The organism is Acidicapsa ligni (assembly GCF_025685655.1).
Lineage (GTDB): Bacteria > Acidobacteriota > Terriglobia > Terriglobales > Acidobacteriaceae > Acidicapsa > Acidicapsa ligni.
Genome location: NZ_JAGSYG010000006.1, coordinates 1 through 57,671 on the forward strand (window position 1 = coordinate 1; position 57,671 = coordinate 57,671).

53 protein-coding genes and 1 riboswitch (1 of these 54 running past the window's edge) are annotated in these 57,671 nt (G+C 55.8%); of the genes, 30 read left to right on the plus strand and 23 right to left on the minus strand.

Annotated elements, in window-relative coordinates:
- The 3 genes from OHL19_RS18290 to OHL19_RS18300 form a co-directional block, all read right to left on the minus strand.
- The coding region (locus OHL19_RS18290) for a hypothetical protein (protein ID WP_263359269.1) at positions 1-188 on the minus strand (188 nt) is incomplete at its 3' end.
- 3 nt (positions 189-191) lie between these two features.
- The gene (locus tag OHL19_RS18295; protein ID WP_263359270.1) at positions 192-404 is read right to left on the minus strand and encodes a PRTRC system protein C; all 213 of its coding nucleotides are present in this window, start codon (positions 402-404) and stop codon (positions 192-194) included.
- 94 nt (positions 405-498) lie between these two features.
- Entirely contained in the window at positions 499-750 is a 252-nt protein-coding gene (locus tag OHL19_RS18300) for a hypothetical protein (RefSeq protein WP_263359271.1), read from the minus strand.
- A gap of 1,328 nt (positions 751-2,078) precedes the next feature.
- Between OHL19_RS18300 and OHL19_RS18305 the strand changes: the two genes are divergently transcribed.
- From OHL19_RS18305 to OHL19_RS18335, 7 genes are all read left to right on the plus strand, one after another.
- Positions 2,079-2,450, plus strand: a complete 372-nt coding sequence (locus tag OHL19_RS18305) for a hypothetical protein (protein WP_263359272.1) — start codon at positions 2,079-2,081, stop codon at positions 2,448-2,450.
- Between the two features lie 219 nt (positions 2,451-2,669).
- The gene (locus OHL19_RS18310; protein ID WP_263359273.1) at positions 2,670-5,834 is read left to right on the plus strand and encodes an efflux RND transporter permease subunit; all 3,165 of its coding nucleotides are present in this window, start codon (positions 2,670-2,672) and stop codon (positions 5,832-5,834) included.
- Between the two features lie 11 nt (positions 5,835-5,845).
- Positions 5,846-6,259, plus strand: a complete 414-nt coding sequence (locus OHL19_RS18315; protein WP_263359274.1) for a FixH family protein — start codon at positions 5,846-5,848, stop codon at positions 6,257-6,259.
- A gap of 16 nt (positions 6,260-6,275) precedes the next feature.
- Positions 6,276-7,592, plus strand: a complete 1,317-nt coding sequence (locus OHL19_RS18320) for a TolC family protein (RefSeq protein ID WP_263359275.1) — start codon at positions 6,276-6,278, stop codon at positions 7,590-7,592.
- An 11-nt stretch (positions 7,593-7,603) separates the two neighbouring features.
- Positions 7,604-8,881 carry an efflux RND transporter periplasmic adaptor subunit gene (locus OHL19_RS18325; protein ID WP_263359276.1) on the plus strand — a complete coding sequence of 426 codons (1,278 nt, stop codon included), beginning with the start codon at positions 7,604-7,606 and terminating at the stop codon, positions 8,879-8,881.
- Between the two features lie 82 nt (positions 8,882-8,963).
- Entirely contained in the window at positions 8,964-9,695 is a 732-nt protein-coding gene (locus OHL19_RS18330; RefSeq protein WP_263359277.1) for a cytochrome b/b6 domain-containing protein, read from the plus strand.
- Positions 9,688-10,665: a molybdopterin-dependent oxidoreductase gene (locus OHL19_RS18335; protein WP_263359278.1), complete on the plus strand. Its 978-nt coding sequence runs from the start codon at positions 9,688-9,690 to the stop codon at positions 10,663-10,665. Before OHL19_RS18330 ends, OHL19_RS18335 begins: the two co-directional genes overlap by 8 nt.
- A 53-nt stretch (positions 10,666-10,718) precedes the next feature.
- On the opposite strand, the gene OHL19_RS23160 is transcribed toward OHL19_RS18335, so the two are convergent.
- The 5 genes from OHL19_RS23160 to OHL19_RS18350 all read right to left on the minus strand — a co-directional run bounded on the left by OHL19_RS23160 (position 10,719) and on the right by OHL19_RS18350 (position 14,430).
- Complete coding sequence (locus tag OHL19_RS23160; RefSeq protein WP_396126803.1) at positions 10,719-11,333, minus strand: tyrosine-type recombinase/integrase; 615 nt, start codon at positions 11,331-11,333, stop codon at positions 10,719-10,721.
- Complete coding sequence (locus tag OHL19_RS23165) at positions 11,290-11,526, minus strand: tyrosine-type recombinase/integrase (protein WP_396126804.1); 237 nt, start codon at positions 11,524-11,526, stop codon at positions 11,290-11,292. The genes OHL19_RS23160 and OHL19_RS23165 overlap by 44 nt, the downstream gene beginning before the upstream one ends.
- Before the next feature lie 295 nt (positions 11,527-11,821).
- Positions 11,822-12,250: a cytochrome c3 family protein gene (locus tag OHL19_RS18340; protein ID WP_263359279.1), complete on the minus strand. Its 429-nt coding sequence runs from the start codon at positions 12,248-12,250 to the stop codon at positions 11,822-11,824.
- Between the two features lie 72 nt (positions 12,251-12,322).
- Positions 12,323-13,480 (minus strand): c-type cytochrome, encoded by a 1,158-nt coding sequence (locus OHL19_RS18345; RefSeq protein ID WP_263359280.1) that lies wholly within the window; start codon positions 13,478-13,480, stop codon positions 12,323-12,325.
- A gap of 20 nt (positions 13,481-13,500) precedes the next feature.
- Positions 13,501-14,430 (minus strand): chromate resistance protein, encoded by a 930-nt coding sequence (locus OHL19_RS18350; RefSeq protein WP_263359281.1) that lies wholly within the window; start codon positions 14,428-14,430, stop codon positions 13,501-13,503.
- Positions 14,431-14,629: 199 nt separating this feature from the next.
- Between OHL19_RS18350 and OHL19_RS18355 the strand changes: the two genes are divergently transcribed.
- Entirely contained in the window at positions 14,630-15,115 is a 486-nt protein-coding gene (locus tag OHL19_RS18355) for a YncE family protein (RefSeq protein WP_263359282.1), read from the plus strand.
- 39 nt (positions 15,116-15,154) lie between these two features.
- Here the strand turns inward: OHL19_RS18355 and OHL19_RS18360 are convergent, their stop codons facing one another.
- Positions 15,155-16,090 carry an RNA polymerase sigma-70 factor gene (locus OHL19_RS18360; RefSeq protein ID WP_263359283.1) on the minus strand — a complete coding sequence of 312 codons (936 nt, stop codon included), beginning with the start codon at positions 16,088-16,090 and terminating at the stop codon, positions 15,155-15,157.
- Positions 16,091-16,225: 135 nt separating this feature from the next.
- Positions 16,226-16,483, minus strand: coding sequence for a hypothetical protein (locus OHL19_RS18365; protein ID WP_263359284.1), 258 nt, complete (start codon positions 16,481-16,483; stop codon positions 16,226-16,228).
- Positions 16,484-16,810: 327 nt separating this feature from the next.
- Here OHL19_RS18365 and OHL19_RS18370 point away from each other — a divergent pair, with 327 nt between their 5' ends.
- The 7 genes from OHL19_RS18370 to OHL19_RS18400 all read left to right on the plus strand — a co-directional run bounded on the left by OHL19_RS18370 (position 16,811) and on the right by OHL19_RS18400 (position 20,928).
- On the plus strand, positions 16,811-17,122 hold the full coding sequence (locus tag OHL19_RS18370; protein ID WP_263359285.1) for an MBL fold metallo-hydrolase: 312 nt from the start codon (positions 16,811-16,813) through the stop codon (positions 17,120-17,122).
- A gap of 15 nt (positions 17,123-17,137) precedes the next feature.
- Positions 17,138-17,716: an MBL fold metallo-hydrolase gene (locus OHL19_RS18375; RefSeq protein WP_263359528.1), complete on the plus strand. Its 579-nt coding sequence runs from the start codon at positions 17,138-17,140 to the stop codon at positions 17,714-17,716.
- Between the two features lie 74 nt (positions 17,717-17,790).
- On the plus strand, positions 17,791-18,741 hold the full coding sequence (locus OHL19_RS18380) for a hypothetical protein (RefSeq protein WP_263359286.1): 951 nt from the start codon (positions 17,791-17,793) through the stop codon (positions 18,739-18,741).
- Between the two features lie 183 nt (positions 18,742-18,924).
- The gene (locus OHL19_RS18385) at positions 18,925-19,734 is read left to right on the plus strand and encodes an SDR family oxidoreductase (protein WP_263359287.1); all 810 of its coding nucleotides are present in this window, start codon (positions 18,925-18,927) and stop codon (positions 19,732-19,734) included.
- Positions 19,735-19,820: 86 nt separating this feature from the next.
- Complete coding sequence (locus OHL19_RS18390) at positions 19,821-20,210, plus strand: cupin domain-containing protein (protein ID WP_263359288.1); 390 nt, start codon at positions 19,821-19,823, stop codon at positions 20,208-20,210.
- Between the two features lie 59 nt (positions 20,211-20,269).
- On the plus strand, positions 20,270-20,476 hold the full coding sequence (locus OHL19_RS18395; protein ID WP_263359289.1) for an alpha/beta fold hydrolase: 207 nt from the start codon (positions 20,270-20,272) through the stop codon (positions 20,474-20,476).
- Between the two features lie 275 nt (positions 20,477-20,751).
- Complete coding sequence (locus OHL19_RS18400; RefSeq protein WP_263359290.1) at positions 20,752-20,928, plus strand: hypothetical protein; 177 nt, start codon at positions 20,752-20,754, stop codon at positions 20,926-20,928.
- 34 nt (positions 20,929-20,962) lie between these two features.
- Here OHL19_RS18400 and OHL19_RS18405 read toward each other — a convergent pair whose 3' ends face one another.
- Positions 20,963-21,106 carry a hypothetical protein gene (locus OHL19_RS18405; protein WP_263359291.1) on the minus strand — a complete coding sequence of 48 codons (144 nt, stop codon included), beginning with the start codon at positions 21,104-21,106 and terminating at the stop codon, positions 20,963-20,965.
- Positions 21,107-21,761: 655 nt separating this feature from the next.
- Here OHL19_RS18405 and OHL19_RS18410 point away from each other — a divergent pair.
- Positions 21,762-22,400 carry a nuclear transport factor 2 family protein gene (locus tag OHL19_RS18410; protein ID WP_263359292.1) on the plus strand — a complete coding sequence of 213 codons (639 nt, stop codon included), beginning with the start codon at positions 21,762-21,764 and terminating at the stop codon, positions 22,398-22,400.
- A gap of 421 nt (positions 22,401-22,821) precedes the next feature.
- Here the strand turns inward: OHL19_RS18410 and metE are convergent, their stop codons facing one another.
- Positions 22,822-25,122: a 5-methyltetrahydropteroyltriglutamate--homocysteine S-methyltransferase gene (gene metE, locus OHL19_RS18415; RefSeq protein ID WP_263359293.1), complete on the minus strand. Its 2,301-nt coding sequence runs from the start codon at positions 25,120-25,122 to the stop codon at positions 22,822-22,824.
- Positions 25,123-25,261: 139 nt separating this feature from the next.
- A riboswitch (cobalamin riboswitch) is annotated at positions 25,262-25,461 on the minus strand.
- 35 nt (positions 25,462-25,496) lie between these two features.
- Positions 25,497-26,303, minus strand: coding sequence for a CAP domain-containing protein (locus OHL19_RS18420; RefSeq protein ID WP_263359294.1), 807 nt, complete (start codon positions 26,301-26,303; stop codon positions 25,497-25,499).
- A gap of 60 nt (positions 26,304-26,363) precedes the next feature.
- Between OHL19_RS18420 and OHL19_RS18425 the strand changes: the two genes are divergently transcribed.
- Both OHL19_RS18425 and OHL19_RS18430 read left to right on the plus strand, forming a co-directional pair.
- Positions 26,364-27,227 (plus strand): ABC transporter permease, encoded by an 864-nt coding sequence (locus OHL19_RS18425; RefSeq protein ID WP_263359295.1) that lies wholly within the window; start codon positions 26,364-26,366, stop codon positions 27,225-27,227.
- Positions 27,224-27,691 (plus strand): metallophosphoesterase family protein, encoded by a 468-nt coding sequence (locus OHL19_RS18430; RefSeq protein WP_263359296.1) that lies wholly within the window; start codon positions 27,224-27,226, stop codon positions 27,689-27,691. The genes OHL19_RS18425 and OHL19_RS18430 overlap by 4 nt, the downstream gene beginning before the upstream one ends.
- 61 nt (positions 27,692-27,752) lie before the next feature.
- Here the strand turns inward: OHL19_RS18430 and OHL19_RS18435 are convergent, their stop codons facing one another.
- Entirely contained in the window at positions 27,753-28,664 is a 912-nt protein-coding gene (locus tag OHL19_RS18435; RefSeq protein WP_263359297.1) for a hypothetical protein, read from the minus strand.
- Positions 28,665-28,841: 177 nt separating this feature from the next.
- Here OHL19_RS18435 and OHL19_RS18440 point away from each other — a divergent pair, with 177 nt between their 5' ends.
- The 3 genes from OHL19_RS18440 to OHL19_RS18450 all read left to right on the plus strand — a co-directional run bounded on the left by OHL19_RS18440 (position 28,842) and on the right by OHL19_RS18450 (position 32,035).
- Entirely contained in the window at positions 28,842-29,255 is a 414-nt protein-coding gene (locus OHL19_RS18440; protein WP_263359298.1) for a TOBE domain-containing protein, read from the plus strand.
- Between the two features lie 135 nt (positions 29,256-29,390).
- Positions 29,391-31,115 (plus strand): amidohydrolase, encoded by a 1,725-nt coding sequence (locus tag OHL19_RS18445; RefSeq protein ID WP_263359299.1) that lies wholly within the window; start codon positions 29,391-29,393, stop codon positions 31,113-31,115.
- Positions 31,112-32,035, plus strand: a complete 924-nt coding sequence (locus tag OHL19_RS18450; protein ID WP_263359300.1) for a DMT family transporter — start codon at positions 31,112-31,114, stop codon at positions 32,033-32,035. Before OHL19_RS18445 ends, OHL19_RS18450 begins: the two co-directional genes overlap by 4 nt.
- Positions 32,036-32,483: 448 nt before the next feature.
- Here OHL19_RS18450 and OHL19_RS18455 read toward each other — a convergent pair whose 3' ends face one another.
- The gene (locus OHL19_RS18455; protein ID WP_263359301.1) at positions 32,484-33,968 is read right to left on the minus strand and encodes a M20/M25/M40 family metallo-hydrolase; all 1,485 of its coding nucleotides are present in this window, start codon (positions 33,966-33,968) and stop codon (positions 32,484-32,486) included.
- A gap of 375 nt (positions 33,969-34,343) precedes the next feature.
- On the opposite strand from OHL19_RS18455, the gene OHL19_RS18460 reads away from it, so the two are divergent.
- The 3 genes from OHL19_RS18460 (at position 34,344) to OHL19_RS18470 (ending at position 39,551) form a co-directional block, all read left to right on the plus strand.
- Complete coding sequence (locus OHL19_RS18460) at positions 34,344-35,984, plus strand: trypsin-like peptidase domain-containing protein (RefSeq protein WP_263359302.1); 1,641 nt, start codon at positions 34,344-34,346, stop codon at positions 35,982-35,984.
- Between the two features lie 204 nt (positions 35,985-36,188).
- On the plus strand, positions 36,189-36,656 hold the full coding sequence (locus OHL19_RS18465; RefSeq protein WP_263359303.1) for a peptidoglycan-binding domain-containing protein: 468 nt from the start codon (positions 36,189-36,191) through the stop codon (positions 36,654-36,656).
- 360 nt (positions 36,657-37,016) lie between these two features.
- Positions 37,017-39,551, plus strand: a complete 2,535-nt coding sequence (locus OHL19_RS18470; protein ID WP_263359304.1) for an ABC transporter permease — start codon at positions 37,017-37,019, stop codon at positions 39,549-39,551.
- 72 nt (positions 39,552-39,623) lie between these two features.
- Here the strand turns inward: OHL19_RS18470 and OHL19_RS18475 are convergent, their stop codons facing one another.
- Positions 39,624-42,320, minus strand: a complete 2,697-nt coding sequence (locus OHL19_RS18475; protein ID WP_263359305.1) for an ADOP family duplicated permease — start codon at positions 42,318-42,320, stop codon at positions 39,624-39,626.
- Between the two features lie 18 nt (positions 42,321-42,338).
- A complete protein-coding gene (locus tag OHL19_RS18480; RefSeq protein WP_263359306.1) occupies positions 42,339-42,695 on the minus strand; it encodes a PadR family transcriptional regulator in 357 nt (118 codons plus the stop codon).
- A 138-nt stretch (positions 42,696-42,833) separates the two neighbouring features.
- Here OHL19_RS18480 and OHL19_RS18485 point away from each other — a divergent pair, with 138 nt between their 5' ends.
- Positions 42,834-43,940, plus strand: a complete 1,107-nt coding sequence (locus tag OHL19_RS18485; protein ID WP_263359307.1) for an alpha/beta fold hydrolase — start codon at positions 42,834-42,836, stop codon at positions 43,938-43,940.
- Positions 43,941-44,064: 124 nt separating this feature from the next.
- On the opposite strand, the gene OHL19_RS18490 is transcribed toward OHL19_RS18485, so the two are convergent.
- From OHL19_RS18490 to OHL19_RS18505, 4 genes are all read right to left on the minus strand, one after another.
- Positions 44,065-45,633 (minus strand): carboxylesterase/lipase family protein, encoded by a 1,569-nt coding sequence (locus tag OHL19_RS18490; RefSeq protein ID WP_263359308.1) that lies wholly within the window; start codon positions 45,631-45,633, stop codon positions 44,065-44,067.
- 46 nt (positions 45,634-45,679) lie between these two features.
- The gene (gene lysA / locus OHL19_RS18495) at positions 45,680-46,999 is read right to left on the minus strand and encodes a diaminopimelate decarboxylase (protein WP_263359309.1); all 1,320 of its coding nucleotides are present in this window, start codon (positions 46,997-46,999) and stop codon (positions 45,680-45,682) included.
- A gap of 137 nt (positions 47,000-47,136) precedes the next feature.
- Positions 47,137-47,457 (minus strand): PspC domain-containing protein, encoded by a 321-nt coding sequence (locus tag OHL19_RS18500; RefSeq protein WP_263359310.1) that lies wholly within the window; start codon positions 47,455-47,457, stop codon positions 47,137-47,139.
- Positions 47,458-47,567: 110 nt separating this feature from the next.
- Positions 47,568-48,776 carry a tetratricopeptide repeat protein gene (locus OHL19_RS18505; RefSeq protein WP_263359311.1) on the minus strand — a complete coding sequence of 403 codons (1,209 nt, stop codon included), beginning with the start codon at positions 48,774-48,776 and terminating at the stop codon, positions 47,568-47,570.
- Between the two features lie 277 nt (positions 48,777-49,053).
- On the opposite strand from OHL19_RS18505, the gene OHL19_RS18510 reads away from it, so the two are divergent.
- From OHL19_RS18510 to pyrF, 3 genes are all read left to right on the plus strand, one after another.
- Positions 49,054-49,509, plus strand: a complete 456-nt coding sequence (locus OHL19_RS18510; protein ID WP_263359312.1) for a hypothetical protein — start codon at positions 49,054-49,056, stop codon at positions 49,507-49,509.
- A 304-nt stretch (positions 49,510-49,813) separates the two neighbouring features.
- Complete coding sequence (locus OHL19_RS18515) at positions 49,814-50,323, plus strand: septal ring lytic transglycosylase RlpA family protein (protein WP_263359313.1); 510 nt, start codon at positions 49,814-49,816, stop codon at positions 50,321-50,323.
- Positions 50,324-50,332: 9 nt separating this feature from the next.
- Positions 50,333-51,130 carry an orotidine-5'-phosphate decarboxylase gene (gene pyrF, locus OHL19_RS18520; protein WP_263359314.1) on the plus strand — a complete coding sequence of 266 codons (798 nt, stop codon included), beginning with the start codon at positions 50,333-50,335 and terminating at the stop codon, positions 51,128-51,130.
- Positions 51,131-51,150: 20 nt separating this feature from the next.
- On the opposite strand, the gene OHL19_RS18525 is transcribed toward pyrF, so the two are convergent.
- The gene (locus OHL19_RS18525; protein WP_263359315.1) at positions 51,151-52,656 is read right to left on the minus strand and encodes an exopolysaccharide biosynthesis polyprenyl glycosylphosphotransferase; all 1,506 of its coding nucleotides are present in this window, start codon (positions 52,654-52,656) and stop codon (positions 51,151-51,153) included.
- A 286-nt stretch (positions 52,657-52,942) separates the two neighbouring features.
- Here OHL19_RS18525 and OHL19_RS18530 point away from each other — a divergent pair, with 286 nt between their 5' ends.
- Positions 52,943-53,455 carry a hypothetical protein gene (locus OHL19_RS18530; protein ID WP_263359316.1) on the plus strand — a complete coding sequence of 171 codons (513 nt, stop codon included), beginning with the start codon at positions 52,943-52,945 and terminating at the stop codon, positions 53,453-53,455.
- A gap of 25 nt (positions 53,456-53,480) precedes the next feature.
- Here the strand turns inward: OHL19_RS18530 and priA are convergent, their stop codons facing one another.
- Entirely contained in the window at positions 53,481-55,949 is a 2,469-nt protein-coding gene (gene priA / locus OHL19_RS18535; RefSeq protein WP_263359317.1) for a replication restart helicase PriA, read from the minus strand.
- A 148-nt stretch (positions 55,950-56,097) separates the two neighbouring features.
- On the opposite strand from priA, the gene OHL19_RS18540 reads away from it, so the two are divergent.
- Positions 56,098-57,671: the 5' portion of a serine hydrolase domain-containing protein gene (locus OHL19_RS18540; RefSeq protein ID WP_263359318.1), read on the plus strand. It continues 253 nt past the right edge of the window; the window shows 1,574 of its 1,827 coding nt (coding positions 1-1,574); it begins with the start codon at positions 56,098-56,100; the stop codon falls past the right edge of the window.

The window sequence follows — 57,671 nt, forward strand, 5'->3', positions numbered from 1 at the left end:
GCCGGAAGGGATTGGCTCCGGCTCATGCTGTACTGGTCCACGGCTTCGGACACGGCGCGGGCGAGTGCGACGGATTGTTTGCATTGGAGGTGCCTCGCAAGTGCCTGGCTTGTCTCCGGCGGCGGCGCTGCAGCCTTGGCGGTAAACAGCGCGATCAAATCCTCCGGGGTCATCTTGGGCGCGGCCATCGGTCAGCCCTTCGTACCGATGGCCCGGCTGAAGGTGTAACGCAGCGCCGAGCCGGTGTCTTCCGGGCCGATCACTGATGCGGTTGCAATCTCGGGGTAGGCAGGGGTAAGCAGGTCGCGGACCTGGTCCACCGTCAACTCGGGGCCGGGGTCAGGAATCCGCACTCCGTTGTACTGGAACTCTCGCAAAAGCACTTCGGTTTTGAGGCTGCTCATGACTAATCTCCTTCTTGGACAACTGGCTGAACATCTTTGGGGTGAGGCTCGGAATGAAGCATTCGCTGCCAGTAGTGATCGGCAATGGAGCGGTTCATACTAGGTCGCAATAACTCCAGCGTCTGCGTCTCGTCGAGAACGAAGGCAAAGAAGCCATCCTGTCTTCCGAGATTTCGAGCAGGCCGGCGTGGCACGGCAAGTCCGGTTCCGGGCTGGCGGCGACTGCCGCGAAGAATTCCTTGGTTGCATCTGTGCGCACAAGATGTGTCGCAGCGCGCAATACGGCAGTATCGCTCTCGGTCAAAGCTGGGGCGACCGCAATCTCCCCGTTGTAGTAAACGTCCATAAGAACCTCCGGATGGCTTGTTGAAAGAATGGGACAGAGCGGGTCTGCCGCTCTAAAAGAGGCTGCCCTGTACAGGACTCGTTGGCTCGGGATTGATCGGCAATGGACTCGGTGCCGGATTCTCTGGACCCGATGACTCCGCAGCGCCAGAATCTGCTGCCGGACGGTACTTCGCTTCCAGCCGTTTCAGGATCGCCATCTCAGCAACGCGCAACGATTCGGCTGCTCTCTGTTCGTAACGACCGAGATAATTTCGCTTGCGGATTTCGCGTTGAAGCGCACGCTCCACGTCACAGAACGTGAACTCGGCCTCGCCCCAACACGGCCACTCCAGCGCCTGTTCCAGGAAACGCAGGCGGTCCGTATCGCAGGTGAACCAGGTGGAGTAGAACGTCGCTCGATTGTAATGCGCGTTATGAGGTGCTCCGCATAACGCGCATTATGCGGAGTTCGCTATTATGCGGAGCATTAGCGTCAAAACAGCGTGAATACAGCATTTGAACGCCAGTCCGCTATGCATATTTACGCGATTCAAACTCAACCCCTCGACAGACTTCCGGATCGTCTGTGGCTCACGAGTAACTCGGAAGTGTTGAGCTTGAGCAAAGCTCAATGAGTGACTCGGCGGTTCCGCAGTCGTCTTTGGAGGCTTCATGAAGAACCACAGAAGCAGAGACAATATAATGACAAACGCCAACCGGTAAGAAGAGGCGTCGGCCACATATACTAAAGACATGCACTGCCTGTACTTCCTGAGGGGTTTCTCCGATGTTGACGACTGATGTAGGGCGGGTCGAATCTGAAGACGCTCTGCCCCGGCTAATACCCGACGAGATGGGGAGTGCCCAAGGTGTGATCGCCTGGTCCAGCTTCGTTTTTGCGCTCCTACAAAGCGTCTGTACTTTTTTTACGGCCCTCGACGGTTTCCGCCTACTGATCGGAGTGAGTTCTCTCGCTGCCATTATTCAAGCTGGAGCAGCTTGGGATCATTTTCATGCGGACTGGATTCGGATACCGATGATGGGGTTTGCGCTGGTCGGCGCTTCATTGAATCTCGTCGTCCTCATCCACGTTCGGCACCTTCGTAATCGCCCTGCCTCACAGTGGCGCCAAAAACCGTTAACACCTCGTAAGATAAGCATGGAGCGAGTGCAGTTCATCTTGTCCTTCGTTACGCTGGCTCTGATCGGGATCGAAGAGCTAACGCATCTACGAACGTTTCATAGGCTCTAGCTCGCACTATACATTTGCATAGTTTTCATTTCCGCTGAAGGCATGTAACCTTTCATCAGATTGCGAATCTAAGGGCATGGACGGACTACAGCGCTATGAAGTCGCTCTACCAAATCGTCGCAACGACCATGCTCCTGCTATTCCTTGGGGTGTCGTCGGCGGACTGCTTGGTACCGAAAGCGCGGATGAGCGCCGCAGAAAAAGCATGCTGCCAGCAGATGGCAGGCCAGTGCGATATGAATATGGCGGCGAAGCATCCATGCTGCCAGAAGATCGTTCAGCATCATGATGACGCGGTTCTGAGCGACCTATCGCACTTCGTTCCCGTGCCACTGTCCTTGCATGTAGCAATGCTGGATCTGGATTTTTCTCTTCATGTGTCCGATCAGTCGTTTGTTCTTTTTGAACGGCTAGGACACCCGCCTCACGACCCTCCCAGCTCTTCCATCGAAATTCTAAGGGGCTGATTTAGCTCTAGTTTCCAGTGAAGGCACACATCCGTGTGCTTTCGCGTTTCCGATATGTACGACGTTCGGAGGCGACACGAGAGCTACGCCTTTTGCGGTAAGCATTGATTGCTTGCTGTGGGCACTCCTGACTTCAGAAGTTGTCGGCGACTCATCGCAACCTACCTTACGATCGACAGGCTGTAATTTTTGTTAACAGCTCTGAGGGAGAGGCTTGCCATGATTGACCGTCTTATCGAATTCTCGCTAAAAAACAAGTTCATCATTGTCATGCTTTGGATTGGCATTTCGTTATGGGGTCTGTGGGCGATGTTGCGCGCTCCTATCGATGCGATTCCAGATCTGAGCGACAACCAGGTGATCGTCTTCACGGATTGGCAAGGCCGCAGCCCGCAAGAGGTGGAGGACCAGATCACTTATCCGCTCACGGTAAGTTTGCAAGGCCTGCCTGGTGTGAAGGTAGTGCGGTCTTCGTCGGCCTTCGGCTTCTCGATGATCTTTGCCATCTTCAACGATGACGTTGACCTGTATTTCGCACGCACGCGAGTCCTCGAACGGCTGAATCTTGTGACCAAGCAACTTCCAGCTGGCGTCGTTCCAACGCTTGGGCCAGACGCGACAGGGGTGGGCCATGTCTTCTGGTACACGGTGGAAGGTGGCGGCAAGAGTCTACGCGATCTACGTTCATTGCAGGACTGGTACATTCGCTATCAGCTCAACTCGGTGCCTGGCGTTGCCGAAGTAGCGAGTGTTGGCGGCACCGTGCAGCAATACCAGATCGATGTCGATCCCAACCGGCTGCGCTCTTACGGCATTCCTCTCAGCACGGTCATGCGCGCTGTGATGGCGAGCAACTCCAATGTGGGTGGCAATGTCATCTCCGAGAACGGCTCCTGGTCGATTGTGCGCGGACTCGGACTTATTGAAAACCTTGATGACATCCGGAACATTGTGGTCGGTTTACACAACGGGACGCCAATCTTTGTGAAGGACCTGGGCACGATCAAGATCGGGGACGCCTTTCGCACGGCGGCGCTGGTGAAGAACAGCTCCGAAGCGGTCGGCGGCGTAATCGTTGCCCGCCAGGGTGAGAACACTAAGGAGGTCATCGACCGGGTCAAGCAAAAGATTAAAGAGCTGGAGCCTGGCCTTCCTCCCGGCGTCCATATCGTTCCGTTCTACGATCGTTCGCAGTTGATTGAAGCTACTGTGGACACACTTCGTCACGCGTTGATTGAAGAGATCATTCTGGTCACGCTTGCCCACATCATCTTCCTCGCGCACTTCCGAAGCATCCTCGTAGTCACGCTGCCGTTGCCGCTGGCGGTGCTGTGTTCCTTCCTCCTGCTGCATTATGCACATGTAACTTCCAACGTGATGTCGCTTGCTGGTATTGCGATCGCCATTGGAGTACTGGTTGACGCAGGTATCGTCGTCACTGAAAATGCGTTCCGTCATCTCGAAGGTGTTGATACGAACGATCGAGAACGGGTAGTCGAAATCGTCTTACGTGCGACAAAGCTGGTTGGCCGTCCGACCTTCTTCTCGATGGCAATTATCATTCTTGCCTTTGTTCCGGTGTTTGCGCTTACGGGGCAGGAAGGAAAGCTCTTTCATCCCCTTGCGTTTGCGAAGACCTTTGCAATGGTAAGCGCCACAGCAATCGCACTGACACTTGTACCTATTCTCTGTGTGCTCCTGCTGCGCGGCAAGTTCCATTCGGAGGACCAGAACCCCGTCATGCGCTTTCTGCAACGACTCTATCGTCCAGCTCTGTCCTGGGCTCTGGATCACCGCGCCATCACGCTGGGTGTTGCCGTTGTTTTCCTCGGAGGGGCGATTGTATTGGCTTCCGGGATAGGCAGCGAATTCATGCCACCGCTCAACGAAGGCGACATAATGTTCATGCCTATTGCGGATGCAAGCATCTCTTTGCAACAAAACATCGGATATGCGAAGCGGCAAGACAAAGTACTGGAGAGCTTCCCCGAAGTCGCCTATGTCGCGGCCAAGATAGCTCGGGCGGATACCTCAACCGATCCGGCTGGGCTGAACATGACGGAGACCATCGTGCATCTCAAGCCACGCGACCAGTGGCGGCCAGGCATGACCCTTCCGAAACTTAAGAGCGAAATGGATCGCGCCGTCTCTTTGCCGGGCGTGGCAAATATCTGGACTCAGCCAATCATCAACCGGATCGACATGCTTACAACCGGCATTCGCTCTGAGATCGGCATCAAGCTCTTTGGTTCGGACTTGACGGTTCTCGAGAGCAAAGCTCGTGAGATTGCCGACGCTGTGAGAACAGTGAAAGGCGCGAGCGACATCTATCCAGAGCAGGTTACGGGCGGACTGTATCTCGACATCAAGCCTAACCGCGAGGCAGCGGCACGCTACGGTATCGATGTTGGCGAAGTCCAGAATGTCATAGAGACCGCCATTGGTGAAAACAACCTGACCACCACCATCGAAGGGCGACAACGTTTCCCGGTACGCGTGCGTTATGCCCCGGAGTTCAGACGCAATCCGGAAGATATCGCGAATGTCCTCGTGACCGGAGCAAATAGGGTGCAGATCCCACTGGGGCAGGTAGCAGATATCAAACAAGTATCAGGCCCGGCCCAGATCAACAGCGAGAACGGCTTGCTGGAGGTTTCGGTTCTGCTCAATGCGCGTGGGCGAGACGCTGGCAGTGTGATCGCCGATGCGGAAAAAGCCATCAAGGCAAAGGTCCAATTGCCTCCCGGTTACTACTACAACTGGAGCGGGCAATTTGAAAATGAGGTCCGGGCGAAGAAGCGGTTGCAGATCGTCATGCCCATCGCCATCGGCATCATCTACATTCTCCTCTACCTGACTTACCGCTCTTTCCTTGAAGCAGCTCACGTCCTGCTTGCTGTGCCGTTTGCTCTCACTGGCGGGCTCTACCTGCTCTGGCTGCTTCACTACAACTTCTCGGTAGCTGTCTGGGTCGGATTCATCGCGCTCTTCGGAACGGCGGTGCAGACGACGGTTGTCATGGTCATCTACCTCGAAGAAGCTGTCGAACGAAAACGACTCAAATACGGAATACTGACTATCGCCAATCTGCGTGAAGCCGTAATGGAGGGCGCTCTTCTCCGTCTTCGCCCGAAGTTCATGACGGTCTCGACGATCGTTGCTGGACTTCTGCCCATCTTCTGGAGCACGCGTGTCGGCTCCGAAGTGATCCGTCCTCTGGCAACACCCGTTCTTGGCGGGATGCTTAGTTCGCTCGCCCATGTGCTGATCGTTACACCAGTCATCTTCCTGTGGTTGCGTGAGCGAGAACTTCGCCGTAGCCAATCGCAGGGGGAAGCATTGCAGCCGGTGGAAGCAATACAACTCTCTCAAACCTCTCTCTAAGGAGAATTCTGATGAAGACTGTTTATGCAATGCTGTTGATGTTCATCGTCGTTCTGGCTGGTTGCAATGGCGGCAAGGTGGATGTCAATTCACTTAAACCTGCAGCGACCCGCACGGTTGGAAAACTAACCGTCGTGCTTTTGAACAAGAGCGGCGAACTCATGCAAGGGCAAAACGAGTTTGTCGTGCAGTTCAAGGACGACCAGGGGCAGCCCGCGGATGTAGGTGATGTGCAACTTGGCTCCAGCATGTCCATGCCCAGCATGGCACCTATGTCAGGCGATGCGGAGATCACGCCGACCGGTCAGACAGGGATCTACAAAGTGACCTCGAACTTCGCGATGAGTGGGGCATGGCACTTCACTCTCTCCTGGAACGGACCATACGGCCATGGACACACAAACTTCAACAACAACGTGAGGTAGAGAGATGAAGAGACACATGCTATCCCATCGATCATGGCTGTTTCTGATAGTGGTGGTGCTAGGCGGGATATCGCTTCCTGCTCAGGAAGTCCCGTCTCGACCGGCGAGTGATTTTCTTGACGCTCAACAAGGCATCACCGAAACGGAACTCGTTACGCGGGCTTTGGCCTCAAACCCTACTCTGTTGGCACAACGTCAACAGATCGAGATGGCGAAGGGAGACGTAACCCAGGCTCACCTCCATAAGAACCCATCGTTGATGTTAGGTGGACTCAAAGAAGTGAACGGCGACGATCACGGGATCAACGCTACGGGTTCGCTTCCCTTGGAACTCTACGGACGCCGCGCTCGACGTACTGAGGTAGCGGAGAGCAAGGAAGATGTTTCGAAGCAGAGCGTCGCAGATCAGGAGCGCCTGCTGACAGGAGAGGTGCGCTCGCGTTTTGGAGAAGCGCTCGCGTCAGTTCGCAATCTGATGTTTGTGGAACAACTGCTAAAGGTGAACGAGGACTTCCTGAAACTCATGGAAGATCGGGTCCACCAGGGAGCAACGCCGCCGCTCGATGCCGACGAGACTCGCGTTGAGGTCAACCGCATTGAGACAATGCGTATCGACTATCAAGCCAAGGCCGAGATTGCGCTGCTTGGCCTCAAGGAAGCGGTCGGGATCGACCCAGAGGAACCTATCCGGTTAAAAGGCGAGCTTGCACTCGGCTCGCTTACCTATGACCAGAAACAGCTTCTTCAACTGGCGATGGAACATCGGCCTGATTTGGCCATGCAACACGCGAGCGAAGCGCTGGCTAACGCAGAACTCCGTTCAGATAAGGCGATAGGAAAACCCGATGCCAGTGTCTTCGGCGGTTATGAGCGTCCGAATAGTGGCTTCTCGCAAGAGGCATTTGATACAGCGGGGAACCTCAGTCCAATCCGTCAGAGCTTCAATCATGTCGTCTTCGGTCTCAACATCAACCTGCCGGTCTTTGATCGCAACCAAGGGACGGCAGTTGCCGATACCGCGGCGATCCGGGCCGCGCAGAGCCAGATTGCGGCGGTCAATTTGACCCTGCGACATGAGGTTATACAGAACCTGATTCGATTCAACGGAGCCCAGGCGCGAGTCGCTGTCTACCGGAGCGGTGTCCGTGATCAAGCTTCACACAATCTGGATGTAGTTCGGCAGACCTATGCCTATGGTCGCAGCACTCTGTTGGATGTCATAGCGGAGCAGCGCCGTTACATCGATATTGAAACCGGATATACAGACATCCTGCTCAACGCTTATACAGCACGCGTATCTCTCGAACAAGCAGTCGGAACCGACCTGCAATGAAAGGTGAAGCTATGCAGAATGCAGAGAAGAAAGAAGTCCCCACAAACCCGCGTCGCCGGATCATTTGGATCGGTCTCGGTACAGTCACGGTTCTCGCAATTGTGGCAGGAATCTGGTTCGGAACGCAGAGCATTGCCAAGCCCAAGACGAAGCAGCACGGCCCCATGCCGAGTATGGCTGATATGCCTGCCCCCATGAACGATGATTCAGCGGACTCAACAGTGAATGGCACAACTCTACAGGTCGACCTCGGTCCGGATGATCTCAAGAAAGCGCAGTTGACAACCGTTCATGTTGACATGGGGAAGACTACCAGCACGCTTCGAGTTCCCGGAATCGTCAATCCGGATGAGTACCACGAGGTCCATGTCACACCGCTTGTTGGCGGCATCATCAAACAAGTTCCCGTCGTGCTCGGCGATCATGTGCGACGCGGCCAGACCCTGGCAGTGATCTTCAGCAGTGAGCTCGCGACGGCCGAATCCGAATATCTTGCGATGCTGGCTGAATTTGAAGCCGATCACAAAAAGCTTGAACGCACGCAGAACCTCGTCAAATTAGGGGCAGCCAGCCGGCAGGAAGAGGAAGAGGTGACGGCGGACCACGCTGCACATGACGCACATGTGCGGGCAGCTTTGGAGAAACTAAGGCTACTGGGAGCGAGCGACCACCAGATCGCCGCACTGAAACAAGCCGAACAGATCGATGCCAACCTCTCTGTGCCAGCGCCAATCAACGGCATCGTGTTGACGCGTACAGCGAACCTCGGCCTGGTTACGAATATGTCGCAGGAGTTATTTACCGTAGCAGACCTATCAACAGTGTGGGTGATGGCAAGCATCAATGAGAAAGACTTCTCGAAGGTGCATGTTGGTACAACCGCCACGGTAACAACCCAGGCTTACCCAAGGCGTGTCTGGAATGGCCCCGTTGTCTATATCCAACCCCAGATCGATCCCAGTTCACGGACAGCACAAGCTCGTATCGAAGTGGCGAATCCAGGTGAAAGTCTGCGGCTCGATATGTATTTGGATGTTGCCTTCACCGCCGAGAGTGGCAAAGGCTTAACCGTTCCCGAGGCGGCGGTACAAGCAATCGGAGAAAAGCAATATGTCTTTCTCCCGGTCAAGGATAGCGATGGGAGCTTCGCGGTACGTCAGGTGCGGCTCGGCCCTGCGTCCAATGGCTACTACCCCATTCTCGATGGGTTGAAGCTCAACGACGAGGTTGTCAAGGAAGGCAGCTTCATCCTTAAGGCCGAGGCTATACGCCAACATCCCGAGTTGTAGAGGCAATGGAGCCATGAACGAAAACAGCGAGACACCACAAAATGGCACATCAGGTCCATTGGTGCCTGAGAGCAAATCTCGAATGGAAACGCACCAAGAAACGACGGTTGCAGTGGAGTACAAGCACTCGCTTGCGACTCGCTGGATGCACTGGCTCAATTTTCCGCTGCTGTTCCTGATGATCTATTCAGGAATGCTCATCTATTGGGCCGATTCGCAGCACGAAGGACTCCACTCCCATCAGGTCTACCGCATCGGGATTGGGAATTGGACGCTGTTTCGGCCCTTCCCTCGATGGTTCTACAGCTCTCTGCATCTCAAATTCCAGCTTGCACAAGGGCTGGCATACCACTTCTTCTTCATGTGGTTTTTCGCCTTGAATGGCGTGGCTTACGTCCTCTATACCTTCCTGTCAGGAGAGTGGCGCAACTTAGTGCCGACCCGTCATTCATTCGCAGGGGCATTACACGTCGTGTTGCACGATCTGGGCCTGAGCAAACGCCCGTTACCACGACAAAAATTCAACGACGCTCAACGGATAGCCTACACAGGCGTCGTACTGATGGGCATGGGTTCCTTGCTTACCGGACTCGCCATCTATAAACCGACCCAACTCCATATCATCACAACCCTGCTCGGCGGCTATGAGATGGCGCGATGGTTCCACTTCTGGCTGACGCTCTCTTATGTCGGCTTCTTCCTGGTGCACGTTGCACAGGTTATTCGCGCCGGTTGGAATAACTTTCGCGCCATGATCATTGGCTATCAAGTCGTGTCTACAGGGTCCGACCGTAAGGAGGCTTCAGATGGATAATGCCCCTCTGGAAGTTAAACCCGAAGATATCCGTCGACGAACCCGGCGTAGCCTGTTGATCGGCGGCGCCACAGCGGCCGTAGGCGGAGGTTTATGGAAATGGCTCAATAGCTGGACGAGGATCGAGAGTCTTAGCGCACCTTTTCGCAGAGTTCTGGATTTTAACGCGGCAATTGCGCGCGGGTTGTTTCGAGAAAAGGCGCGCGCCCCGGAATATGCTCGATCGAAAGCTGTGCCATTCTTCCGCCGTAATGGAGATATTGGACTCGCCGACCTGAAGATCCAGGACTGGAGGCTTCAACTCATCGGTGTTGGCGATCCTGCTTCTTACATGCAATTCAGCAAGGACGTCACCACCTGGATGTACGGGGTGAACCCTTCAGTTGAGGAACAAGCGGAAGCTGGCTCTGGCCCGCTTCCCGATACGCCGATTGCCCATGAAGCTGACGCAAAGGGCGAGGCTGTGAGCATGAAACCGATGAAGATGCCGGGGGACGCACATATGGGAGTCTCAGGATTGCTCCTCACGATGGCCGACATCAAGAGACTTCCGCATGCCGAAATGGTGACTGAGTTCAAGTGCATCGAAGGGTGGAGCGAGATTGTGTATTGGGGTGGAGTGCGACTGCGGGACTTCCTCGCTGCCTTCCCCCCGCAAAAAGCTAATTACGAAGATCTGCGCCCCGCCGAATTTCTGATGAACTTTCCCGAGTACATTGCTTTCCAAACACCCGACGGTCAATATTATGTTGGAATCGAACGTGAAGTGGCTTTGCACCCCCAAACATTCCTCGCCTACGAGATGAATGGCCAGCCGCTAAGTTTGGAACACGGAGCACCTCTGCGTTTAGTGACGCCACTGAAGTATGGTGTGAAGCAGATCAAACAGATTGGCCGAATCACATATACGCACAGCAGGCCGCGAGACTATTGGTATGAGCAAGGATACGATTACTATGCTGGCTTATAGTGACTTTAGCTGCGAAAAGAGCATTTATCGCCCGCAACATTATCAGGGCGCAACTATGCCTCAGCTGGTGTGGCGATACAGAGCCCCCTAAGTTCGGGGAGTTTCAATGCTGCAGCCCGAACGTGTTTTTCCAAAACATATTCGAAGCCAGCTCGTCTCATGGGATTTCCCGCAGCGTTGACGAACAATTCAGGAGTACGAGGGGAACCACGAACAGATAACCACGCACGGAGGTCAGCGGCAGTTTCCTTCCACAGTGGAAGGCATCTCTCCCGTCTTCCTTTTCCGCAAACGCGAATACGCGGAGGATGGCGTAAGGACACACTTTCAATCGACAAATCAACCAGCTCAGACACCCGAAGACCGGCAGCGAAACAAAGATGCAACATTGCTCTGTCTCGAATACCCAAGCGCGTTGACAGATTTGGAGCGCCCAAAATCGCTCTGATCTGTTTCATCGTGAGGTGTTGAACCAGGGCCTGATCATGACGTTTCGTTGGGATAGCACAAATCTGGTGTACTTGTTCGAGTGAAGAAGGCAGGCGCAGTTCGACGTATCGCATGAAGGCCTTTACCGCGGCCAGTCGCGAATTCCTCGTGACGTCGGAGTTCGATCGAGTCTTCTCAATATGTTTCAAGAAGTATCCTTGTGTTCGTCCAGTCCACATCGATCAGCCGTAGCCCGACGATATCGCCTGCGCGCAGTCCCAAACGAGCCAAGAATAAAAGAACAGCCTTGTCGCGTAGCCCCGCGTTATCTGTTGGGCACGCAGCGATGACCTGATTCACAACTTCTGGCGCGAGAAACTTGGGCAACGATGAAGACTGCCTCGAAGCGTAAGCGGGCAGAGCAAACTCCAATCAGGGTTTCGGTTAGCCAGTCGGTCCAGGCAGCGAAAGATTGAAGCATTCGGAACAGCGACCGTTTTTTTATAGCCTCGACGGTGAAGCCAGTCCGAAAAATCATCGACATGGTTAACAGCGGGACCCGAATAGAGTCTTCGCCGCGTAATTGCTGCGCCTACGTGTTGTTCGAGCATGTTGCCTCCTTTAAGACGAGGAGACAACGTTCTACCCATCGATGCTAGCGAAACTTTTCTAGCATCGATGGAAGTTCATGAGACAGATAAACGCGAAGGGCGGTCTAGGACCAGTCTCACTGTCCAACTCTCCACGGAGAGGCTGTCGTCCAACCCATCATCTCTTTCGTTGCCCAGTCAGTCGTCTTGTCTGTATGGCAGGTCGTGCATGGATTCGGCATCTTGTATTTATCTGTCATCGCCGGCGTGATGAATTTGAAGGTATGGGAGCTGACGAAGGAACCGGGAACGCCCTCGGTCTCGATCTTCGGCATGTGGCAGGCAACGCACTGGCTCCCTGGGCTACCGTCCTTGTGGTGGGTGTGCTCTTCGAGGGATGTCGTGTGCGGTCCGTTGGGAGATGTGGGACCGTGGCAGTCGAGGCAGAGCTTGTCCGCAGGCTTGCGGAGCTGCGCGTAGTTCTCCGTGCCATGTACGTCATGACAGGTGGCGCACATCACGCCATGCTGGTACATCACGCTCTGCACGAAATCGTTCCCCTGCATCCGGTTCTTGTGAGCAGTCCCGTCCGCGAAGTGGGTAAAAGTCGTCTGGCCGAGTGTGTGATCTTCCAGCTTTCAATAGTCCGCCAGGTGGAGACCGATTCGATAGCCTACCGGCCAGTCATATGCCTTGCCTTCGATCTGCTTACTGAGAGGTTGTCCTTGAGAGTGGCAGGCGATGCAGGTGTCGTTCGCATCCACGTTATCCATCTCAGACGGATTGAGGATGTTGGTGCGTCTGGGATGGGCTACGTGTTCGCTGCCAGGGCCGTGGCAGCGTTCGCAGCCGACGTTCCATTCGGCGACCTGCTTGGTGTGGATGTCATAACTGACGGAATGGCAGCCATCGCAGGTCGGCCCGGTCGGACGCTGCATGTTGTCCGATGGATAAAACGCCGTCCACCAATCTGCGCCGGTATCAGGGACGTGATAGTTCAGCCATTTCTTGTTTTTGATGTCCCATTGGACCGGCAGAGGGTAGTAGTCCTCTCCCACTTTGGTGAAGTAGCGCTGCTTCCACTTGCTTCCGTAGATGAAGGCGACTTGATCCAACGTGAACTTGGCAACGTCGTTGGTATTAAGATCGGGAATGATGGCGTCTGGATGCGTCTTCGGATCACGCACCACGTTGGCCATAGGCGTCTTCTTCCAGCGCTCGTAGATGTCTGCGTGGCACTTCTGACAGGACTTCGAACCTACATAATGGGCCGAGTTCGCCACTCTCTCTTGAGTTGCCACCTCTTGCGGCGTTGCCGAACGAAAACTCCGAATGTACGAGACGAGTTTCCAGCTATCCGACGAAGACGCCGAGTGCATCGCGGGCATGCCCGTAAGTTCCACTCCGTTTTCTATGATGTAGTGGATCTCACCATCGGACAGCTTTTGCGTAGCGTCCAGCCGCAGATCGGGGACACGGGGATAGACATTTGCTCCGATGGGGGTCAACCCATGAGCATCTGCTCCATGACAGGACGCGCAGCGCGCGAGGTAGTCTTCACGGCCTTGCTGGAGCGCAACCGGATCGCCAGCGACAGGATTGACCTTGCTCCGCTCTGAACCCGGAATCGCAAAGTCGCGCACGGAACGCGCCACTACAGTTTCAAAAGCCGATGGTTTGGACGAAGCACGAAAGCCACGCCACTTGAGCAGGCCGACTCCGGCGCCCAAGACCAGGAGCAACACGAGGAATGCAATAACGACAATCTTCCGAAGATCAATTTTTGGCGCGTTCATCTGTGACCCCTTACTGCGAACTACTGAATGGAGTGGTAGAACCCCTCGATGAGGTCCATGCCTCTGCGGAGCAGTTCTTCGTCGGAAACAGCTTGCTTCGCCCATCCCTGGAGAATCTGGTTGATTAGGTTTCCCTCGGAGCGCCCGAACTTGTCATCCTCAAGATCGGCGTCATGAATCGCCTGGGCGATAAGTTGGACCTTTTTGTCGGTCACCCGAAAGGCGTGGCAAAGCGTCTCAAAGGTGCAGTTGTCCCCTTCGTGACCAAAACCACCGGCTTGAAACATATCGAACGGTATGACGCCTTGGTGCACAGACTGGTCCTTGCCAAATACGAATGTCGCCTTCGGATCGACGAACCGTGCGATTAGCCATGCAGACGACACTCGGTCGATGCCCGGTCGCGGGCGTGTCATCCAGACCCGGTTCTGGTAGTCGGCCTTGGAAGCAATTGCTATCTTCGCCTTCTCGGTCTTCACTCGCGGTTGCTCTGCTCTCTTCAAGGCTTCCTCTGCTTTTCTCCGCATTGGACTTTCAAAGAAGTCGATGGCTACGATCTCTTCGTACCTCCGCCGTATCCGGGGAATTTGGGTCGACGTTCCCTTAGTTGCCGGTTTCAGTTTTTTGGCTTCCTCAATCAATGCTTCGTAGTCCGCTGCTCGCGCCTGCCGAAACTGCTCCTGCAGCGCTCTCGGCGGTAGATCGTCGATGGCCTGGATTTGAAGGATGGACGCCTCTCCTTTGAAGCTGCGAATGGCAGTTGCCAGCCACTCAAATCGTTCCTGGTTCACCGGACTATTCGGAAGCACATAACCTGCATTCCGCAAAGGGATCGAACCGAACTTCTGCAACTTCCTCCATATCCCGACGCGCTCGCTTGCCTTGCTCGATGGGAGGGTGAAGATCAGGAGCAGCCATGGCGAACCCTCCCACTGAGATGTTATGTTCATAACAGTCGTATGTTACGACAGCAACCTTGCGGTTTGCAAAGAAGACGATTCTGGATAATTCGAAGGAAGGCATCTTTATGAGCAGGCATACCAATGGGCGATCAACGCCGCCTTAGCTATCTCGCTCGTCCCGAATGTGGCGTGTTCGCAGACCACACGTACCGGAGTCCAGGTATTGAAGGAAGTTGCAGACATACCAATGCCAGGACCCGCCGTTCGCTTCGATTACCAGAGTCTGGACGAGGAACACGGTCGGCTCTACATCGCCCACATGAATGCTGATCAACTCGTCGTCTTCGATACGCAGAAACATCAGGTCGCCGGGAATCTGGACGGCTTCAAGCGCGTGCATGGCGTCCTCGCGGTGCCGGAGATTGGCAGAGCGTACGCGTCTATTACAGGCGAGCATCAAGCCGCCGCTGTGGACATGGCCACTCTCAAAATGATCGCAACATCAGGGTCTGTCACGTATCCGGACGGAATTGCATATTCGCCGGCAACCAAGAGAGTTTTCGTCTTTGATGAGCACGGCGGCGTGGACGCCGTGATTGACGCCGGAAGCAACAAACTTTTGACCAATATCTCGCTAGGCGGCGGGCCCGGCAACACCGTCTATGATTCTGGCTCGGGGAACATCTTCGTGGCAGTACATGGGGGTGGGCTGACCCTATCTTTGCCTGTTTAGCCTGATCTAGAAAACGCGCTCCGCCATCCAGTTCCAACCCTAGTTGAAAATTGCGGCGAGCTTGCTCGGTCTCATGATCCACATAATCTGATGGATGCCTTGCTCGGATGTATCAATCGCCGCGAGGGCAACGGGGACACCATCGCGCGACAGAAGAGCGGATGCCTGTCCATTTGTTTCGATCCACTTAAGCGTCATGCCCGTCCAGAAATGTGAAGCAAAAGCCGCAATGAACTTCGCAACACGCTCGCGGCCAGATACCGGGGCTCGGGCTGCTGTGCGTACAACGCCTCCGCCATCCGAGTAAGAGATAACATCTTCTGAGAAGAGACCTTCCAGCGCAGCCATATCTCCCTTTTGCGCAGCATCGATAAAAGCCTCCAGAAGGCGCCGCTGCTCCTCCAAACTGGAAGGTGCGCGCCGCTCATCTGCGATATGTTTGCGGGCGCGGGAGACGAGTTGTCGAGTATTTGCTTCCTCCATTTGAAGGATGTCCGCGATCTGGCGATAAGAGTAATCGAACGCTTCGCGCAGAACATATGCGGCACGTTCCGTCGGAGACAGTTTCTCAAGGAGCAGCAGGATTGCGAGCCTCAATGCTTCGCCGCGTTCCGCACCTAATGCGGGATCGTTACTGGTGTCCACCGGTTCGGGAAGCCAAGTGCCAACATAGGTTTCTCGCCGCGATCTCGCGCTCTGAGCGAAATTGATACACATTCGTGTTGTAGTTGTGGCTAGAAATGCCGGAGGGGTCTCAACCACACTTCTATCAATCGCCTGCCACCGCAACCAAACGTCTTGTACGATATCTTCGGCTTCCGCGGCACTTCCGAGCATGCGGTAGGCAATACCGAACAAGCGCGGACGCACTTTGGTAAAGGTCTCAAGACCATCGTCGTGTTCGCTGGTTCTTGCGCTAAGACCAGTAGACGAAACAAGTTGCGATTTTGGTCGTTCTGCCATTGCAATAGCCATAGTAAATCTCGTGACGGAACAATGTCGTTGGAACAAGCCTTGTTGCTAATGAGCTACAAATGGGTGCCGAAATCTATCCCTTATCCCCCGTCCATAACTCAAAGGTCATATCCGTCCAAACCTTGAGGTTTCAAGTCATTCCAAACATTTCCCACCCTCCTCTTCGTTGAGTGGAGGATCATCAGAATCATCAGTGATAAGTTCTTCTGCCGCATACTCTCTTTGTTCATTGAATCTCTCACTCCGCGATTGAGGCGGATCGTCAGACTCTAAAATCATGCGTAGCTCTTCCTCGGTCTTATCGAGGTAAATCTCTTCCTGACGAGCCTGCTCCTCGTAATACGCGTCCGTTCGGAATGGAATGTTCTCGCCGTTGCTGTCCTGCGTACACATCGCTATAGTTCCTTTCCCACTGCTCTTGTCTATCCCAACGAATAACGCGCCCTTTAACGATGGCTACGAATAGGCGCCATTCTCCACGACTTGTCTGCCAGCCGCCCCAATCTTCCTGCACGAATCTCGACTACGGCACGGGAAAACATAGACCAAACACCGCGCTGGTTTGTGACAGGTCTTGCCCAGATTTATTTAAAGGTGGCTTCTTGTCACGGTTACGAGGACTGTCCTGTCATAGATGGCAACGGTGCGAGTAGGCATGTCGCCATCACTCACATCGATCAAGAATTGAAAGGGAGATTTATGCAGGAGACAACAATTAGCTTGAACGATATTTCAGGGATGGCGGGGCGCGACGAATTGGTTCCGTCGCGTTACGCGCTGCAGATCGGCGAGATTGACGTGCTGGTGGTCAGCGATGGCGTCCTTCCGCTGCCAACCACAATGTTGGGATACAACGCCGACGCGGCCATCCGCGCGGCCTGGATGCAAGGTATGTTCCTACCGCCGGACGCTTTCGATTGGGCCCTGAATGTGGTTCTGGTGCGTAGTGGCGGGCAAACAATACTCATCGACGCCGGACTAGGTGCGGACCCGGAATTGAATTTGCCGCGGGCTGGCCAGACGGTCAAGTGACTGGAGGCCGCCGGCATCGATCTTGGGTCCGTGACCGACGTGGTGCTGACTCACATGCACATGGACCACGTCGGCGGATTGCTGGTTGAAGGTGTGAAGGAGAGGCTGCGTCCGGATCTGCGGATTCACGTGGCAGCCGCTGAGGTCAAATTCTGGGAGTCGCCCGATTTCTCCCACACATCCATGCCGACGGGGTTCCCGGACGCGCTCCGGTCGGCCGCTAAGCAGTTCACGAAAGAGTACCAGAGCCAGCTGCGTCTGTTCGATGACGAGCATCAGGTGGCGCCCGGGGTAGTCGTCCGTCGCACCGGCGGTCACACTCCTGGGCATAGCGTGGTTCGCATTGCGTCCAGCGGCAACGCCCTGACGTTCGCAGGCGACGCCGTGTTCGCGGTCGGATTCGATCAGCCCGGTTGGTATAACGGTTTTGAACACGACCCCGAAGAGGCAGCGCGCGTCCGGAACCGTCTTTTGCGCGAGTTGGCTGAGACCGGCGAGCTGTTGGTGGCCACTCATATGCCGTTCCCGTCCATCGGCCATGTAGCAGTCTCCGGCGACGCCTTTCGATGGGTCCCGACCTTCTGGGATTTCTAACCACTTGTTGATTTAAAGCCGAACTGTAGATATCGCACCAGGCCGGGGTCCCTAAGCTGACCTCGGCGGGTGAGGTGTCGTCATTTCGTCATGGCGGCACTGATCTGGCTGCTTCCGGATCGTGGAACCCAAAGCCTCTTGCCACGAATAGAAAGGCCCAGGATGAAGAAATTCTCTTGCAAACGACGATTCCATATATACAAGACGACTGGTCGATCGAACGATTCTCAACGCTTACCGAAATACTTTCAGCCTCTTCGGACGAACACAGCAGTCGAAAGTTCGAAGTTGTTAGTCGGAATCGCGACAATCCGGGCAATGTCGACGACTGTGTTCTGAAAAAGCTGGACGAAACCGACTTTGATCAGTTGTGGCTATTCGGAGTGGATGTTGGTGCGGGCATCACCGCAATGGAATGCGAAGCTATCGCCCGATTTCGCGCACGAGGCGGAGGGCTATTGACTTCCCGCGATCATCAAGACTTAGGACTGTCTCTCTCCTCACTCGTAGGCATTGGTGACGCTCATCATTTCCATAGCCGCAATCCCGAGCCGGATCCCGCACGCCTGATCGTGGATGACATTGAGACATCTTCCATCTCTTACCCCAATTACCATTCTGGCAAGAATGGCGACTACCAGTATGTCACCGTGATGGAACCACTCCATCCGGTGATGCGGAGTGACGTAAATCGCTCCGGCAGAATCGAGCTACTTCCTTCACATCCGCATGAAGGTACGAACTCGATTCCCATGAGTGTCATGTCCGGTCGCGTCATTGCAACCGGAACAAGTATTCTCACGGGGCGCGTATTCAACCTGGCGCTAGCATTCGAGGCAGACGGAGAACAAGGGCGCGCAATAGTCGATTCCAGTTTCCATCACTTTCTTGACTACAATCTGGATTCCGATAAGGGATGCCCATCCTACGTAACTGAACCTGCAGGAAATGGACTCAAGAACACGCCCCAAGCCCGGGCCGATACAAAGACATACTTCCTAAATCTGGCGGAATGGCTCAGTTGAGTGGAAAAGACTCCATTCAGCAGTTTGAATTACGTGCGGCTCCTCCATACTTGCTTGTTAAATTCCGGTCGAGTGATTGAGCAGGATTCTTGTCCCACACGACGTCACAAAACATGAGGGTATCTGGTCTTAGTGGGTACAACGGCACATGTGAAAACACCGTTCGAAAAGAAGGAGAAGGTTATGAAAATCGTAGTGATCGGCGGTACTGGTCTCATCGGATCAAAGCTTGTCAACAAGCTTCGTGAGCACGGGCACGAAGCAACATCAGCATCACCCAATTCTGGTGTCAACACTCTTACAGGTGAGGGACTCGCCGAAGTGCTGAAAGGCGCCTCGGTAGTCGTTGATGTATCGAACTCACCTTCCTTCGAGGAAGCGGCTGCCATGAACTTCTTCAATACCGCCACGCGCAACCTCCTTCAGTACGAGCAAACCGCGGGCGTGCGGCACCACGTCGCGTTGTCAGTAGTGGGAACCGACCGCCTGGCCACACCAAGGCCATCGGATGCGGAAAAGACGATTCGCGGATACTTCCGCGCGAAGCTTGCGCAGGAAAAGCTGATCAAAGAATCTTCAATTCCATTTTCGATCGTGCACGCGACCCAATTCTTCGAGTTTGCCAAACAGATCGCTGACGCTTCGAGCGATGGCACAACCATTCGCGTAGCGCCCGTGCTCATCCAGCCCATGGCGGCCGAAGATGTCGCGAGTGCTGTTGGACGAGTTGCAGTTGGCTCTCCGGTGAATGGAATCGTCGAAGTGGCAGGTCCGCAACAGTTCCGTCTCAACGAATTTGTCCTTCAGGGCCTCCGTGCTCACAACGACCCGCGTACGGTAGTCGCTGACCCCGGTGCCGGCTACTTCGGAATCGAAGTCGATGAGCGCACGCTAGTCCCGGGTAAAGACGCGCGACTCGGCGACATACGCTTCGAAGCCTGGCTCGCTCAGTCCGCAAAGCCGGCCACGAGTGCGAATCCCAGTCCACGGTAGGCGCGTTCCTCTAAGACTGCAGCCGAGTTTCTAAACTCGGCTGCAACCCTGAACAAAATCTGAGCCAACATCTAGGAGACTCATTTATGAAGATCGTAAAACTACTCTTGTGTCTGGCGTGGTTTGCTCCTGGCTTGCTGGTAGCGCAGGAAGCTAAGGTCACGGAGGTCATGTCGAAAGACCTGTCAAACATTCCGGGTAAGGAAGGTTTGATGCTCGTCGTGGATTACCCGCCGGGCAGTTCAGACCCCGTACATCGCCACAATGCACATGGGTTTATTTATGTGCTGGAAGGCTCGATCGTCATGCAGGTGAGGGGCGGAAAAGAAGTGACTCTGACGCGTGGTCAGACCTTCTATGAAGGGCCCGATAATGTTCACGTCGTTGGGCGGAACGCGAGTAAGACCGAGCCGGCGAAATTCGTCGTGTTCCTGGTAAAGGACAAAGGCGCTCCCGTGCTGATACCGGTGAACTAAACCACAATCTGCAGCAAATAATAAGGAGAATATTCAAATGTGCACGATTACGGTGAAAGATGGAACGACAATCTATTACAAAGACTGGGGCAATGGGCCGGTGGTCACGTTTTACAGCGAGGAAGTCGGCCAAGCTCATCAAGGGCGCTAAGGAGATTTACTATCCGGGCTTGCCGCATGGTCTCACCGCGACACATGCTGATCAAGTCAACGATGATCTCCTGGCGTTTCTGAAGTCGATCCAGGCAGCTTGCAAGGCAGCCTAATTCTTCCCACCGCTGCAGGTCGCTATACAGGTCTGCTGCGGCTGGGAATCAAGATTTTGCGCGCCTGCAGTCGAAGTTCCACAAGCAAGGGTAGAGCACTGGCTTTTCTGATCCTTCGATGAACCGTGACAACATAACTGACATCCACGCATATTTGCGTTTATGTGGTGTGCCACATAAACGCAGGTAGTCAAAGGTGGTTTCCATAGAAGTGCCTCGAGGAGTCCGGTCTTGGTAATCTGTAGGGGTATCGTGTCTACGCGGAGAGTTCGGCTTTGAAATTCTTATTGGCACTTTTCGTCGTCGGCATCTCGCTCCGCGCCCAGCCCACCCAGGCAGCCGACATAAAGTCACTGATTCTGCCGCATCAGGCCCTTGAAGCGCAGGGTGGCGAGCGAAAACTCCGCTCTTCAAAAAATGTCCAATGGGAGGCTTCTGGCTACCGCAACTAGCTGGAGGAGTCCGAAAGGCCGGAAGGTCCGTATATTACCGAGTTCGACAGTATCGCAGATACATGATCTTGCGCGTCACCGCTACCGCGCCAATACCGATGCTGTGGTCTATCCGTATCTCCCGTATAAGTTCCGGGGCTGTGATGGTTTCCAGTTCGTTCATGCGCTCGCTTTGCATTCTGTTTTCCCCAGATATCTTCAGACAATCCTACTTTCTTTCATTCCCTCTTGCCGGAAAGAGGTGTCTTCCCGCGCGCCAGCCGCGTAGCATCTTTCGTTTCCTTCTCCAGCAAGCCAGTTCCTGCCCGCAACGCCGCACCAATAGATCGTGCGTGCGTTCCGCACGCAATAAGGAAGACAGGCCTCGCTAAGTCGGCATGTGTTTACCTATCGCTAGGACCGTCAAGGAGATCGATTGGCGACATCAGGAGTGGGTATTGAAAAAACTCAGTATGACATGGTGTTTCTGGTAACGGTCGAAATCGATTAAAAATTGAACTTGGCCGACTTTCACGCTGTTACCTTCACGCACGTCTTGCCTAGTCCGATGCCCCTTGCGCTCGGCAGCCTCCTTCGTGCTTTTGACAGTCCAATTCCCCGCAACAAAGATATTGAAGCTTTATTTTGTCTTCCTTCGCGTCTGTTCCTTCGAAACGACCTTTATATTCATTTTCAAAGATAACCATCTGACCTTAAAGAATGATCGGAACAGGCAAGTGTCAGAGTGGATCATTCTAGAAATCAGAGCTTAGAGTGCCTTATTCTCAGCTAAGGTATCGAGACTGCTGGAATCGGCAAGTCTGGCGATTGAAAAGAAAACGGAGGCAACAGAAATGCAGAGTAAATCGAAGACCGATCGGCGCAACTTCGTAATGACCGCAGCCACGGCAGTTGGTTCGGTTCTTTCAATCGGGTTGGGTCAAGAAGAGGCCCAAGGCCAAGAGCTTGGAGCCAAGGCGCAGAGCGCGGCACCGTCGCCTCTTTCCTTTGAGAACCTCTACGATACGTCTATTCTGTCCACCACGATGAAAGGCGAGGCCGCCGATCGGCTCGCACTTCGCAGGCTTATAGACGCATGGGCACACTGCGCCGACAGGAGGCTTGCAGAACAGCAAGCGAGTCTCTTCGTGCAGGATGGGACGATCCTGAATTACGAGGGAGACCCCAAAACCCATGAGCCGCATTCAACCATAAAAGGCAGGACTGCGATCCGCGCTGCTTTGGCAGTCCTGAATACTTTTACGGTGACATTGCACATGAATGGTCAGAGTGACGTGATCATTAAGGGAGATCGAGCCATTGGTCAAACCTATTGTTTGGTGCATCAATTCACGATGGAGAACAACCAACGGAAGTGTCAGACCTTGGGAATTCGTTACTACGACCAATTTCTCCGCCAGGAGAATCGTTGGTATTACGTTGAGAGAAGATTAATCATCGATTGGTCCGATACCCGCGTATCCGTGCCATAGATGCATTAGCACGAGGTCTTCAGTCCTGTGCGAATTGGCTGTCCCGGGTCTTTCATCATAGGTGTAGAGCAACTCGCTTCTCCGCAGTATCGTCCTGGCGGAAGAATGACGAGCCGGTCTTGGCTTGACGGCTCGGCGCTCTACTACATTGCCCATGTGCAGGACCTGAAGAGATTTCCAATCCATCTTGCTCTATACAATCCTTTTATCCTAAAGACTGTCGGAAGTAGTCGGCTGCTCAATGAGTAAGTTGGCGGTGCATCTCGAAATATCGTCGAAGAACAACGCTGATTCTGCGAAACGTTCCAGGGACAAGGGCACTGACCAGAGCAGCAAAAGCCTGCCACTCCTCTGTCCTTAACCCACCTCAAGCATGAAAAGGGAGAGATCATCCGACCTCTCCCTTCCACACCCAATGCGTTTATGCAACGCTGTCCGATGTCACAGAAGCCCTGACCGTCCGCGCCGCTTCACACATATTGCGCAGTGCAGATTCGACCTCATCCCAGCCACGAGTCTTCAACCCGCAATCAGGATTAACCCAAAGCCGCTCCGCCCCAATCGACTCCAGCGCACTCTGCAGCAACGCCGTAATCTCTTCTTCATTCGGCACGCGAGGCGTATGAATGTCATACACTCCCGGTCCGATTTCATTGGGATAACCGTGCTTGCGGAAGTCCTCCAACAACTCCATCCGTGAGCGTGCCGACTCGATCGAAAGCACATCCGCATCCAGAGCCACAATCGCCGGCAAAATCTCGGCAAACTCGCTGTAGCACATATGCGTATGCACCTGCGTTTCGTCCGCTACCTTCGCAGTCGCAATGCGGAAAGCCTTCACCGCCCAATCGAGATACTCAGGCCGCGCAACACGACGCAAAGGCAGTCCTTCACGCAACGCAGGCTCATCCAGTTGAATCACGCGAATCCCCGCTGCCTCAAGATCCAGCAACTCCTCACGAAGCGCCAGCGCAAGCTGCCACGCAACATCTCGCTCCGGCACATCGTCGCGCACAAACGACCATTGCAGAATCGTCACTGGCCCGGTCAACATGCCCTTCACCGGTTTGCCCGTCAAGGACTGCGCATAGCTGCTCCAACGCACGGTCATCGCATTAGGCCGTGCCACATCGCCATAGATCACCGGCGGCTTCACACAGCGCGAACCATAACTCTGCACCCAGCCATTGCGAGTAAAAGCGAAGCCTGCCAACTGCTCGCCAAAATACTCCACCATGTCATTGCGCTCAAATTCGCCATGCACCAGCACATCCAACCCGATCCTTTCCTGGCGTCGAATGCAGGCCGCAGTCTCTTCTTCGACAAAGCGCTCGTACTCTGCTGTTTGCAACGTTCCCTTGCGCCATGCAGCGCGCTGCTTGCGCACCTCAGGTGTTTGCGGAAACGAGCCAATCGTCGTCGTAGGCAGCAGCGGCAACCGCAGGTGATTCCTCTGCTTGCGCGCACGTTCAGGATAAGCCGAAGGTCGCGCAAAATCCGTCGCCACCAATTGCGCCAGTGCATCCCGAACCTGCGTATTCACGCTGCTCTCAGCTACCTTGCGACGATCATGCCTGCGACGATTCTCGGCAAAATCCGCCGCAAATTTTTCCTTGCCTCCAGCCAGCCACGCAATCTCATCCAGCTTCTGCGCAGCAAAGCTCAGCCACTCCTGCAACTCACCCGGTAACGCAGTCTCATCCTGCGCATCATAAGGTACATGCAGCAACGAGCATGAGGGCGCAATAAGCAGCCGGTCAGCACCAATCCGCTCCTGAGCCTTGGCAATCATCACAGAAGCAGCATCCAGATCGGCAAGCCAGATGTTGCGCCCATCCACTACCCCGAGGCTCAACGTCTGTCCCGCACGCACCGCGTCGAGCACAGCATCCAACTGCCCCTTGCCGCGCACGAGATCCACATGCACCCCAGCCACGGGCAATGAAAACGCAAGATCCAGATTGTCGCCCAACTCATCAAAATACGTAGTAAGCATCAGTCGGACATCGACACCGGCGAGCTTCTCGTAAGCGGTACGATAAGCCGCCTTGTGAATCTCGCTAAGATCCGTCACCAGGCACGGTTCATCGATCTGAACCCAATCCGCACCGGCACTCTGCAGATCCTTCAAGACCTGAACATACGCAGTCAACATACGCGGCAAAAGCGTAAGCGGATCAAAGCCGCTATCCACATCGACAACCTTGCCCAGCAGCAACAACGATATCGGTCCCAGCAGCACCGGACGAACTCCGGCATTAACCTCACGCGCCTCGCCAAACTCCGCCAACAGCTTCGAAGTATCCGGCACAAACTTCAGTCCTTCAGACCACTCCGGCACCAGGTAGTGATAGTTCGTATCGAACCACTTGGTCATCTCCATCGCCGTATGCTGTTGCGAACCGTGAGCACTGCTCCGCGCCATCTCAAACAAACGCGGCAATGTCACCACACCCTCGCCAAACCGCTCCGGCGTAGCACCCAGCAGCACCAGTGCGTCCAGCACCTGGTCATACAGTGGAGAATCATTGGTAGGAATAAAATCGATCCCGCGCTGCTTCTGAATCGTCCAGTTCTGCAAACGCAAATGCTTCGCAACCTGCAGTAATTCTTCTTCCGCAAGCTTGCCGCTCCAGAAACTCTCCAGCGCAAACTTCAACTCGCGACGCGGACCAATCCGGGGAAAGCCCAGATTGGCAGTATGCAACTTAGCCGTAGACATGTTTCGGTTCCTCTCATCGTTAATAGACAAGGAACCACCCGTGCGTTGGCACGCGCGCAGATGCGCGAGACAAAGGCTTGCAGGTCCACCCTCGAGACCAGTTGCCACAAGACGCACGCCGCAACAGAGTAAGCTCCGCTACAGTGGTGGCGCACAGGCCGGTATTCGGACTTTGGGCAACCTACTTGACGCCGCTTCCCATCCTCATCGGACAGTGCGTGGCTCATCGCCATGCGTCGTTCGTTCCCATCACCGCTGCGGGGCAGCGCCGGAATCACACCGGCTTCCCGTTGAACGGAACCTTCTCAGGGGTTCTGCACCTGTACCTATCCAGTGTAGCCGAGCGCGGCTGACACCCAGTCAACTGGCCAGCCTCAATACAACAACACCGCCACCCGGTAAGCCGCGAATGTTGCCCCGCCATTCCCACCCGAACCCTGCGCTGGGCACGAACCAACCGCAGCCTGCTTATACTTCCCCGACGCGATCCGCTCCTCCAATTGGGGCGGCAGCTTCGAAAGATCCGCACTCTGCCATCGCATCAGAAACAGCGGCTTCATCCCCGTCGGCGTCCCCTCTGCCTCGCCATCCTGCAGCGCGCAATACTTCCGCGCATCCTCCGCCTTCGATAGCAGAGTCAGCCCCTTGCCCGTCAGCATCGCACCAATCTTGCCCTCGATCTGCCCCGCATCCATTGATTGCACCGAGACCGAATAATCCGCCACGGCATACAACACATGATGCGCCGAAACAATCCCCACCCCGATGCGATCGATCTTCGCATTCATCAGGTTCGCATGATGCACGTCGGACTTCATCCATTCCTCATGCACCTGCTTCGGCGAGTCGCCAATGGCAATGTTCTCCTCCACCAGGCTAAAGTGCGCGCCCGCCTTCGAAGTACGCTCCGCCACATCCGGCTCGCCACCATATCGATGAGAAATCGGCCCCTCTTTGGACATCAACTCGGCATGAGCACGCGCCGCCGCAGCCAGCCCTGGATCGACCACCAGCGCCGGTAATCCCTCTGCAACCCGTGCCTGATTGGCAAGATCGACAACCTTCTGCTCCTGCGCCGCCTGCACCTCTACATCCACCGGATCCTGCGCCAGCGCAGCAACCCCGCACACACCCACCGAAGATGCCATCAGCAGCACCGCAAACCTCTTGACCAGTCGCATCCGCATTCCTCAAACCTCCGCCGCTTCGGCTTCAAATCACGATATGCTTGCCTGAGAGCAATGGCAATTCGCACACACATTCCGAGCTCTTCCAATTGGATGCGCCGTCAGCCGCTCGCAGTCATCGGCCTCGTGCTATTAAGTATCTTCGTCCTCGCCGGCCTGCTCGCTCCCTGGATCGCGCCCGCCAGTCCAGCCTCAATCGACCTGATGCATCGCCTGCAAGGCCCCTCAGCGGCTCACTGGTGCGGCACCGATGAACTCGGCCGGGACACTCTCTCACGCCTGCTCTGGGGAGCTCGTCTTTCACTCGCCGTCTCCGCCTCCGTCGTCAGCATCTCGCTCGCCCTCGGCCTCGCCATCGGCGGCCTCGCAGGCTACAAAGGCGGCTGGATCGATCACACCCTCACCGTCGTCGCCATGAACACCTTCCTGGCCCTCCCCGGCATCCTGCTCGCCATAGCCTTCGCCGCATTCCTCGGCCCCGGTTTTCAGAACCTGGTACTGGCTCTCGCCATCGGCGGCTGGGCCGGATACGCCCGCCTCGTCCGTGCCCAGGTCATGGCCGTCAAAGAACGCGAATACGTTGAAGCCGCACGCGCCCTCGGAGCCAGCGGACCACGCATCTTCTTCCGCCATATCCTCCCGAACATGATCCAGCCGCTGCTCGTCCAGGCCGCCATCGGCATGGGCGGAGTCATCCTCGCTGAAGCAACCCTATCCTTCCTCGGCCTTGGCATCCCCGCGCCCACTCCAAGCTGGGGATCAATGCTCAACGACGCACGCGCCCATCTCTTCGACTCCCCACATCTCGTGCTCTTCCCTGCCCTAGCAATGGCCCTCGCCGTCCTCAGCTTCAACTTCCTCGGCGATGCTCTTCGCGATTACCTCGACCCACATACCCGCATCCAGATCGGCGTATGAAGATAGGCGTACTCTCCGACACCCACGGCCTACTTCGCGCAGAGGTTCTGCCCCTGCTCGCAGGCTCAGACCACATCCTCCATCTCGGCGACGTCGGCGATCCAACCATCCTCGAAACACTCATAGCCATCGCCCCCATAACCGCAATCCGCGGCAACATAGACAGCAAGGGCCCATGCGCCAGCCTGCCCGCAACTGAAGTCGTTACTCTCGCAGGAAAAGACTTCTATCTCCTGCACGACGTGCATCAGCTTGACCTCGAACCAGCCGCCGCAGGATTCGCCGCCGTCCTCTATGGCCACTCCCACAAACCTTCCATCGAATGGCGCAAAGAAATCCTGTACTTCAACCCCGGCTCATGCGGACCACGACGATTCCAGCTACCCATCACCTGCGGCCAAATCACCATAAACAACAATGGGCAGTTGGAGGCCAAAATCCTCCAACTACCCATCTCTTCCTGACGAATCCAAGTGCCCATGTTTTGGCCTGCTCATGCCTCGGCCTTGCGACATGGGCTTATACCTAAAACGGCAGGCGCGCCGTAAACACCAGGTTGTGATTCGTGCTGTGGAATGATGTCAGCGCAATCTGATCACCCGCGCCAAACGTCACACCCAGCCGCCCCGGCTTGCCAGTCGCATCGTGCGTCAGTGGAATACGTCCAATGATCACACCTGGAGTAGCAAAAGTCGTCGCCTTGCCATCATTCGCACCACCGATAAAGAAGCTCGAATTCAGCTCTACCTCAGGCCAGAAGAACCGCCCGACACCCGTCTTCGCCAGGCGATATTGAGCAACGTTATTCCATGCAATCGTGTGGCCCAGCCCCTTTGAATTCGTGATCGGCAACGAGCCCCCCGCCGTCGAAGTCAAAGCCAGCAAACCCCATCCCTTGCCCACCGCCAGCGTCGGCGTCACCACCGCACAGCAGCTTCCATTCGCACTCTTGCCCGTAGGAATCGTAGCCGCAAAAAACGCGGTGATGATCGCATTCCCATGCTCTTCATTACGCGCGTAAAAACGATATTTGGAGTTGAACGAAATGTCCCCAAATCCATCCTTCGTAGCCGGAGACTCATGCGCCAGGAAAGGAGGCAGGTTGAACAATAACTCAATGTGCTTCTCCGGAATTATCTCCAACCCCTTGCTGTTCCCGTAATTCCACGTGTCCAGTCCCTTGGGATTCGTCTGTCGCACGAAGTCCGTACGAAACTCCTGCTCCAATCGCGGAGTTACCGTAACCAGTGGCGTAACCCAATGCGGCTGCTCCGCCTGGGTAGCACTCACCCTGGCCTGGTATCGCGAGATGAAAGAAGTTCCCTGCGCCACACCATGAAGCGAGGATGCAAAGCTGGCAGAGATCAGGAGCGCGCATCCAGCGATTACAGTGCGAATGCGAGAATGATTGTAAGTACAAAACAGATAGAATTTCATTTATCGATTTTACTCGATTTTTATTTATGAATATATACGGATTACTGCACTCAAATTTCGCAGCGGAAACTCTTCTTCCATAAGATTATTTCAAAAGGTATATTCTTGCTGCATAACTACATAAAGTCCGGATCACGACATAACCTGTATTCTTTAGGATCGCAAAGAGGTAACACAATGGCAGATGTAGATCTCCTTCTGAAACCACGAGAAGCGGCCGCAGCACTCGGCATCAGCTACGCCACCATCAAGCAATGGATCCTCGCAGGAACCCTCAGAACCACCAAGACTCCCGGCGGACATCATCGCATTCCACAAAGCGCCCTCACGCCACTTCTCAAATCAAGCTCCACAAAAAGCCGCGTCGACTCCCGCGAACGCTTTCGCGCGGTCAGTGGACGCAACCAGCTTGTTGGCAAAGTCGTTGAAGTAAAATTCAGCGGTCTGCTCGCCAAAGTAGTCCTCTCCATCGGCGATCAGCAGATCACCTCGATCATCACCGCCGACGCCGCCCGCGAAATGCAACTCCGTAAAGGCCAGACCGCAGGAGCTCTCATGAAAGCCACAGAAGTAATGATCGTCCGCGTCTGAACCTCAATCAAATCCTGCGCAAAGCCAAGGACTCGCTTTGCGCTTCATAAGCGGCAAAGCACAGCCACACCATGCAAATCCCTCCCGCAAACACCACTCTGCTAAACTCCGCCCATGCATCTGTTGCAGAAATCATTGCAAGTCATCGCAGTCTCAGCCGCCCTGGCAATCAGTAGCGCCGCGCAGCCAGCCAGACAGGACGCACCAGCCGAACTCATCCTCATCCACGGCACAATCCTCACCGGCGAAGGTCTGAAAAGTGGCAACCCGCAAATCGTCTCCGCAATGGCCATTCGAAACGGCAAAGTACTGGCGACAGGCAGCGATGCAGCCATCCAAAAGCTGGCCTCATCCGGCACCCGGATCATCGATTTGCATAGTAAATACGGTACTAACATCTTCGTAATGCCTGGCCTCAATGACGCCCACGTCCACCTCGGCGGCGCAGGAGAAACTAAGCTCAACGTGGACTTGACCGGCGTCCATTCCCTGGCAGAAATGCTCCAGCGCATCCACGATTACGCGCTTAAATCTCCGGCAGGCCATTGGCTCTCCGGCGGCAACTGGGACCATACTCTCTGGACACAAAAAACACTGCCCACACGGCACGATCTCGATAGAGTCACAGGCGGCCATCCAACCATCCTCGAACGCATTGACGGCCACATCGCCATCGCCAACTCAGCCGCTCTCGCAGCCGCTGGAATCACAGGTAAAACACAAGCCCCGCAAGGCGGAGCCATCGACCTGGATACCAACGGCAATCCCACCGGCATCCTTCGCGAAACCGCCATGCATCTCGTCGAAAAACTCGTCCCTCCACCAACACGCGACGAGCGCCGCCACGGCCTTGAACTCGCCATCGCCGATGCCGCTTCCCACGGCCTCACCAGCGTGCAGGACAACTCCGAGTGGGAAGACTTCCTCGCCTACGAAGATCTGGAAAAAGCGGGTAAGCTCTCCGTTCGCATCACCGAGTGGCTTCCCTTCGACGCATCCATCGCAACCCTGAAGCAGATGCGCGCGCATCACAACGCTAACGATCCCATGCTCCACACCGGCATGTTAAAAGGCTTCATGGACGGCTCTCTGGGCTCACGCACCGCAGCCATGAAAGCCCCCTTTGCCGACGATCCAAAAAACTCCGGCCTCGCACGCTACGACCAGGCAAAGCTCAACGCCATGACCGTCGAACGCGGCGAAGCCGGTTTCCAGATAGGCTTCCACGCCATCGGCGATCGCGCCGCAGCTATGGCTCTCAATGCTTTTGCTCAGGAGGCCGCTTCTGCGAAATCCCCCTCCAATCGCCGCAATCGCATCGAACACGCCCAGGTCGTAGATCCTTCTGACATCGCTCGATTCGCCCAGCTCGGCGTCATCGCATCCATGCAACCCAATCACCTGCTCACGGATATGAACTGGGCCATGGACCGCCTCGGCCCACAACGCGCTGCCTATTCCTATACATGGAAAGGTTTCCTCGATGCAGGCGTGCCACTGGCTTTCGGAACGGATTATCCTGTCGAGCCAGTCACTCCTTTTCGCGGACTCTACGCAGCCGTTACCCGCGCCAACGAAGCAGGCACAAAAAACTACTTCCCCGAAAAATCTCTCACGCGCGAACAGGCCATCTACATCTACACACAAGGCTCCGCCTATGCCGAATTTGCAGAGAATCACAAAGGCAAACTTAGCCCCGGCTACGATGCAGATTTCATCCTCATCGACCGCAACCTGTTAACGATTCCAGCTTCGGAAATCCTCAAGACTCAAGTACTCGAAACCGTAGTCGCAGGCAAAACTGTATACCCATTTGCACAGCGAGTCCCACAGCGAGTTCCACAGCGAGATCGTCCATGAAGCTACGCGCCTATCTGCTCATGGTCTTCGTCGTTGCCATCTGGGGCTCGACGTTTGTGCTCATCAAAGATGCATTGCGAGACTCCACGCCGCTTGCCTTCAACCTTGTTCGAATGACGTTTGCATTTCTCATTCTGGCTGTGGCCTATCGTCGCCATTGGCGCGAAGTCAGTCGCGGCCAACTCATCGCCGGGGCAGTCGTCGGTTTCTTCCTCGCTGCCGGATACCAGTTCCAAACCGCGGGTCTGGTCACGACTACGCCCTCCAAATCGGCTTTCATCACCGGCCTTGTCGTCGTCCTCGTGCCATTGCTTTCGGCAGTCCCCGCCTTACGCCCACCGGGTGCGCGCCGACCGCGCTGGAATGCCTTTTTAGGCGCGATTCTGGCCTTTGGAGGCATCCTGCTGCTCACGCTCCCTGCTACCAGCGCGAGCCTGATACCGGACTTTACCTCAATCAATACAGGGATCAATACAGGCGATCTGCTGACTCTTGGCTGCGCTGTAGCATTCGCCTTTCACTGCATTTCACTCGGACATGCGTCGCCGCGTATTCGCTTTCAGCCGCTGGCGCTGCTGCAGATTGGCTTCTGCGCTGTATTCATGGCAGCAAGCATGCCCTTGATCGAGCATCCACATATGCACATCACTGTGCGCCTGTGCATCGCGCTCAGCATTGCGGCAGTATTGGCTACAGCGGCAGCATTCTCTATTCAGAGCTGGGCGCAATCCATCCTGCCTGCAACGCATACTGCCCTGATCCTCACGCTGGAACCGGTCTTCGCATGGATCACTTCTTTTGTCGTTATGGGCGAACGCCTTGGCCTGCGACCAGCCTCCGGAGCAATCCTCATTCTCGTTGGAATTGCACTGACGGAATTGATTCCGCAACCTCATGTTCCGACCGCGCATGAAGCCTGAAAAGCGCGGCCAGAGGCGTGGAACATTGCTGCGTTCTTCAAAATGTTCTACGTAGAACATTTTGAGGCGTGCGTGTGTCTCGGCTTATGTCCAGCGGATTTGTTGGATATCGTTTGTTTTCTCTTAGCTGGGTTTGCGGGGAGTTTGAAGCCTCTGTGCCTTGGTTTTGTGGCTCTGAATGGGGTATAGCGAAAATGTGATATTTGGTCTGATTCTGCTTTGGGGAAAGGCAGAAGCAGATTCCCTGCGGGAATGACAGACAGAAAGGCAAGGGCAGAGGCAAAGGCAAGGGCAAAGGCAACAGCGAGTGCAAAAGCCAGGGCAGAAGCAGATTCCCTTCGGGAATCACAGACAGAAAGGCAAGGGCAACAGCAGAGACAGGAACAGAGATTGGCTCCGTTCTGCTTTCAGTTTATGTTCAGGCTTCCAGTTATCGTTCGGCTTTTGGCTACCTTGGTGCGGTCTCTTTGGAATCTGCCAGTGCGTATGCCAGGACAGTCATCACTGCGGCGTTCTCACCCAGTTCGCGTGGATCTACCTTGTCAAATGTGTCCGCCGGGGTGTGGTGGTAGTTGAAGTAGAAGCGCGTATCCTGCGAAGGGGCGAAGCTTGGTACGCCTTTTTCCGTCAGCCCGGCGATATCCTCGCCTGTTTCAGGAGAAGAACGGAGCGTCTCTCCACCGATGGGCGCAAGCGCCTGAGCTACCGGCTGCAGCCATGTTCCCAACTCGGGCTTGCCTGCATACATCACGCCATCCGGATGCCCCGCGCCTAGATCTGACTCGATCGCACCGATGTGGTTCGCCGCATCCTTGCCGAACTCCTCCATGTAAGTTACTGCGCCCTGCGAACCCTCTTCCTCGGCCATCCAAGCGATGAACCGGACAGTTCGCCGAGGATGAATCCCCAGCTTCGACAGCAGATGAATCGCCTGCATTGAGACGACGACACCCGCTCCATCATCGATTGCGCCGGTCGCCAGATCCCATGAGTCCAGGTGACCTGAAACAACCACCACCTGTTCGGGATGCTCCGTTCCTTTCCAGTCCGCAATCACGTTGTAGCTGGGTGCATCGGGCAGGGTCTGCGGAGTCAGAGTGAGGTGCAGTTTCACCGCGCCCTGGCTGGTCAGGTTGGCCAGCAGGTCCGCGTCCTCGGCGGTAACTGCTGCGGCTGGAATCTTCGCGACTCCAGGCGCATACATCGTCATTCCTGTATGCGGAATGCGATAGTCCGCCCCACCGACGGAACGCACCAATACAGCGGCCGCGCCAACAGATGCGCCGGCAACCGGCGCTGCGGCCCGGTACTGTACTGCATCTCCGTAGGCATACAAGCCTCCGCCCTGGGCTGCTAACTGCTTGTCAAACTTTTCATTGAACAGCACGATCTTGCCCCTGGCTGCGTTGGGCGGCAGAGCCTTCAGCTCCTGCCAGTTGTTTACCACGATCACGTCTGCGGTCAGGCCTTCGGGAGCGGTCGCGACACTACCACCGAGCGCAGTCAAAACGACCTTTTGCTTTGTTCCCGGAGCCTGCCCGCTCCAGGTCACAAGCTCGGCCGTCTCTACGCCGCGCACCCAGTGCGGAACGGATGTTTTTTCGAGCGTGACTTCGGCGCCCAGCTTACGCATCTCCGCTGCAACATACTCCACTGCCTGCTGCGCCTGGGGCGATCCGCTGATGCGAGGACCGATGTTATCGGTCAGATGCCGCAGTTCCGTCAGCGCATACGGATCGGAGACAGCCGCATCCCGTAATTTAGCCATCGTATCCAATTGCTCAGGAGTCCAGGCGTTCTTTCCGTCTCCCATAATTTGCGCCATGACTCGATCTCGCATCGAACCTTGTGGCGCGGTCGGTGCGGGGGCGGTTTGCGCGCCAAGGACGAGTGGCGTCGCCGCAATGGACACAGCCATAACAGACACAGCCATGATGAAAGCAGGAATCAACAGACCGCGGATCGGCAATCTAATCAAAGGAGAAGCGATGCCAAAAGCAGAAACGGTGCGTACGGAGGCGTAATGAGCGCAAAACATTCCAGATAGTAGCACGGTCAAATCTGGAGTTTAAGTAAATTGCGATCTCCACGCCCCTGAATTGCGTCTATGTATAAGCGGCCTTCTATGTCCGCGCAGTACCGGCACTGGCTATACTAGGGAATGGCCTGGAAATATTCTTTCCGGTCAGATATGAGCTTCTCAACCACACCACCCCCGAATCGTTTGGGGCAGATGACAGAACCCGAGGTTGAACGACGTATGCGATCTTTACCGCCATTTTTTGACCGGCTGCGTTCCCGCCGTCTTATGTCAACATTTGCAGTTCTTGCGACCCTTTCAGCCGCCATTCTGGTTGGCTCTTATACGGCGCATGGCGTCCACGGGCAGGAAAACAAGAGCGATAGCTCGGATGCAACTCCGCTCAAGATTCCCAATTCAACCGTTGCTCCCAACGCGTTTGCGCAGATAGCCAAGCAGGTCGGCCCGGCAGTGGTGAATATCAACACGCGTACTCTCCCCAAGGACGCAGCCAAGACTCGTCGGCTGAATCCGCACGGCGGCCGCAATGTGCCCGTACCCCAGGACCCGCAGGATCAGGATGACCAGGACGATCAGGGCGATGGCCAGGCACAGGGACCGGGACAGGGACAGCCACAAAACCCAGGGCAGGGCGGCCAGGGCAATTTTCAGGATTTCTTCAACCGTTTCTTCGGTGGACAGATGCCCGACGGTCAGGATGACCAGGGCGCTGAGCGCGACTCCCTCGGCTCCGGCTTCATTGTCGACCCCAAGGGCTACATCATCACCAACAACCACGTAGTCGAAAAGGCCGACGAGATCTACGTCAAGCTTTCGACAGACCCGGATACGACCGACCTGGGACGCAAGGCGCGGGTTATCGGCGTTGACAAGGCGACCGATCTGGCCGTCATCAAAATCGAAACCGACAAGCCATTGCCCACCGTCAAGCTGGGCAACAGCGATACTACCGCCGTGGGCGATTGGGTCATCGCGATTGGCAGCCCGTTTTCGCTCTCGCAGACAGTCACTGCGGGAATTATCTCCGCCAAAAATCGCACCATCGAGCCGGGTGCGAGCGGACAATTCCAGCACTTCATCCAGACGGATGCAGCTATCAATCCCGGCAACTCCGGCGGACCGCTGTTGAATATGAACAGTGAAGTCATTGGCGTGAATACTGCTATCTTTACGCAGTCTTCGGGCTACCAGGGCATTGGCTTTGCCATGCCGTCCAACACGGTCGTGCAGGTTTACAACGACCTCATCTCGCCCAGCCACAAGGTAACTCGCGGCAGCATCGGCATCTCGTTCAAAGAAGGCCTGTCCAGCGCCATCGGTCGCGTTTACGGCTTCAAGAACGGCGTGCTCGTTCAGAGCGTTTCTCCTGGTGGTCCGGCGGAGAAGGCCGGCATCAAGACGCGCGACATTATTGTTATGATCGACGGCCGCCCCATCAAGGACGGCAACGATCTGGTGGCCGAGATTGCCAGCCGTCACCCCGGCAGCTCGGTTCGCATCGGCTACGTTCGCGACGGCAAGCAGATCGATACGACTGTGATTATCGGCGACCGCGACAAGGTCTTCACGGAGCAGGCCAACAATGACGAGGTTCCCACTCCTGACAAGGGCGAAACCTCAGAGGGCAAGCTTGGCATCGTCGCCCGGGAGATAACCCCGGCAACGGCAACCAAACTCGGCACCGGCGGCATGGTCATCCAGAGCGTGCGGCCGAGCAGCTTCGCCGACCAGCAGGGACTTGAGCCTGGCCTGGTTATCACCCGTATCAACAAGCAGGCCACAGGAACCAAGGCGCAGTTCGATGCGGTTGTCGATGCCCTCAAGCCAGGGCAGGATGTGGTCTTCGAGATCATGAATCCCAAACGGCCGGGAGACGGTATCAACGTTGTCGGCGGAACTCTGCCGTAAACCGATACGCCCCGCCGTAGGGATACGGCGGGTAACGCAAAAGGGTATTGTGCAAAAAAGGGTACAAAACAGAACATCGTTTGTACCCTTTTTTTTGTACGCTAATCATTGCGAGTTCTTTACGGTTTTGCTTGTGCATCGGCAACGGGTGCCATAGACTATGCAGAGAGCGCCCGACATTTATCTCAAGAGGTCTTTATCCGCGTGATATTTCGTTCAGGTTTCGCGTTTTTTCTCGCTGCTGGAATCGCGATCACTCCCGCATTGGCTTCACGGGTTCACCGCGCGCCAACCAGCGGCCACGCGCATCGGCGCCATGTCTCCACATCGATCCCCAAATCGCATCAGCTCCACGGGCAGCAAGTTATTGATTCTGAGAGAGTTGCTTCGATCCAGCAGGCGCTTATCCGTGAACATTATCTGACCGGAGAACCGAGCAGCCACTGGGACAACCAGACCCAGGCAGCTATGCTCAAGTTTCAAGCGGATCAAGGCTGGCAGACGAAATTGACTCCCGATTCGCGCGCCCTGATCAAGCTGGGCCTCGGTCCTGATCACTCCAGCGCCATCAATGCCGGTAGCGGAGTGAGCTTCAATACTTTGAACATCCCGACAAATCTACCTGCTGCCGCGACCCAGGGGTTTGTAGCCGGTTCCGGCGTCAGCCACTAGACTTCCGATTCAATCGCTTTCGATCCATCCCCCGAATGACCTTTGTCATTCGGGGATTTCGTTTCTGCGAGATGAAACGCGGGAAATCGACTGGATCGCGTGATCTGATCCATGTCTGGCCTCTTCGTCTGCCCTCTTCTGGCTGTGTCCGCTTCCGGACGGCAAAAATCGCAGACGGACACTCGTGCACTTTCGCTATTCGCTATGTCATAGATAAATAAGAAAAGAACGTCTCTCGGCTTTGGAGAATAACGTGCTGTTCCTTTGTTAGAGAATTGCCCGCTGTCTCGCTCAGGCGACTCAGCGCTCAGGCGACCTCAGCCCAAATTTCAGGTTCGGCCACGTTCCAGGGAGATGACGATGACAAGATTGATTCAGGATCTACGTTATGCGCTACGCCAGTTGCGTAAAACGCCGGGATTTACGATCACGGTGCTTTTGACCCTGGCACTGGGCATCGGAGCCAATGCTGCTATTTTCACGCTTGTGAACTCAGTATTGCTGAGGAACCTGCCGGTAGCCGACCCCAGAACGCTGGTGCATCTTGGCGACGATGGCCATGATTGCTGCGTCGGTTCCAATACCCCCAGGGACAACGGTGACTACGCGAGCTTCTCGACCGAAACCTACGAGCGGGTGAGGAAGAACGTACCGGAGTTTGAAGAACTGGCTGCCATGCAGGCCGGTTTTACGTATCGACCAATCATTGCGCGACGGGATGGCGCTCAGACCGAGGCGCGGTCGGTGATGGGCGAGTTCGTGTCGGGTAATTATTTTCGGACATTCGGGCTCAGTCCGCAGGCGGGACGATTGTTTACGGACGCGGATAACGCAAAGGGCGCACCGGCCACGGCGGTGATGAGCTACGAGACCTGGCAGCATGAATTTGCTGGCAATGCTGCGGTGATCGGCAGCACCTTCTGGGTGAACACCAAGGCCGTGACAATTGTAGGCATCGCGCCACGCGGATTCTACGGCGACCGGCTGACGAGCACCCCGCCGGACTATTATCTGCCGATCGAAACGATGGCGGTACTGGCAAATGCTCCTTATGTGCATGATCCGGCTACCAATTGGCTTTACATGGTCGGGCGAGTCAAGCCGGGTGTAGCGCTTGGCCCTCTGCAGGAGAAGGTGAGTGCAATCGTTCGGCAGGCATTCTCTGAGCAGAAGGCGTTTTCAGCAGGAGAGGGCAAGAAGAATCTGCCGCGGGTACACGTAGTGCTGACGCCAGGCGGAGCAGGCATCGAGACCATGAAGGAGGATTACTCCTCTCACCTGCATCTGCTGATGTGGATCGCGGGGTTGGTTCTGCTGATCGCCTGTGCGAATATCGCAAACCTGCTGCTGGTGCGCGGCATGGGGCGACGGGCGGAGATGTCTGTGCGCACAGCCCTTGGAGCAACGCGTGGAAGGATTATCAGCCAGCTACTGACGGAGAGCATTCTGTTGGCAGTCATGGGCGGTCTGGCAGGGTTGGGAGTGGCTTATGCAGGCACGCACATGCTGCTGATGCTTGCCTTTCCCGGCGAACAAAATGTGCCCATCCATGCGGGCCCTTCGCTCGAAGTGGTCGGGTTCGCCTTTGCTGTCTCGCTCGTAACGGGCATCCTGTTTGGTGTGGCCCCGGCCTGGATTGCAGCGCAAGCCAAGCCTGCCGATGCACTGCGAAGCGGTTCTCGAACCACGGCCACCGGCGCTTCCCTGCTGCAACGTACTCTGGTGATCCTGCAGGCTGCGCTTTCTCTGATACTGCTGGTGGGCGCGGGATTGTTTTCGCAAAATCTGAACAAGTTGCAGAGCATGGACTTGAAGCTTGATTCAAAGAATCGGTATATGGTTCACATCAATCCGCAGGCTGCCGGGTATTCGCAAACGCAGTTGGAGGCACTCTACCGGACGATGGAAGAGCGGTTCCATGCCATTCCAGGCGTGATGAAAGTCGGCATCTCGAACTATACCCCGATGGAGGATGACAACTGGTCTAACGGTATCGGCGTACAAGGGCACCCGGAGATACAGGGCTCCGCTTCGTTTATCAAGGCCAATGGAGAGTACTTCGACTCAGTGGGAACGCGAGTCGTAATGGGCCGTAGCATTGGCGTGGAAGACACATTCACTTCTCCCCCGGTGACCGTGGTCAATCAATCCTTTGTGAAAGAGTTTTTCAAAGGCCGAAATCCAATCGGGCAGCGAATTGGTTCGCAATCTTCACCCGGCGACTTCCAGGTCGTAGGAGTAGTGGAGGACACAGCCTATACCGATGTTCGCTGGAAAAATCACAGTATGTTTTTCGTACCGATCATGCAGCGATACGCGAGTGACAAAGATCCGATCGATAACGATATGTCACTCTACGCCGGCGCAATCGTACTCCAGACTGCGCGGCCAATGAGTGATATGGAAACACTGACGCGCAAAACGCTTGCAGCTATCAATCCCAACCTGACAGTCGTCAAGTTCCAGACATTCGATGAGCAGATCTCCGATCGATTTACAGAAGAACGCATGATCGCGCGGCTGACTACTCTATTCGGTGCGCTGGCGCTGCTACTGGCGACGATTGGGCTCTACGGCGTAACCGCATACAGCGTGGTGCGAAGGACTCCGGAGATAGGCATCCGAATGGCACTCGGAGCGGAACGCAGCAGTGTTATTGCGATGGTGATGCGCGGCGCGATTATTCAAACTGCGCTCGGATTGGCGATAGGCGTCCCAATAGCATTGCTCAGCGTGCGCTTCGTAAAAACGCAGCTCTATGAAATCACCAGCGCGGACAGCAGTGTCATGACTGCCTCGATTGTGACTCTGGCTGTAGCTGCATGTATTGCTGGAATCATTCCTGCCCGGCGCGCTGCGTCCATTAATCCTGTGCAGGCATTGCGGATGGACTAAAGCAGTAAAGCAAAGCCCGGATGCTATTCGCATCCGGGCTTTTACATCTGGGCTTTTTTTATATTCAGGCTTTTATTCATTGCGAAGAGCGCGCGTCGGCTCAAGCCATGCGGCGCGAATAGCGGGCAGCATCGCGGCTATGAGCGCAACAACCAGAAGCACAATCGTAGCCGCGCCTACAACACTGAAGTCAATCGGCGGAGCTTCATACAAAAAGTGCTGAACAAAATGGCTGCCAAACATCGCGAAGACGATGCCGATCACAGCGCCTACTCCGACCATGATCATGGCCTCGCGCAGAACCAGTCCCACCAGGTGTTCGCGTGAAGCTCCAACGGCAATGCGTATGCCGAACTCCGGGGTACGCTGCTGCACTCGTAATGCGAGCACTCCGAAAAGTCCGATAGCGCTCAGCAGCAAGGCCACGCCCGCAAAGGCACTGCTCAGAGTTGCAATCAACCTCTCGCTTCCAAGCGACTGATCTACCTGCTCGCTTAGCGGAAGGAATACGGAGTAGCCCGTATCTGGTGCAAACAGCGCGAGGGTTGCGCGATACGCCGTGCTTGCTTCCGCGCCAGTCTGGCTGCGAAGAAAGAAGACAAAATTATTCGAATAACCGCCCCTGGCCAGCGCCTCCGCACCGGCGGGAAAATACACTGTCGGCGGAGCAGGCTCACGCAGGCTGGCATAGCGTGCATCTTCAACCAGGCCGACAACGCGACAGGTCGCGACCCAGGGATTGTCCTCATCGCCGCTGTAGGTGGCCTTAAGTGTGTCTCCGATTGCAGCACCGTTGGGAAATAGAATGCGAACCGTTGCCTGATTGAGTACGCAGTTGGTTCGATCACGATCTTCCTGCGTAAACTCACGGCCTTGCAGAACATGAGTGCCGATGGTTGAGAAATAGCCATCGCCTACTTCATTGAAGGTAATGGAATGATCTTCCTGGGGATGCGCTGTCGTGTGCGCAACAACCTTGGGCGCGTATCCCGTAAGCGGCGTCACCCATGTGTAGGAGGCCGATTGAATGCCGGGCCTGGTACGCAAATCTTCCGTCATGGCACGATAGAGAGCGGCGACCTCGGTTGGAGTTTTCTTGAGCGATTGAAATTGTGCGCAGACCTCGGTGACATGCGTTGGGTTGAATCCAGAGTTGTTGCCACGCAGGCGCACCAGCGTTCTCGTGAACAGTCCTGCTGCAAAAACCAATACCAGGGCCAATGCAAATTGAGCAGGGAGGAAGAGACGCTGGCGCAGCTTATTCACGCGCTGATTGGTTGCTTTAGCTTTCAGCAGCGCGGCTGGCGCAGTGCGGCCTGCAAGGAAGGCAGGCACCAGGCCGAAGAGCAGTGCTGCAATGACTGCGAGTGCAGTCGTAAAGAGCAGAACGCGCGCGTCAGGCCGCAGCAGCGTAGCTTCGCCTGATCCGGCTGGAGTGAGAAAGGCAGCTATGGCACTCGTGCTTATCCAGGCCAGTGCCGCTGCAATGATCGATCCGATTGTGGCGAGTAGCAGCGATTCAACGAGGCACTGCTGCAGGATACGAAAGCGGCCTGCTCCCAGCGCTGCGCGAATGGCAAACTCATGCTGCCGCGCCTGCACGCGTGCAAGCTGCAATCCTGCAAGATTCACGCAGCAGAGCAATAGAACGAGAGAGACAATTCCCTGAAGCAGTAGCAGAGTCTGACTGTAATCCCGCGCAATCGCAGAGAAACCACGCGAAGCCGACTCACTTGCTAAAGAGGCTCCACGTAAATCAGGCCGCATAAGCATCGCAGGCGGCACCAGCGTATGCAGAACGGCGGGACTGGCCGCGGCAAGCTCTGTATTAAGCGCAGCTAAAGATACTCCTGGCCGCAGGCGACCGATTGTGAGAACCCAGAAATTATCCAGATTGGTATAGGGATCTTCTGACGGCTTCGAGGCAAGCTTGGAGAAGAAATACATGGGCATGTAGACCTTCTCGGCGTCGCCGACAAAGATGCCGCCAAAACTTGCAGGCAGCACGCCCACGATGATCGCCGATTGCCCGGAGATGCGAATATGCTTGCCGACAACGTCGGGATCTCCGTGATAGTTGGCGAGCCAGAAACCATAGTCGAGAACGACCGGCCATCCGCCTTCGGGGCCTCCCGGCACATTGTCAGCCGTAGTTAGCAACCGGCCAAGATATGGCTTGAGCCCCAATGTCGACAGGGCATTGCCTGTGACGAGATTGCCTGGAATGGAGCGTAGCGTACCGCGATCGTCAGGAACAAAAAGCATACTTTCTGACCAACCGCTGATGTCGGAAACGCTGCTGGTGTGTTGCTGCAAATATGCCATGACACGCAGGGACATAAAGCCCTGTGTGCGGGGCGTCGCCTGGCTCTTGTAACCGATCTTCACCAGTTCAGCAGGGCGTTGAACGGGAAGCGAGCGAAGCATGGCGTCATCGACCAGAGTGAAGATGGCTGCATTCGCACCGATGCCAATCGCCAACGTCAGGATAGCGGTAAGGCTATAGCCCGGCGACTTGATGAGTTGATAAGCGGCGAGACGAAAATCGGCCCACAGCGAGTCGAGCCAATGCCATCGCCAGACCTCGACGCTGTGTTCGGTCGCAAGCGTAATATTGCCAATGGCCCGGCGAGCCTTGCGGGCCGCATCCTCCGGCGTCAGGCCCGAATCGATGAGGGCCTCAGTTCGCTCGCTGAGGTGCTGCTGAATCTCTTCTTCCAGTTCTGCGTGAAGCCGGTCACGAAACAAGAGGCGACGGAGCCAGAGCATAGCACTCTCCTGTGAAGCCTAGGATTGAGGATCAGGGTCGGGCAATGGCGACAGTACGGAACGAATGCCTTCAATCATCTGGTCGAACCGGGCCGTTTCATGGGCAAGATGCTTGCGGCCCTTGCGGGTAAGGGAGTAGGTACGGACGCGGCGGTTGGTGGCCGAAATCTCCCACCTCGCTTCGAGAAGCCCGCCTTTAAGCAATCGCTGCAGGGCTGGATAAAGCGAGCCCTCTTCAACCTGAAGCAGGTCACGCGAACGTTGCTGTATACGCATGGCCAGGGCATAACCATGCAGCGATTCAAGCTCCAAAGAGCGTAAGACCATCAACTCAAGGGCGCCTGGAAAAAGGTCGCGTCTACTGGAATCCCGCATAGCCATTTACTCTACACCTAGAGCAAACAAGTATGCAAATAGAAGATAATTTACGATCCTTATGACTCCTCTATGGGATCGCATAATTCACGCTGGCTCGTACATATTTCGGCTAGGATGTCTTTGAGGTTCCAATCTGTGAAACTAGCTCTCTCCGTTGCTTTCCTGGCCGCGACCTTCGCCCCATTCGCGCACTCTCAGACGCCCGCAGTCAAAGTCGAGACAGGCACTCTCGATGGCGCTCCTTACCGGATCGACATGCCGGCCAAATGGAACGGCATCCTGCTCGTCTACTATCACGGATACGCTGAGCATCCGGCGCATTTCGATAAGGATCAGCCAGATCCGATCGGTACCGGCTTTGCCGCTGCGGGTTTCGCTGTAGCGCAATCCGGTTATTCGCAGGTGGGCTGGGCACTGGAACGCGCTCTGCCTGAAACGGAAGCATTGAGGCAATACACAATCGCCCAGTATGGACAGCCAAAAGAGACGTACGTCACTGGCCACTCCATGGGCGGGCTGCTCACTGCGGCCACGATTGAGAGCTACCCCAATCGCTATGATGGAGCGCTCGCACTCTGCGGCCTGCTGCAGCCTACAACATGGGCGCTTGGACGCGGTGGCGCGATGCTCGCTGCATTTGACTTCTACTACCCTGGTTTACTGCCCGGGCCCGTCAATATTCCCGCATCTGCCTCGCTCGACGAAGATCTTGTTGCAACAGTGCTCAAGGCTCTGCCCAGCAGCCCAAAGGGCCACGCTGAAATGATGGCGCTTGGTCATTACAAGACGGATCTGGACCTTGCCTCCGGGGTTGTCTTTGGCACCTGGGTGCAGCGCGAGATTGAACAGCGCATTGGTGCGTCGGCTCTGGACAATCACAACTTCATCTACGCTGGCGGCCCCGACGATAATGCTCTGAATGATGGGGTGAAGCGCTATACCGCATCGGAAGCGGCTCTCGCCTACCTCAAGACCTGGTACACGCCCACCGGTGTTCTGCTGAAGCCGATGCTGGCAGTTCACACGACATACGATCCGATCATTCCCGCGGAAACAGTGGCCCTTTATGCGGACACTGTGCAGCGCGCGGGCAGCAGCCGCAACTTCGTACAGCAGTATGTCAAAGCGGATGGACACTGCCACATCTCCGGACCTGAGACGGCGGTTGCACTGGAAGAACTGATCAAGTGGAAGCATACTGGCGTGAAGCCGGAAGGCGGACCTGTTCCCGCTGCCAAGTAGCATCTTTGTTGCAAGATGATTGGGTAACATTGCTTGTTTGAAATCCAACGTGAATTGGCCCACAACGAAGATTCGTTGTGGGCCAATTCGCGTTGGAGATCCTGCAATGATGTTGCTTGCGTGGCTACTTCTTTTCCGTATCCAGCCAGAACTCGTACCGTGCACGATTCTCGTCGGGGCGTGAAGTGATCGGGCTATCCAGGTGTAACACCGGATCACCTTCACCATACTTCGGCCAGGTCGGCAGCGGCTCGCCCTTGGAGTCGGTTCCGTTCGGATCGCCCTTCTTTGCGAAGTTGGTCCAGTAGCTCATCATCTGGTCACTCAGCTTGCGATCCTCATCCCGCCATACTGCGCCGGGGCGCGTATCGAGCGTGCCAAAAACATACTCGATATCATCGGAATGAAACGCAAACGAGCCGGGATGAAATTTGCTTGGCGGAGATGCCAGATCGAGCTTGTAGCGATAGATGTCCTTGTCGCCCGTGCGTCGATCGATCTCGATCCACTTCCAGGTTCCGTAAGCGATGAACTGATCGCCGCCGAAGTCTGAGGCTGACCGCAGGGCTTCTGTATCCGTCGTTCCGGGATAGAGTTTGAAAAACTGGGTGATGTTATCCGGAAAGCGCTGGCTGCCCATGACCTTCCACTTATCGGCAGTCATACCGGTCGAAAGGAACGAGCCTTCATCCCGGTTGAATCCAGCGAGAAGCGGTACTTTGGCCTGGTTGCCCTTGGTGTAAATGTCGAGGACCGGTTCGCTTAGAAACTTGCCGTCGAGCACGGGAGAAAAGCCGATCGTGCCTTTTTTTCCGGCTGCTTCAAGGATTTTATCCATAGGCATGGCGCGTAACTCGGCGAGAGAATTTGCACCTGCACTCTTCATCCACTCGTCTTCTTTCGGACCGCGGACGGCAAGCGTTTCCATTGTCATACCACCAGATGCAAGCGCGCCTCCACTCTCGCCGATGGCCTTGTGAAACAAGCCTTGTGCGGAGGGAGCAGCCATCAAGGTGCTTACGGCAAACGATCCAGCCGACTCGCCGAAGATGGTCACGTTGTTCGGGTCGCCGCCGAAGGAAGAGATGTTGTTCTTGACCCAGCCAAGAGCAGCGACCATATCCATGAGGCCGTAGTTTCCGCTTGAACCACCCTGCTCTGCTGCCAGCTCAGGCAGCGCGAGGAATCCAAAGACACCGAGACGATAGTTGATCGTCACCAGGATTACGTCTTTGGTCGGCAGGAAGTCTCCGTTATGGCGAGGCTCAGAGCTGCCGCCACCGGAGTAGCCGCCGCCGTGAATCCAGAACATCACGGGTAGTTTGGTCTTGCTCTTCTCGCTGGCGGGTGTGTAGACATTCAGCGTGAGGCAATCCTCAGACTGACCTGCATCCTGGAAAATCATGTCGTCGAAGACTCGGCCTTGCGCACAGTGATGACCGTACTTCGTTGCGTCGAGCTCACCCTTCCATGCTTTTGCGGGCTGCGGAGCCTTCCAGCGCAGGTCGCCTACGGGCGGCGCGGCGTATGGAATTCCTTGAAAGGCGCGAACTGCGCCGCTGTTGATCGTCTTGCCGTGTACCTTGCCGTCCTGCGTTTTCACCACCAGGGAATCGGCGTGGGCCACCATTCCGAGCGTCAACATTACTACGGCCAGTGGCATGGCCTTCCCAGCGAGTCTACCTGCAAACATGCCTTGATCCTCCGCGAGAACGATACAGGAAAAGCGATTGAGTAATCTACTTGCTGTGATTTGAAAGTGGCAGCTCCGGCCCCAGAAGGTCGGCAATCGTTTCGCGCCGCCGGATGAGAGTTGCTTTCTTTCCGCGCAACAGCACTTCGGCTGGCCGCGGGCGAGTGTTGTAATTCGAGCTCTGCGCCATGCCATACGCACCGGCATCAAGCACGGCTACGAGATCGCCGGGTTCTACCGGTTTGAGCTTGCGATCGCGCGCGAAGAAGTCCCCTGTCTCGCAGACCGGCCCTACGATATCCACGGCAGCAGAGCGGCCAGCGCGTGGCAGGACGGGCACGATTTCATGAAAAGCCTGATAGAGCGCGGGCCGAATGAGATCGTTCATCGCGGCGTCGGTTACGACGAATGTCTTCTTGCCGTTGCGTTTTACGTAGAGTACGCGCGCGAGCAATGCTCCGGCCTGCGCGACGAGGAAACGCCCTGGTTCGAGAAGTAGCTGGACGTTCAACCCGGCAAGCGATGTCTCAAGCGCGGCAGCGTATTCCTCTACTTTAGCCCTGGGGTTGAAGTTATCCGGACCCGACAGCGTGGCGTGATAATCGATGCCCAGGCCACCCCCCGCGTCAACGGATTTGATTGCGATGCCATCGATTTCGAGTTCGCGAACCAGCTTGGCTACGCGCTTCATGGCTGCTCCGAATGGATCTGCCGAGCGAATCTGCGAACCGATGTGCACGCTTACTCCATGTGCGGTGAGCCACTTGTTTCCTGCTGCTTCGTTGTAGATGCGGCGGGCCTGGCGAATGTCGATGCCGAACTTGTGTTCGCGCAATCCTGTCGAGATATAGGGGTGCGTCTCGGCGAAGACATCGGGATTTACGCGCAGGGCAAAACGAGCTTTGCGCTTGCGTTTTGCGGCGCGGCTGGCCAGTAGTTTCAACTCCGCTTCGCTCTCGACGTTGAAGGCGTAGATGTCTGCGTCAAGCGCCTGGTCGATCTCTTCTGCGGTCTTGCCCACTCCGGAAAAAACGATGCGCCCAGCAGCCTCGGGAGCTGCGATCAACACGCGTTGCAACTCTCCGCCGGAGACGATGTCAAAGCCTGCGCCATGATCCGCAAGCAGCTTGAGAATAGCCAGCGCAGAGTTAGCCTTAACCGCATAACATATGAGGTGAGAGCGATCAGCCAACGCCTGCTGAAAGAGCATGAACCGCGCCAGTATCTGGTCTGCGCTGTAGACATAGAGCGGCGTGCCGTACTGCTTCGCGAGCTTGGTCAGAGAATGCTGGCCGCAGCTCAAAGACGCGTCGGCAGAGGGATACTCGAATGGGCGAGAGCTAAAGTCGGACGAAGAATTGGGCATTGGGATGAGGGTTTGCCTGAAATAAATCGGATGTACGATCTGCTCTTGAGCGTAGCAGATTTGCGTGGCCGAATAGAAAAGGCTGCGTCATGCCGATTTACCCACGCCTCGTGCCCGGACTTCTGCCATCTTCGGCTTTAGGGCGTTGGCGGCAACTCTCCCAATGGCTCTTCGGGAATTCCAATCCAGCAGGCCAGATAGACGATTTCGGCGACGGGGCAGATGAAGATTCCTGTGAGCACGGCGATAATTCGTACGGTGCCTACATCCCATCCATAGGCTCGCGCAAAACCTGCGCAGACACCGGCAAACTGGCGGCCATGATAAGGACGCACCAGGCGCGGCGGATACTGCGGAAATCCGGAATACGGCATTCCTGACACAACGGTGCCGCAGTTAGAACAGAAACGCGCCGAGGGCGGTAAAACATTTCCACATTGGCTACAGAATACGGACATCTTGACTCTCCGACCTGGCAAAACGCCAGCACTATTTCATACGTGCGTAACAACAAGAAGGTTCCGTAACAGCAGCCAGCGACGGCAGCTCATGCGGCGTGGCATCCGCTCTACTCGTGATAGGGAGACTTGAGAAAGCGGTGCGCTATCTCACCCTGCGTGGTATCCGATCCGTTGGCGATGGCTGCCTCGTAGTCCTTGATGGCCTGGGCGCGATCTCCGATCAGGTCGCGGCTTTTGCCCGCGGCAACGAGGGAGCGGCGCTTCAACTCCGCTCCGGAATTGGGAGTCCACGCGGCCTGTTCATAGGCTTTGGCTGCCTGATCGAAATGACGCTGCCCGCGGAGTGCTTCGCCCATTCCAAAGTAAGCCAGTTCAAGATGTGCCGAGGGGAAATAGCCGGGCTTCGCGGCGTCGTTCAGGATGGCCTGATAGGCGTTCACTGCGGCCATGCCCTCGCCTGCATCTTTGCGCAGATTTGCTTCTTCGAGGCGGAAGAGGAAGTCGCGGGGATATTCGTTTTCCAGGCGACGCACGACGGCGATGGCTTCCTGGTATTTTCCTTCGCGGCGCTGGAAGAGAGCTATCACTGTTCCGGCCTCTACTGAGGTCATGGGCGCGCGGGCGAAGGCGTCGTGCAGCATCTCCATGCCTTTAGTCTTGGAGCCGGTAATGCCTGCAAAGCCGAAGATCAGTTTGAATCCCCACGGCAGCGCGCCGATGACGTACTGATAGGTGCCGACGACGAGCTTGGCGTCGATATAGTTCGGATCGAGCTGCAGCACCCTGGCCTCATCGCTGTGCGCCTGCAAAGCCAGGTGAAATGACGCGTTGAAACTGCGCTGCACCATGGCCATATAGGAGGAGCGCAGGCTTTTTGCCCAGCCGCGCGCATAGAGGGCATCGACATCTTTGGAGTTCGCGTTCAGACGGGCGTCGGCCTCGCGCACTGCCTGATCGCTGAGCGCGAAGATCTGGTCGCGCACCTGCGGATCTTCCGGCGTGGGGTGTTTGCCGGTGAGGAAGCCGTCGTTGGCATAAAAGGTGGTATCCAGCAGATCCTGGCGGTACAGCTCGGCGAAAACGCGAGCCTCCAGGAGCAAGGCTGTAGCCTCGGGATCGCCGGGATGCGCCTTCTGAACTTTTTCGAGTAGAGTGATTGCGGCGGGATAATCCAATACATAAAAGTGCTGGAATGCCTCGCGCACCGTGGGATCCCGATGCAGAGGATTGGTATGGATGTCCTGCGCGTGAACTGTTCCAAGTGCGGCCACGGCCAATGCCACCAGCGCAATCGATTGCCAAATTCCTGCCCGCAAGCTTCCTCCTGCGATTCTCTCTGAGACCTGAAAAAGATGAAATCCTTATTTCTTGTTACATAACTATCCTAACTCTCGGCGGGTTCGATGCTTTATCGAGACTTTGTAGAATTGAATAACAAAATCGTTTAACTTTCCTTGACTACCAAAAGGAAAGAGGCCTAGCTTTGACGTTAATAGATAGCAGAGGTGGTTTTATCAAGAACCACAATCGTTTTTTTTAGCCATACAGACAGACCAGGAAAACCTTGTGACTAAAAAAGTTGGAATAGATCGAATGACTCGTTCAGAGACTCTGCTTATTCTTATCAGCCAGGCTCATGCCAATGGCTTCGAATTCCGGCGCTGGTTTCAGGCTAATATCCATCCGGAATGGCCGGGCGCGGAGCAGGCCGTTGCGCTCCTTACTGGGGAAGGCCGCTTTTACGCCCTGATTTTCTCTCACGACTTTGCCCGTTCTTTTTGGAAAAAAGGGGCGCAGATGAACTTTGTTGTGCCTGCCGCCACCTATTCCCGGATGAACGGCAAGGGCGAAGTGGTTACGATCAATCGCAAGCCGTTTACACGGCGAACGATCAAAGCGGATGTGTGGAAGTATCATCTGCGCCAGATGGCTATCTGCGAAGATCCGATGCGCTACCTGAAACGCTTTCTTCCGACCCACGAAGATGCGCAGATGTCCCAAAACGGGAAAGCCGCTAACCTGTCGCCGGTCGAGAAGATCCGCGGCTGATTTTGGATGGATTCCCGGGAAGATTTTTCAATTTTCCGGGAGCCTCTCCATTTGGCCAGCGGCACAGCTATCGGTTCCTTCAGTATCCGATAGTGAAGAATTGGTTAATAGTCAAAGCGGCTGGGATCAAAGGACTTAGCCCCGGAGAAACATTGTTTATAGAATTACTACTACTAACTTAGTAACTATTGTACTTATGTTTTGGCAATAAATTACCGGCATAAAACCTGTTCAAAATTGGTCATAAATTGCCTCAAATCTTTGACTTGAACCTTCATCCCCGGTACCATTACCTAATAGCGATATGCAAACTAAGACACCATGCAAGGCACGAAATCATTACCGTTCTTTTACCGCAGCCGCACTTGCGCTACTGGTAACTGTGGCAGGCGTGACGGCGTCAGCCGCTGCAGGTTCGCACGAGCAAACCGACCCTCACGCACACAAGCCCAGCCACTGGATTCAAGTTGGCAAAGCTTCGTGGTACGGCCGGCGCTTTCAGGGGCATCGCACTGCGAGCGGCGAACCCTTTGATCTGAACATGCTCACATGTGCGCATCGTACACTGCCTATCGGCACGCTGTTGAAGGTAACCAATCTGACCAACCGCCGCTCGATCATGGTTCGCGTCAACGACCGTGGCCCCGTACCGACCGGAGTGATGGTTGATCTTTCCTGGGCAGCCGCCCGGTCACTCGGCTTCAACAAGAGGGGCAACACGCACGTTCGCCTTGAGAAAATCGACGGGCCCGAGGCTGCCCAGTTGAACTGGCCCGATTTGGGCCGGCCTCAAAAGATGGCTGCGTCCCGCTAAGATAAGGCCATGGCCTTCTCTCATTCCCTGAACAACTCTGATTTGGATAACTCCGATTTGGATAGCTCTGATCTTCAACATCCAACTCCGCGCCAGCTAGCCCGGCAGCGACTCATTGTTGCGCTTGACGCACCAACGGCGGATGCTGCGCTGGCGATAGTCGATCGCCTAGAGGGCCAGTGCCAGTGGTTCAAAGTCGGATTAGAGCTTTACGTTGCGGTTGGCCCGTCGATTGTGCAGCAGCTTGTCAGCCGCGGCCACTCGATCTTTCTGGATCTGAAGCTGCATGACATCCCAAATACTGTAGCTGCAGCAGTGCGGTCGACTGCTTCGCTTGGCGCGAGCATGTTGACTATCCATGCTGCGGGTGGCCCGTCGATGCTTTCGGCTGCTCATGAAGCCGTTGTTACGATGGCTCATCCGCCACAACTGCTGGCTGTAACGGTGCTTACCAGCATGAATCAGCAGCAGGTGACGGCTATTGGGCTGCCTAGGTCGCCGGGGGAGCAGGTTACTTTGCTGGCCAAGATGGGGATGGAAGCCGGAATTCGTGGATTTGTCTGTTCGCCGCAGGAGGTTGCAACGCTGCGCGATATTACCGGTCCAGAGGGGGTGTTGGTGATCCCCGGAATTCGGCCTACGGGTGCGAACCAAGGAGACCAGCAGCGCATTGCTACACCTGCCCAGGCTATGCAGCAGGGCGCAAGCTATCTTGTTGTTGGCAGGCCGATCACGCAGGCGCCTGACCCGGCGAGGGCTGCGGAGCTGATACTTGAGGAGATCGCGGCGGCAATCTCCCCAAGCTGATGCAGTCTGATCCAACTAAGCTACATTGCGCCTTTGCCCCAAAGCACTGCGGGCACTGTTCCGATGAGGATCTTCAGATCAAGCATTAGCGACCACTTGTCGATGTACTCCAGGTCCTGGCGAATCCAGTTTGCAAAGTCGGTATTGTTGCGGCCGCTCATCTGCCAGATGCAGGTGATACCCGGGATGACACTGAAGCGACGCAGTTGCGCGGAATCCTCAATCTTGAGCACGTCGCGAACTGCCAGAGGCCTTGGTCCGACCAGGGACATTTCGCCGGTCAATACATTCCAGAGCTGAGGTAGTTCGTCGATCGAGGTCTTGCGCAGGAACGCGCCAACCTTGGTGATTCGCGGATCTTCTTTGATCTTGAAGACAGGGCCGCCGAGTTCGTTCTGCCCTTCCAACTGCGTCTGCAATACTTCGGCATTGATCACCATGCTGCGCAGCTTGAAGATGCGGAAGCGGCGGCGATAGAGGCCGTAGCGATCCTGCGAAAAGAGGATCGGCCCTTTGCTGGTCATCTTGATGGCGATGCCTGCGGCGAGCAATATAGGGGACGTCAACAGCAGCAGAAGACCTGCGGCTACGATGTCGATTGCGCGCTTTGCGTAGCGCGTCCAATCGTCGCGAACCATGCGTAGAATCGAGTAGTTCGCGCCAGCGTTGCGATCGAGGCGCGCTATCTTCGTTTGAAAGACATTCGATGAGTGACGTACCTCGACACCGAATTGTTCGCAGACGGAAATGACCTGCTGAATGGGTTCATACATGGACTTGACAGGCAGTGAACAGAAGACTACCGATACCGGATTTTCCTTGAGCAGAGTGTCCAGCAAATCCAATCCGCCGACGTAGTGCTTACGCATTGCTCCGGTGCCGACGAAGTTATCGTCGAGCACTCCAACGACCTGGTAGACGGGCGAATCGACCATCTCATCAAAGGTGGCCTGCGCCCCGGTGCCAGAGCCGACAATCAGGACTTCGCGCTTGGGAATGATCGTGTCGATCGAGACCCATCCGATGAACGAGGCGATTGCCAGGAAGGTGAGACTCAACAGTCCGCATGCGAAAAAAAAGCCGGCATCGACGCGCAGTGCGTCTTGCCAATCCATCTTCGCCAACAGGCATGGATAGATAACCATGCTGCAGAGGAATGCTGCGAGCAGGTTTGCCGAAATCTCTTTGTGGATCAGTTCTTCGTGCGATTGACGTCCGCGACCGGTAACAGCGCGAGAGATGAATGTGATTCCGCAGATCATGCCTACCTCAAGCAGGCTTACACGCGGAATGTACCACCAAGCCGGTCCGACAAACATCAGGCCGGGGTGCATGAAAAACCAATATCCGGTGAGAACCATCGCCGGAGCCAAGTCACGCAGAAGTCGATAGACACCGGTGTGGAGTGCCCCAACTTCTTGCAGGTGCTGTTCCAATTTGGTCCAGTCCATTTTTTGCCTCGCCGTTTTGGCTTCTAACCTGGATTGAATCCTGGCCGTGCGGGCATCGGTCGTCGAGTTGCTCATCGTTTCACTTGCCTCCTGGACATATACCCAGAGTTTCGGAAGCTAACTACGAGAGCGGGTAAGATCAATCCCCTGCTTCCATTGACTCATCGACTAAGCATAGAAACCAGGAACCGCAGCTAACATCCCCCGAAAGCCGTAGCGGCATACAACAACGAGCGTATAGAGCAGTTATCGGAGCGGGCGAGTTCAATTCAGAACAGCTTATTGAGTCGAAAAACAGTGGTGATCAATTCAAGACTGCACGCTTCGTACAGAAGGAACAACATAATGCCAGGAGGAAGATATGGCAGAAACAGCGGTAGGACTTTATGGGCACGCAAGTACAGCAGATGCGGTCGTTGGCGCACTTCGCGCGAATGGCTTTCCAGCTCAGGACATTCGAGTTATCGCTGCGCCCGGCAATGCAAGTGGTTCTGTTGATGCCTCCGCGAGTGATTTCGGAACGACATTCGCCGGTAACTTGCGAGCATTTGGCGTAAACGAATATGAAAGCGATGCCTATCTTGCGGGAGTCAATCGTGGCAATGTGCTGGTATATGCCACTGGATCCGCGAAGCAGGTGCAAGAAGCTGTCGCGATCATGGATGAGTATGAACCTATCGAGATAGAGCAGTTAACCACGACGGCTCCGGTCAGCACTTCCAGGGCCTCATCCGATCCATCGAGCGATCTTGGAACAATCAATCCGGAATCGAGGTTGCCGGAATCCAGTGTAAGCATCGGAGCTCATGAGAAGTCCTATACGAGTCATGCAAGCCGTTCGAGGAAGGAAGGCGCACGCATCTTCTCGTGGTGAGAAGTCCTGGTAACAGGCGGCCTGCCTACATCAACCGCAGGGCATCGACATCCACAACCAGGTTACGCCGGGGGATGCCACTCTCTTCGGCGTGCACAAGCGCTCCGCGCAAGGCTGCATTCAGAGCCTTGCGCGAAGCTGCTTTTAGTATCAGATGAAAACGGTATGTCTCTTTAATACGCGCGATTGGCGCGGTGCAGGGGCCTAGAACGCGCACGCCTTCATGAGCGTTTTTTTCAAACCACTTACCAAGAATTGCAGCCCATCCAGCGGCCTCTTCCATGCGCTTGGATTGGATGAGCAGATTTGCCAGCACTCCAAACGGCGGATAGTGCATCCATCGCCGGTACTTGAGTTCGCGGGCAACGAAAGTTGTGTAGTCGTGCGTTGATGCGGCGAGGATCGCGTAGTGATCGGGATGGTATGTCTGCACGACAACTTTGCCTTTGAGTACGCCGCGGCCTGCGCGCCCCGATACCTGCGTCATCAGTTGAAAGACTCGTTCGGCAGCACGAAAATCGGGCATGGATAGCGCGTGATCGCAGCCCACGACGCCTACCAGCGTTACTCCATGTACATCGTGACCTTTGGCAATCATCTGCGTGCCGACCAGTAGATTGATCTCACCGGAATGGAGTCGCGCCAGCAGACGCTCCATGTCATAGCGGCCGCGTACGGTATCGCGATCCATGCGGCCTATGCGGGCTGACGGAAAGATCTCCTGCAGGCGTTCTTCGCCTTGCTGCGAGCCTGCGCCGAGATAGTACAGATGTTCGCTGTCGCACTTGGGGCACCGCTTTGGAACGGTGCGCCGGTAGCCGCAATAGTGGCATTCGAGGCGTTGGCCAGAGCTGGCCATTCCCTCTTCCGACTCGACCGGTTTGTGATGGGTGAGCGAGATTGCGCAGTTCTGGCATTCGAGTTTTTCTCCGCAGCTGCGGCACATCACTACGAACGAATACCCGCGCCGATTCAGGAGAATCATTGCCTGCTCACCACGATCGAGTGCTGCCTGTGTCTCTTCAACGAGCAGCCTTGAGAAGAGATGTTCGTGGCCGGTTTGTTGGAACTCCTGCCGCATATCTACGAGTTCGACACCGGGCAAAGGTCGATTATTGACGCGCTGGGCCATGACGATGCGTTTGTATTTACCGGCCTCGGAGTTTTGCCAGCTCTCAAGCGATGGCGTTGCAGAACCAAGCACCACGGGAGCGCCGGCAAACTTGGCGCGCATGACCGCAACATCGCGTGCGTTGTAGCGTGGAGTTTCTTCCTGCTTATAGCTCTGGTCATGCTCTTCGTCGACCAGGATCAGGCCTAGATTCGGTACGGGCGCGAAGATTGCAGAGCGTGTGCCGACGACAATCGGCGCGTCGCCTCGGCGAATGCGATGCCACTGCTCCGCGCGTTCAGGCGGTGTCAGGGCGGAGTGCAGCAACGCCACTTTGGTGCCGAAGGTTGCATCGAGTTGCGCGGCGGCCGCAGGGGTAAGGCCGATCTCCGGCACCAGGAGAATGGCAGCGAGTCCACGATCCAGGGCGCGCTGCATCGCGGCCAGATACACGGCTGTTTTGCCGGAGCCGGTTACGCCATGCAGCAGAAACGGTTGAAAGCTGCCCATCGCGGCGGTGATTGAGGCCAGCGCCTCCATCTGGGGCTCGTTCAATGCGTGATGCGGATTGACGTGGCCAATGCCACGGAGGCTGAAGCTGGCTGCGCGTTCCTCGATTCGAACGAGGCCGCGCTTGACCAGCGTTTGCAGACTGCTGTTCGATGTTTCGCCGCGCTGCAACTCGGTCAACGGCAACTCTCCGCCACACGCGGCAAGCTCTGCGAGGACTGCCTGCTGCTTCGGAGTGAGGGCAGGCAGGCGAGCCTCTGGCACGAGCACTGCAACGCGCTCTACGCGCCGCGCATCGTGTTCTACGGTGGTGGTCTCGCGAGTAATCCACTTTTTGCGGACCATGCCTGCCAGCAGAACCAGGTTGACCCCAGTCGCCGTACGCAAGGCAGTTACTTTCACCAGTTCGCCATCCGCAAGACGGGTGAGAACCTTGTATTCGGTGTCCTGATCCTCGGCGGAGAGTTTGCTCTTGCGCCTGCTATCCGGACCGCCGTCATGTGCGGAGGCCAGGGCATCGCGTCCGGCATCGGCGATGCGGTAGTAGATGGTGCGCTTGACCTCGGCCATGAGGGGCAGCATGGTGCGTAGCACCTCACCCAGCGGAGCCAGATAGTACTGCGCTATCCACGTGGCCAGTTCCAGCAAGTGCTCGGAAAGCAGCGGCTCATCATCCAGCACAGATTCAATTGGCTTGGCTTCAAAATCTACTGGTGCGGTGGAGTGCAGGCCAGTAACGACTCCGATGATCTTCTCGTTACGAAAGGGTACGATAACGCGCGCGCCGCGAGTTGGCTCCAATCCCACGCTGACGGAGTAGGTGAAGGTGCGATCGAGCGGGATAGGCAATGCTACTTCGCAGTACAGAGACATAGGGGCCAATCTCAAGTTTAGAGGCTGCCGCTGACCGGCCGCCGGTGGGCCTGTGGTAATCCTTGCCAAACTGCAGATCGTCATGCCACCCTTGACCCACCACGAATCACACAAAGCACATCAAATTGAAGATTTTGAAGAGGATGCCATGAATCTGCCCGCGCTCAATCGACGACGTTTCCTGAAGCAGGCCGGAGGAGCTGCAGGTATCTTCGCTTCCAGTCCATGGCTTGCTAAAAGTGAAACTATTGGAATGACTGCCGCGGTCGCCGCGCCTCTGACGGCTTTGACAGATCGGGCCAGCGCAGACATAACGGTAGCTAAAAGCCACGTCTCTCAGGCGCTCGACGCATTTATCCCTGACTATCTCAAATCCATGAATGCGCCCGGGCTTACGTTTGGCGCAGTCGATGCTTCGGGCGCAGGCGCCACGTCCTGCTATGGCTATGCAAATCTCGACAAATTGCAGGCTGTTACGCCGGATCTGCTCTTCCAGATCGGCTCTATTTCAAAATCGTTTCTGGCTATCCTCGTTCTACAACTTCGCGAAGAGGGAAAGCTGGACCTCGATCATGCGATTCTCGAATATCTGCCGTGGTTTCCCATTGAAACGCCGTTTGGCGAAGTGACGCTGCATCATATGCTCACGCACAGTTCCGGCCTGCCGGACGGCGCGTCGCTGTTCCCTTCCAACCCATCCGACCGCTATCGCCAGGCGTATAAACCGGGCGAGCGCTTCCACTACAGTAACTTCTGCTTTGACGCGCTGGGGCGCATGGTTGCCAGGATCGAGAAGCGGCCGCTTCACGAGTCGCTGCAACAACGCATTCTTGACCCGCTGGGCATGACGGCGACATCGCCGGTGCTCAACACGCTCATTCGTGAGCAGACCGCGGAGAGCTACAGCCCCCAGTTGTCGGACAGGCCCTATCCGCGCAACGGGCAACTGGCTTCCGCCTCCAAGATCGATTCGGATTCGGCAGCGGGCAGCATTGCTTCCACTCCGGACGATATGCGCAAGTACATGCGGATGCTTCTCAAGCGCGGGCAGGGCGAGCATAAACGCATTCTCAAGGAAGAGAGCTTCGCGCTCTTTTCGCAGCCGCATATCAAGGCGGAGGAGTTTGGGCCGACTGCCTCTTACGGTTACGGCATCGCGGTGGATATCCTCGACGGCCATACGATCCTGAGGCACACGGGTGGCATGGTTTCATTCATGTCAGCGATGCATGTCGATCTCGATGGAGGTGTTGCGGCTTTTGCCTCGATCAACGCACAGCAGGGCTATCGGCCTAATCCGGTTACGCAATATGCTATCCAGCTCATGCGCGCCCAGGCAGAATCGAAGACGCTGCCCTCTACGCCGGAGATCGAAAACCCTGCCGACCTCAAGAATCCCAAAGAGTACCAGGCGATCTATCACTCGCCGAGTGGCAAATCCTGCCGGGTTGTCGCGACAGAGAATGCGATATCGCTCCAGTTGGATGATCACCATATTCCGCTTGAAGCGCTGGGCGAAGATCGATTTGTCTCCACTCTGCCTGAATACTCGGCCTTCGCGTTCGTCTTTCACCGGGAGCAGCCCAACTCCGAAACGGGCGCTGGCGCAACACCAGAGGCAAAGCCGGAAACTCCTGCGGCGATTCTCGAATTGACTCATGGAGACCGCTGGTTTGTTCGCGGATCGGCTTCGTCGCTGGAAGTGAAGTCGGCACCAGCCCG

Bases quoted from the DNA above. Each gene is read 5' to 3' on its own strand.
- OHL19_RS18500 (WP_263359310.1), bottom strand. From the start codon at position 47,457: ATGTCCGTATTCTGTAGCCAATGTGGAAATGTTTTACCGCCCTCGGCG.
- OHL19_RS18335 (WP_263359278.1), top strand. From the start codon at position 9,688: ATGGATAATGCCCCTCTGGAAGTTAAACCCGAAGATATCCGTCGACGA.
- OHL19_RS18475 (WP_263359305.1), bottom strand. From the start codon at position 42,320: ATGCTCTGGCTCCGTCGCCTCTTGTTTCGTGACCGGCTTCACGCAGAA.
- OHL19_RS18355 (WP_263359282.1), top strand. From the start codon at position 14,630: ATGCCAGGACCCGCCGTTCGCTTCGATTACCAGAGTCTGGACGAGGAA.
- OHL19_RS18310 (WP_263359273.1), top strand. From the start codon at position 2,670: ATGATTGACCGTCTTATCGAATTCTCGCTAAAAAACAAGTTCATCATT.
- OHL19_RS18385 (WP_263359287.1), top strand. From the start codon at position 18,925: ATGAAAATCGTAGTGATCGGCGGTACTGGTCTCATCGGATCAAAGCTT.
- OHL19_RS18390 (WP_263359288.1), top strand. From the start codon at position 19,821: ATGAAGATCGTAAAACTACTCTTGTGTCTGGCGTGGTTTGCTCCTGGC.
- OHL19_RS18340 (WP_263359279.1), bottom strand. From the start codon at position 12,250: ATGCAGGGGAACGATTTCGTGCAGAGCGTGATGTACCAGCATGGCGTG.
- OHL19_RS18345 (WP_263359280.1), bottom strand. From the start codon at position 13,480: ATGAACGCGCCAAAAATTGATCTTCGGAAGATTGTCGTTATTGCATTC.
- OHL19_RS18425 (WP_263359295.1), top strand. From the start codon at position 26,364: ATGGCAATTCGCACACACATTCCGAGCTCTTCCAATTGGATGCGCCGT.
- OHL19_RS18450 (WP_263359300.1), top strand. From the start codon at position 31,112: ATGAAGCTACGCGCCTATCTGCTCATGGTCTTCGTCGTTGCCATCTGG.
- OHL19_RS18420 (WP_263359294.1), bottom strand. From the start codon at position 26,303: ATGCGACTGGTCAAGAGGTTTGCGGTGCTGCTGATGGCATCTTCGGTG.
- OHL19_RS18305 (WP_263359272.1), top strand. From the start codon at position 2,079: ATGAAGTCGCTCTACCAAATCGTCGCAACGACCATGCTCCTGCTATTC.
- OHL19_RS18460 (WP_263359302.1), top strand. From the start codon at position 34,344: ATGTCAACATTTGCAGTTCTTGCGACCCTTTCAGCCGCCATTCTGGTT.
- OHL19_RS18315 (WP_263359274.1), top strand. From the start codon at position 5,846: ATGAAGACTGTTTATGCAATGCTGTTGATGTTCATCGTCGTTCTGGCT.
- OHL19_RS23160 (WP_396126803.1), bottom strand. From the start codon at position 11,333: ATGTGGACTGGACGAACACAAGGATACTTCTTGAAACATATTGAGAAG.
- OHL19_RS18470 (WP_263359304.1), top strand. From the start codon at position 37,017: ATGACAAGATTGATTCAGGATCTACGTTATGCGCTACGCCAGTTGCGT.
- OHL19_RS18360 (WP_263359283.1), bottom strand. From the start codon at position 16,090: ATGGCTATTGCAATGGCAGAACGACCAAAATCGCAACTTGTTTCGTCT.
- OHL19_RS18515 (WP_263359313.1), top strand. From the start codon at position 49,814: ATGCAAACTAAGACACCATGCAAGGCACGAAATCATTACCGTTCTTTT.
- OHL19_RS18440 (WP_263359298.1), top strand. From the start codon at position 28,842: ATGGCAGATGTAGATCTCCTTCTGAAACCACGAGAAGCGGCCGCAGCA.
- OHL19_RS18295 (WP_263359270.1), bottom strand. From the start codon at position 404: ATGAGCAGCCTCAAAACCGAAGTGCTTTTGCGAGAGTTCCAGTACAAC.
- OHL19_RS18455 (WP_263359301.1), bottom strand. From the start codon at position 33,968: ATGGCTGTGTCTGTTATGGCTGTGTCCATTGCGGCGACGCCACTCGTC.
- OHL19_RS18325 (WP_263359276.1), top strand. From the start codon at position 7,604: ATGCAGAATGCAGAGAAGAAAGAAGTCCCCACAAACCCGCGTCGCCGG.
- pyrF (WP_263359314.1), top strand. From the start codon at position 50,333: ATGGCCTTCTCTCATTCCCTGAACAACTCTGATTTGGATAACTCCGAT.
- OHL19_RS18410 (WP_263359292.1), top strand. From the start codon at position 21,762: ATGCAGAGTAAATCGAAGACCGATCGGCGCAACTTCGTAATGACCGCA.
- OHL19_RS18330 (WP_263359277.1), top strand. From the start codon at position 8,964: ATGGAAACGCACCAAGAAACGACGGTTGCAGTGGAGTACAAGCACTCG.
- lysA (WP_263359309.1), bottom strand. From the start codon at position 46,999: ATGCCCAATTCTTCGTCCGACTTTAGCTCTCGCCCATTCGAGTATCCC.
- OHL19_RS18430 (WP_263359296.1), top strand. From the start codon at position 27,224: ATGAAGATAGGCGTACTCTCCGACACCCACGGCCTACTTCGCGCAGAG.
- OHL19_RS18300 (WP_263359271.1), bottom strand. From the start codon at position 750: ATGGACGTTTACTACAACGGGGAGATTGCGGTCGCCCCAGCTTTGACC.
- OHL19_RS18510 (WP_263359312.1), top strand. From the start codon at position 49,054: ATGACTCGTTCAGAGACTCTGCTTATTCTTATCAGCCAGGCTCATGCC.
- OHL19_RS18435 (WP_263359297.1), bottom strand. From the start codon at position 28,664: ATGAAATTCTATCTGTTTTGTACTTACAATCATTCTCGCATTCGCACT.
- OHL19_RS18480 (WP_263359306.1), bottom strand. From the start codon at position 42,695: ATGCGGGATTCCAGTAGACGCGACCTTTTTCCAGGCGCCCTTGAGTTG.
- OHL19_RS18320 (WP_263359275.1), top strand. From the start codon at position 6,276: ATGCTATCCCATCGATCATGGCTGTTTCTGATAGTGGTGGTGCTAGGC.
- OHL19_RS18530 (WP_263359316.1), top strand. From the start codon at position 52,943: ATGGCAGAAACAGCGGTAGGACTTTATGGGCACGCAAGTACAGCAGAT.
- OHL19_RS18525 (WP_263359315.1), bottom strand. From the start codon at position 52,656: ATGAGCAACTCGACGACCGATGCCCGCACGGCCAGGATTCAATCCAGG.
- OHL19_RS18365 (WP_263359284.1), bottom strand. From the start codon at position 16,483: ATGTGTACGCAGGACAGCAACGGCGAGAACATTCCATTCCGAACGGAC.
- OHL19_RS18350 (WP_263359281.1), bottom strand. From the start codon at position 14,430: ATGAACATAACATCTCAGTGGGAGGGTTCGCCATGGCTGCTCCTGATC.
- OHL19_RS18395 (WP_263359289.1), top strand. From the start codon at position 20,270: ATGGAACGACAATCTATTACAAAGACTGGGGCAATGGGCCGGTGGTCA.
- metE (WP_263359293.1), bottom strand. From the start codon at position 25,122: ATGTCTACGGCTAAGTTGCATACTGCCAATCTGGGCTTTCCCCGGATT.
- OHL19_RS18405 (WP_263359291.1), bottom strand. From the start codon at position 21,106: ATGCAAAGCGAGCGCATGAACGAACTGGAAACCATCACAGCCCCGGAA.
- priA (WP_263359317.1), bottom strand. From the start codon at position 55,949: ATGTCTCTGTACTGCGAAGTAGCATTGCCTATCCCGCTCGATCGCACC.
- OHL19_RS18490 (WP_263359308.1), bottom strand. From the start codon at position 45,633: ATGTTTGCAGGTAGACTCGCTGGGAAGGCCATGCCACTGGCCGTAGTA.